At 49.5% G+C, this 57,671-nt stretch carries 49 protein-coding genes, 1 pseudogene and 2 CRISPR repeat arrays (1 of these 52 running past the window's edge); of the genes and pseudogenes, 7 read left to right on the forward strand and 43 right to left on the reverse strand.

Annotated elements, in window-relative coordinates; translation table 11 throughout:
• Positions 1 to 122: 122 nt before the first annotated feature.
• The 4 genes from ACE5KN_RS26460 to ACE5KN_RS26475 all read right to left on the reverse strand — a co-directional run bounded on the left by ACE5KN_RS26460 (position 123) and on the right by ACE5KN_RS26475 (position 3,536).
• Positions 123 to 518 (reverse strand): hypothetical protein, encoded by a 396-nt coding sequence (locus tag ACE5KN_RS26460; RefSeq protein WP_375527601.1) that lies wholly within the window; start codon positions 516 to 518, stop codon positions 123 to 125.
• Between the two features lie 62 nt (positions 519 to 580).
• Positions 581 to 871: a hypothetical protein gene (locus ACE5KN_RS26465; protein WP_375527602.1), complete on the reverse strand. Its 291-nt coding sequence runs from the start codon at positions 869 to 871 to the stop codon at positions 581 to 583.
• Between the two features lies 1 nt (position 872).
• Positions 873 to 2,132 carry a WXG100 family type VII secretion target gene (locus ACE5KN_RS26470; protein WP_375527603.1) on the reverse strand — a complete coding sequence of 420 codons (1,260 nt, stop codon included), beginning with the start codon at positions 2,130 to 2,132 and terminating at the stop codon, positions 873 to 875.
• 219 nt (positions 2,133 to 2,351) lie between these two features.
• A CRISPR array of direct repeats spans positions 2,352 to 2,794; the repeat unit is 33 nt; unit sequence AATTTCAATCCACGCTCCTGTGTAAGGAGCGAC.
• Between the two features lie 211 nt (positions 2,795 to 3,005).
• Positions 3,006 to 3,536 (reverse strand): hypothetical protein, encoded by a 531-nt coding sequence (locus ACE5KN_RS26475; protein WP_375527604.1) that lies wholly within the window; start codon positions 3,534 to 3,536, stop codon positions 3,006 to 3,008.
• Positions 3,537 to 3,672: 136 nt separating this feature from the next.
• On the opposite strand from ACE5KN_RS26475, the gene ACE5KN_RS26480 reads away from it, so the two are divergent.
• Positions 3,673 to 4,023: a helix-turn-helix domain-containing protein gene (locus tag ACE5KN_RS26480; protein WP_375527605.1), complete on the forward strand. Its 351-nt coding sequence runs from the start codon at positions 3,673 to 3,675 to the stop codon at positions 4,021 to 4,023.
• Positions 4,024 to 5,463: 1,440 nt separating this feature from the next.
• Here the strand turns inward: ACE5KN_RS26480 and cas2 are convergent.
• Genes cas2 through cas3 form a run of 7 tightly spaced genes read right to left on the reverse strand, consistent with a single transcriptional unit; the run spans position 5,464 to position 13,414 of the window.
• Positions 5,464 to 5,754 carry a CRISPR-associated endonuclease Cas2 gene (cas2, locus tag ACE5KN_RS26485; RefSeq protein ID WP_375527606.1) on the reverse strand — a complete coding sequence of 97 codons (291 nt, stop codon included), beginning with the start codon at positions 5,752 to 5,754 and terminating at the stop codon, positions 5,464 to 5,466.
• Positions 5,755 to 5,763: 9 nt separating this feature from the next.
• The gene (gene cas1c / locus ACE5KN_RS26490; protein WP_375527607.1) at positions 5,764 to 6,795 is read right to left on the reverse strand and encodes a type I-C CRISPR-associated endonuclease Cas1c; all 1,032 of its coding nucleotides are present in this window, start codon (positions 6,793 to 6,795) and stop codon (positions 5,764 to 5,766) included.
• Positions 6,792 to 7,448: a CRISPR-associated protein Cas4 gene (gene cas4, locus ACE5KN_RS26495; RefSeq protein ID WP_375527608.1), complete on the reverse strand. Its 657-nt coding sequence runs from the start codon at positions 7,446 to 7,448 to the stop codon at positions 6,792 to 6,794. Before cas4 ends, cas1c begins: the two co-directional genes overlap by 4 nt.
• Positions 7,438 to 8,298, reverse strand: coding sequence for a type I-C CRISPR-associated protein Cas7/Csd2 (gene cas7c, locus ACE5KN_RS26500; RefSeq protein ID WP_375527609.1), 861 nt, complete (start codon positions 8,296 to 8,298; stop codon positions 7,438 to 7,440). The genes cas4 and cas7c overlap by 11 nt, the downstream gene beginning before the upstream one ends.
• Positions 8,299 to 8,302: 4 nt before the next feature.
• Positions 8,303 to 10,216, reverse strand: a complete 1,914-nt coding sequence (cas8c, locus tag ACE5KN_RS26505; protein ID WP_375527610.1) for a type I-C CRISPR-associated protein Cas8c/Csd1 — start codon at positions 10,214 to 10,216, stop codon at positions 8,303 to 8,305.
• Positions 10,213 to 10,932, reverse strand: coding sequence for a type I-C CRISPR-associated protein Cas5c (gene cas5c, locus ACE5KN_RS26510; protein WP_375527611.1), 720 nt, complete (start codon positions 10,930 to 10,932; stop codon positions 10,213 to 10,215). The genes cas8c and cas5c overlap by 4 nt, the downstream gene beginning before the upstream one ends.
• Positions 10,933 to 10,969: 37 nt before the next feature.
• Complete coding sequence (gene cas3 / locus ACE5KN_RS26515; protein WP_375527612.1) at positions 10,970 to 13,414, reverse strand: CRISPR-associated helicase Cas3'; 2,445 nt, start codon at positions 13,412 to 13,414, stop codon at positions 10,970 to 10,972.
• 496 nt (positions 13,415 to 13,910) lie between these two features.
• Positions 13,911 to 14,930: direct repeats of the CRISPR family, unit length 32 nt; unit sequence ATTTCAATCCACGCTCCTGCGTAAGGAGCGAC.
• A 477-nt stretch (positions 14,931 to 15,407) separates the two neighbouring features.
• Here cas3 and ACE5KN_RS26520 point away from each other — a divergent pair.
• Positions 15,408 to 15,947 (forward strand): copper amine oxidase N-terminal domain-containing protein, encoded by a 540-nt coding sequence (locus tag ACE5KN_RS26520; RefSeq protein ID WP_375527613.1) that lies wholly within the window; start codon positions 15,408 to 15,410, stop codon positions 15,945 to 15,947.
• Between the two features lie 23 nt (positions 15,948 to 15,970).
• Here ACE5KN_RS26520 and ACE5KN_RS26525 read toward each other — a convergent pair whose 3' ends face one another.
• The 29 genes and pseudogenes from ACE5KN_RS26525 to ACE5KN_RS26665 form a co-directional block, all read right to left on the reverse strand.
• Entirely contained in the window at positions 15,971 to 17,443 is a 1,473-nt protein-coding gene (locus ACE5KN_RS26525; RefSeq protein ID WP_375527614.1) for a hypothetical protein, read from the reverse strand.
• Positions 17,436 to 18,002, reverse strand: a complete 567-nt coding sequence (locus tag ACE5KN_RS26530) for an RNA polymerase sigma factor (protein WP_375527615.1) — start codon at positions 18,000 to 18,002, stop codon at positions 17,436 to 17,438. The genes ACE5KN_RS26525 and ACE5KN_RS26530 overlap by 8 nt, the downstream gene beginning before the upstream one ends.
• Positions 18,003 to 18,217: 215 nt before the next feature.
• Positions 18,218 to 19,537, reverse strand: a complete 1,320-nt coding sequence (locus tag ACE5KN_RS26535; protein WP_375527616.1) for a DUF4179 domain-containing protein — start codon at positions 19,535 to 19,537, stop codon at positions 18,218 to 18,220.
• Positions 19,464 to 20,066: an RNA polymerase sigma factor gene (locus ACE5KN_RS26540; protein ID WP_375527663.1), complete on the reverse strand. Its 603-nt coding sequence runs from the start codon at positions 20,064 to 20,066 to the stop codon at positions 19,464 to 19,466. Before ACE5KN_RS26540 ends, ACE5KN_RS26535 begins: the two co-directional genes overlap by 74 nt.
• A gap of 613 nt (positions 20,067 to 20,679) precedes the next feature.
• Complete coding sequence (locus ACE5KN_RS26545) at positions 20,680 to 21,186, reverse strand: DinB family protein (protein ID WP_375527617.1); 507 nt, start codon at positions 21,184 to 21,186, stop codon at positions 20,680 to 20,682.
• 786 nt (positions 21,187 to 21,972) lie between these two features.
• Positions 21,973 to 23,292, reverse strand: coding sequence for a right-handed parallel beta-helix repeat-containing protein (locus ACE5KN_RS26550; protein ID WP_375527618.1), 1,320 nt, complete (start codon positions 23,290 to 23,292; stop codon positions 21,973 to 21,975).
• A 337-nt stretch (positions 23,293 to 23,629) separates the two neighbouring features.
• Complete coding sequence (locus tag ACE5KN_RS26555) at positions 23,630 to 25,408, reverse strand: DNA/RNA non-specific endonuclease (RefSeq protein WP_375527619.1); 1,779 nt, start codon at positions 25,406 to 25,408, stop codon at positions 23,630 to 23,632.
• A 227-nt stretch (positions 25,409 to 25,635) separates the two neighbouring features.
• Positions 25,636 to 26,613 carry a hypothetical protein gene (locus tag ACE5KN_RS26560; RefSeq protein WP_375527620.1) on the reverse strand — a complete coding sequence of 326 codons (978 nt, stop codon included), beginning with the start codon at positions 26,611 to 26,613 and terminating at the stop codon, positions 25,636 to 25,638.
• A gap of 253 nt (positions 26,614 to 26,866) precedes the next feature.
• Entirely contained in the window at positions 26,867 to 27,133 is a 267-nt protein-coding gene (locus ACE5KN_RS26565) for a hypothetical protein (RefSeq protein ID WP_375533192.1), read from the reverse strand.
• A gap of 199 nt (positions 27,134 to 27,332) precedes the next feature.
• Positions 27,333 to 28,652 carry an MFS transporter gene (locus ACE5KN_RS26570; protein ID WP_375527622.1) on the reverse strand — a complete coding sequence of 440 codons (1,320 nt, stop codon included), beginning with the start codon at positions 28,650 to 28,652 and terminating at the stop codon, positions 27,333 to 27,335.
• Between the two features lie 49 nt (positions 28,653 to 28,701).
• Positions 28,702 to 29,652: a phosphoglycerate dehydrogenase gene (locus tag ACE5KN_RS26575; protein ID WP_375527623.1), complete on the reverse strand. Its 951-nt coding sequence runs from the start codon at positions 29,650 to 29,652 to the stop codon at positions 28,702 to 28,704.
• Between the two features lie 154 nt (positions 29,653 to 29,806).
• Positions 29,807 to 30,805: a 4-hydroxythreonine-4-phosphate dehydrogenase PdxA gene (pdxA, locus tag ACE5KN_RS26580; protein WP_375527624.1), complete on the reverse strand. Its 999-nt coding sequence runs from the start codon at positions 30,803 to 30,805 to the stop codon at positions 29,807 to 29,809.
• Positions 30,802 to 32,085 (reverse strand): four-carbon acid sugar kinase family protein, encoded by a 1,284-nt coding sequence (locus tag ACE5KN_RS26585; protein WP_375527625.1) that lies wholly within the window; start codon positions 32,083 to 32,085, stop codon positions 30,802 to 30,804. The genes pdxA and ACE5KN_RS26585 overlap by 4 nt, the downstream gene beginning before the upstream one ends.
• A gap of 10 nt (positions 32,086 to 32,095) precedes the next feature.
• Entirely contained in the window at positions 32,096 to 33,280 is a 1,185-nt protein-coding gene (locus ACE5KN_RS26590) for an iron-containing alcohol dehydrogenase (RefSeq protein WP_375527626.1), read from the reverse strand.
• 76 nt (positions 33,281 to 33,356) lie between these two features.
• A complete protein-coding gene (dapA, locus tag ACE5KN_RS26595) occupies positions 33,357 to 34,244 on the reverse strand; it encodes a 4-hydroxy-tetrahydrodipicolinate synthase (protein ID WP_375527627.1) in 888 nt (295 codons plus the stop codon).
• Between the two features lie 174 nt (positions 34,245 to 34,418).
• Positions 34,419 to 34,532, reverse strand: coding sequence for a helix-turn-helix domain-containing protein (locus ACE5KN_RS26600; RefSeq protein ID WP_375527628.1), 114 nt, complete (start codon positions 34,530 to 34,532; stop codon positions 34,419 to 34,421).
• A 39-nt stretch (positions 34,533 to 34,571) separates the two neighbouring features.
• Positions 34,572 to 35,321: an SDR family NAD(P)-dependent oxidoreductase gene (locus ACE5KN_RS26605; protein WP_375527629.1), complete on the reverse strand. Its 750-nt coding sequence runs from the start codon at positions 35,319 to 35,321 to the stop codon at positions 34,572 to 34,574.
• A 6-nt stretch (positions 35,322 to 35,327) separates the two neighbouring features.
• Positions 35,328 to 35,822 (reverse strand): NanQ anomerase/TabA/YiaL family protein, encoded by a 495-nt coding sequence (locus ACE5KN_RS26610; RefSeq protein WP_375527630.1) that lies wholly within the window; start codon positions 35,820 to 35,822, stop codon positions 35,328 to 35,330.
• 31 nt (positions 35,823 to 35,853) lie between these two features.
• Positions 35,854 to 37,041 (reverse strand): annotated as a pseudogene (locus tag ACE5KN_RS26615) (sialidase family protein).
• Between the two features lie 19 nt (positions 37,042 to 37,060).
• A complete protein-coding gene (locus tag ACE5KN_RS26620) occupies positions 37,061 to 38,479 on the reverse strand; it encodes a sodium:solute symporter family protein (protein WP_375527631.1) in 1,419 nt (472 codons plus the stop codon).
• A 75-nt stretch (positions 38,480 to 38,554) separates the two neighbouring features.
• Positions 38,555 to 38,740, reverse strand: a complete 186-nt coding sequence (locus tag ACE5KN_RS26625; protein ID WP_375527632.1) for a dihydrodipicolinate synthase family protein — start codon at positions 38,738 to 38,740, stop codon at positions 38,555 to 38,557.
• A 172-nt stretch (positions 38,741 to 38,912) separates the two neighbouring features.
• Positions 38,913 to 40,694 (reverse strand): sigma-54-dependent Fis family transcriptional regulator, encoded by a 1,782-nt coding sequence (locus ACE5KN_RS26630; RefSeq protein WP_375533193.1) that lies wholly within the window; start codon positions 40,692 to 40,694, stop codon positions 38,913 to 38,915.
• A gap of 123 nt (positions 40,695 to 40,817) precedes the next feature.
• On the reverse strand, positions 40,818 to 41,246 hold the full coding sequence (locus ACE5KN_RS26635; RefSeq protein ID WP_375527634.1) for a DUF6157 family protein: 429 nt from the start codon (positions 41,244 to 41,246) through the stop codon (positions 40,818 to 40,820).
• Positions 41,247 to 41,575: 329 nt separating this feature from the next.
• Positions 41,576 to 42,718 carry an oligogalacturonate lyase family protein gene (locus tag ACE5KN_RS26640; protein ID WP_375527635.1) on the reverse strand — a complete coding sequence of 381 codons (1,143 nt, stop codon included), beginning with the start codon at positions 42,716 to 42,718 and terminating at the stop codon, positions 41,576 to 41,578.
• Between the two features lie 200 nt (positions 42,719 to 42,918).
• Positions 42,919 to 44,967: a glycoside hydrolase family 65 gene (locus ACE5KN_RS26645; RefSeq protein ID WP_375527636.1), complete on the reverse strand. Its 2,049-nt coding sequence runs from the start codon at positions 44,965 to 44,967 to the stop codon at positions 42,919 to 42,921.
• 50 nt (positions 44,968 to 45,017) lie between these two features.
• Positions 45,018 to 47,315, reverse strand: coding sequence for a helix-turn-helix domain-containing protein (locus ACE5KN_RS26650; RefSeq protein WP_375527637.1), 2,298 nt, complete (start codon positions 47,313 to 47,315; stop codon positions 45,018 to 45,020).
• A 91-nt stretch (positions 47,316 to 47,406) separates the two neighbouring features.
• The gene (locus ACE5KN_RS26655; protein ID WP_375527664.1) at positions 47,407 to 48,936 is read right to left on the reverse strand and encodes an extracellular solute-binding protein; all 1,530 of its coding nucleotides are present in this window, start codon (positions 48,934 to 48,936) and stop codon (positions 47,407 to 47,409) included.
• Positions 48,937 to 49,007: 71 nt separating this feature from the next.
• Positions 49,008 to 49,877 carry a carbohydrate ABC transporter permease gene (locus tag ACE5KN_RS26660; RefSeq protein ID WP_375527665.1) on the reverse strand — a complete coding sequence of 290 codons (870 nt, stop codon included), beginning with the start codon at positions 49,875 to 49,877 and terminating at the stop codon, positions 49,008 to 49,010.
• Positions 49,877 to 50,839, reverse strand: a complete 963-nt coding sequence (locus ACE5KN_RS26665; RefSeq protein ID WP_375527638.1) for an ABC transporter permease — start codon at positions 50,837 to 50,839, stop codon at positions 49,877 to 49,879. The genes ACE5KN_RS26660 and ACE5KN_RS26665 overlap by 1 nt, the downstream gene beginning before the upstream one ends.
• A gap of 516 nt (positions 50,840 to 51,355) precedes the next feature.
• Between ACE5KN_RS26665 and ACE5KN_RS26670 the strand changes: the two genes are divergently transcribed.
• Together ACE5KN_RS26670 and ACE5KN_RS26675 are read left to right on the forward strand one after the other, a co-directional pair.
• Positions 51,356 to 51,787 carry an Lrp/AsnC family transcriptional regulator gene (locus ACE5KN_RS26670; RefSeq protein WP_375527639.1) on the forward strand — a complete coding sequence of 144 codons (432 nt, stop codon included), beginning with the start codon at positions 51,356 to 51,358 and terminating at the stop codon, positions 51,785 to 51,787.
• A 174-nt stretch (positions 51,788 to 51,961) separates the two neighbouring features.
• Positions 51,962 to 52,561, forward strand: a complete 600-nt coding sequence (locus ACE5KN_RS26675; RefSeq protein WP_375527640.1) for a hypothetical protein — start codon at positions 51,962 to 51,964, stop codon at positions 52,559 to 52,561.
• Positions 52,562 to 52,631: 70 nt separating this feature from the next.
• On the opposite strand, the gene ACE5KN_RS26680 is transcribed toward ACE5KN_RS26675, so the two are convergent.
• Positions 52,632 to 53,384, reverse strand: a complete 753-nt coding sequence (locus ACE5KN_RS26680; protein ID WP_375527641.1) for a YqjF family protein — start codon at positions 53,382 to 53,384, stop codon at positions 52,632 to 52,634.
• Positions 53,385 to 53,616: 232 nt separating this feature from the next.
• Between ACE5KN_RS26680 and ACE5KN_RS26685 the strand changes: the two genes are divergently transcribed.
• A complete protein-coding gene (locus ACE5KN_RS26685) occupies positions 53,617 to 54,399 on the forward strand; it encodes a Cof-type HAD-IIB family hydrolase (RefSeq protein ID WP_375527642.1) in 783 nt (260 codons plus the stop codon).
• Between the two features lie 134 nt (positions 54,400 to 54,533).
• Here the strand turns inward: ACE5KN_RS26685 and ACE5KN_RS26690 are convergent, their stop codons facing one another.
• On the reverse strand, positions 54,534 to 55,127 hold the full coding sequence (locus ACE5KN_RS26690; RefSeq protein WP_375527643.1) for an SbtR family transcriptional regulator: 594 nt from the start codon (positions 55,125 to 55,127) through the stop codon (positions 54,534 to 54,536).
• A gap of 378 nt (positions 55,128 to 55,505) precedes the next feature.
• On the opposite strand from ACE5KN_RS26690, the gene ACE5KN_RS26695 reads away from it, so the two are divergent.
• Positions 55,506 to 56,249, forward strand: coding sequence for an SDR family NAD(P)-dependent oxidoreductase (locus tag ACE5KN_RS26695; protein ID WP_375527644.1), 744 nt, complete (start codon positions 55,506 to 55,508; stop codon positions 56,247 to 56,249).
• A 52-nt stretch (positions 56,250 to 56,301) separates the two neighbouring features.
• The gene (locus ACE5KN_RS31140; protein WP_445993929.1) at positions 56,302 to 56,484 is read left to right on the forward strand and encodes a hypothetical protein; all 183 of its coding nucleotides are present in this window, start codon (positions 56,302 to 56,304) and stop codon (positions 56,482 to 56,484) included.
• 131 nt (positions 56,485 to 56,615) lie between these two features.
• Here the strand turns inward: ACE5KN_RS31140 and ACE5KN_RS26705 are convergent, their stop codons facing one another.
• Positions 56,616 to 57,671 carry the 3' portion of an MATE family efflux transporter gene (locus tag ACE5KN_RS26705; protein WP_375527645.1) on the reverse strand. Its footprint extends 318 nt past the window's final position, so 1,056 of the gene's 1,374 nt are visible here — the last part of the coding sequence; the start codon falls outside the window, past its right edge; the stop codon is at positions 56,616 to 56,618.

Below are 57,671 nucleotides of genomic sequence, written 5' to 3' on the forward strand. Positions count from 1 at the left end.
CTGACGCCGGTAGAGTACCGACGCCAGTTTACCGCCTAGGGTCTTTTTTCAATGTCTACAAAATGGGGTCTTGACCAACTCTTCCTGGGGTTTTTAAAAACACTTGATCAGCAAATTAAAGGTTACATCATTATTAGCTTTGTCTTTCCTTCTAAATTAACGGTTTCCTTTCTCTCCCCATTCTCGTAACGGTAAGCTTGCAGTTTAACACTCACTCCATACTCGCCCGGATTCAATTCGCTATCTTCATAATTACATATATCATATAACATATGGTGGGGTTTTTCAGAAGAGATGGTTATTGTGTCTTTTTCCATTCCCAATCGGGATCTAATATATCCTCCGAAGACATCTTTGCCATCTTGTATAAGCAATATTTCTCTTAAATCAATTTTATCCGCGATTTCAATTTTATCTGTAGATGATAATCTTACCACAATAGGAATAGATTTTACATTCGCACGATATGTGTAACCATCTAACAGAAATACATCGAGCTTCCATTTTTCATTCTCCATTTTTATCCATCCACCGCCCTTACCTATATCCAGCCGTATTTGTTATCTCCTAATGGACAAATTTATACTGGTTCGATTGGAGTGAATTTAGGAACTTTCTTTGTATATTCTTCAACTGCATCAAATGGGATTATGGAAGCTTTTTCAGGTGCTTTTGTCCTTGATAAATGAATACCGTGCAGACAAGCATTACACCAGATATCCAAAAAACCTGTTCTTGACTGTATGTCTCCGACATATTGATAATCCACATCAAATTGGTGACAGTTTGGGCATTCAATATTTGTAGTATCTTGCACATCTGCTATGACAGCAGATAGCTTAATCCAATCCTTAAATTGAGATTCGGACATTTTATTTCTCCTTTCTGTTATAATACTCCCACCACGAATCCTCTGAGCCATAGGCCCCTTTCTCAAACTCAAGTAACATCTCCTGACCTTGGGGCTTACCAAATACTTTTGTTTGGTAAATATGAATTCTCTCGTGACCTAATGTTTTAACTAGATTTTCTTTATCACTAAATGCATCCGGATATAATATAATCTTATTTCCTTTCGGGTCAGCCCAACCGTATAAGCCCTTTCCAACTAATTCAGGGTCTCGAACTATTTCTATTTTTATATCCTTTAACCCTATTTCCGCATCTTTAGCTACATTTTCAACGTGTCTTAGTTGCATCGGCTCAGAGAGGTCCTTGAATGCTCCTGTGTTGGAAGTTCTGCGGTATAAAGCCTGTTCAAAGTCACCATTCCTCTTAGAAACTTTATCCTCCAGTTTATCCCGCCCATTGCTAATGGCATATTTTCCACCGTCCCCTAACTTTCCTTTAATACCTGTTCTTCTACCAAGAAACTGAACAGCCAATGTCGAGGCTGCTGTTCCAGCATAAAAGGCCGCACCCTGCTCCTCAAATTCTTGTTTTTCCGTCTCTACATATTCTTTTACCTGTTCCCTTGCGCCACCTGAGCCCCAAAGATAATTCCACCCGAAGGTTGCCCCACTCACCGCGCCCTCCACCGGTGCAGCAATCGCATCTCGTGCCATTCCACCAAGCGTCCCTACTGGGTCTTCTTCCATTTGTTCGCCAAGTTTAACTATGTCATCGCCCAATGTGCTGAGTGGTTTCCATGCCCCTTCGAAAAAATCACTAACATGGTCGCCGAACCCTTTCTCCGGTTCTTCCCTTGGTGGCCTTTCGGTAGAAGCATATTTATTATCAGGCAGCTCATTCAGTTGGGCAAAACTGGTATGCTCAGGCCCGATAGTTCCAAAGTCCGGTTTGAAAAAATCTCCAGCATAATCATGAATGCTCATCGTCCCAACGAGATCAGGAATTTGGACTATGCCCGAGTCTGCGTCAACAAACTTGTTCACAATGGAAACTAATTCATCTGCTGCTTTTTGGAGATTTACCGGGACCAAGCCAAGTAGCTTCGAATTCTCTTCATGCAGAGAACGGAACCTTCTCGCTGTGTCTCCCTCAAACTCATTCAACAAGGCAGTCGTTCTAGATAAGTTTTGCTCCAGTATGTATTCTAACTGATCTTTCCCAACTCTAAGCCTTCGAGCAACTTCCATCATGAGATCCGCAGGTATCTGTATTTTCGCCATGCCTACACTCCCATTTCCACTTTATAGAATTAAATTCTACTAAAATAGAAATTCAGGGCACAGCGGCATTAGGTCCAACTTTGATATGACCTTCGTGCTATCTTCCACAGACTTTCGCTTCATTTGACAATTCACTTTCACTTTTATGCATTTAAAAATTCAGGCTCCTGTAAATGGAGCGACGAAATAAGTTCTCTGTTGCAAAAGGCGGTGTTTAGTCATTTCAATCCACGCTCCTGTGTAAGGAGCGACTTCGTCTGTCTTACGTGAAAGTATGGGAGGCGGAAATTTCAATCCACGCTCCTGTGTAAGGAGCGACTTTCGATTAATGACAGCAATTCGTTGGCGATGTAATTTCAATCCACGCTCCTGTGTAAGGAGCGACCGACACGGTTTCGGGGGCAGGACTGTTGGGTGAGGTAATTTCAATCCACGCTCCTGTGTAAGGAGCGACACGACACCCATGCTTCCCACACTCCTTTTTGTACAAATTTCAATCCACGCTCCTGTGTAAGGAGCGACGATTAAGATTGATCTGAGGTGATTTAAAATGCGCGGTATTTCAATCCACGCTCCTGTGTAAGGAGCGACGTGGACCATATCAAGCCGGTTGCTGAAGGTGGAGACAATATTTCAATCCACGCTCCTGTGTAAGGAGCGACAGCGGCCAGTTAAGGCCTTATAGAACAAGGGATCGTCTAAGCAAAAGTGCGAACCCTTCATTTCTTTATTATATTCTTGCCATCATTACCCCGTAAATAGCCATAATCCTTATTGCACTAGCAAGTGCGAATCTCCCGGGAAATTCATGTGAGCTTGGGGTTCGCACCAGCAATTCATTAATGTGGTTTTTCTTCTTTTACATGAAGCTTTTTAGAAAATAGATTGATAGCGCTCTGAGGGGTTGTTCATAATTCTTGTTGAAAGTAGATATAGAATCTCATCAGTTCTTTTCAGCAAGCGGGTGACGTTTTTCTTCTTCATTTTAGAGATTTGGTCTCTCTCCAAGTGAGAAGTAAGATACTGAATGGTGCCGATGAAAATGACAACATCCAACGCAGGAGCAGATTCAGTATGCAGCAGGTGCAAAAGTTCTACCATAGAGAAAAATCTCTCCGGAAATGGTTTGTTGTTCTCTTTGATGTATAAAGCTTTGAGCATGGAGGTAATAGCCCAATCGCAAAGGATCAGGCTAGAAAGAGGCTGGTTATGATCACAAAAAATTAAGGATAATTTCATGTGATGGTGTGCAATATTGTGGAAATTAACAGATAGATCATAAAGGTATTGCGTTTTTCTTATTAATTCAAGATTATCTTGTTGTTCCGAAGGTGATATATTCATTCGTTGCAGCTCTTTGTGTCTTAAAGGCGCATACTTTACATAAGAGACATTGCTTTCCATAATCTAATTCCCCCCTAAGAATAAGGATAAGATTATTATACATACAATTGATACATATTAGTATCAATGATTTCAATCGACTAGTGTATGCTCTATAAAAACTTGTCTACACTTTTTAATAGTGAGGTGTAGATACATGAAGGATAAGGAAATATTGAAACTGGTAGGTGCCAGAATTCGTGTTTTGCGTAAAGAAAAAGATTTATCGCAGGAGACTCTTGGGGAAAAAGGAGGGTTTCATTTTTCATACATAGGACAGATCGAACGTGGCGAAAAAAATGTATCTTTGTTGAACTTAGCCAAAATCGCAGCAGCATTGGATGTTAATCTAATTCAGTTATTCACCTACGTAGATGAAGATCCAAAGATAGTCGAGTCTGATGAAGAAATTATAGAAATTGTATCTATCCTCAGAAAATCGAATCCGGAGAAAATACACTTAGCCCGCAATATAATTCGGGAGATTATGGGCACGGAAAAAGACTAAGTGATTCCATATAAAATCTAATAAACCCGCCTGTTCCTCATTATGGATAGGCGGGTTTCCCTATAAATTACCACCTCAAACCTATAACGCGAATGGAGAGAGAATCTCCCCATTCGCGCCCTTCGTTAGGAGTGGCGCAACTATCGGGACACCCCCGGTATCCTCAGGCCATGCTTGTGCCTAAGGAGCGACCTCCTTTGGTTTTGCGGCATAGCGCCATCAATCGACTACTTCAATCCACGCTCCTGCATAAGGAGCGACAGCGATTTAACGATGGAACCGGCCGTCATCTTAACATTTCAATCCACTCTCCTGCGTAAGGAGCGACATCCCACCAGTCCAACCTAATGCCGTAGTCCGCAAGATTTCAATCCACGCACCTGCATAAGGAGCGACTCACAATGGCGTCGATCTTGGCATTCCCGAAGATTTCAATCCACGCTCCTGAATAAGGAGCGACTGTCAAAAAAAAATGGACATCTTAGCAGCAATGCTAGATTTCAATCCACGCTCCTGTGTAAGGAGCGACACGGGGGCCAAGACGGCCAGCAGTGAATTGGATATTTCAATTCACGCTCCTGTGTAAGGAGCGACTAGGCGAGTTACTTCCCTGGAATCTCTCGCTATTCGTATTTCAATCCACGCTCCTGTGTAAGGAGCGACATAGCTGCAGGGTTTACTATCTTCGGTAAGGCAGATATTTCAATCCACGCTCCTGTGTAAGGAGCGACCGCTGTATTCGCAATAGGAGGCGTCATAGTCGCGTGATTTCAATCCACGCTCCTGTGTAAGGAGCGACGCCGGTTGCGGGGTCGATGCCAACATCCAAGATATTTCAATCCACGCTCCAGTGTAAGGAGCGACTTTTCTAATATCTCACAGTCCCGTTCGAAAATAGTAAATTTCAATCCACGCTCCTGTGTAAGGAGCGACTACCATTTCCTGAGCTGTTGCTCCCGTAGCTACTTATTTCAATCCACGCTCCAGTGTAAGGAGCGACTCGTGAAAGGAGGAATCTAAACCATGGGAGCATTTATATTTCAATCCACACTCCAGTGTAAGGAGCGACTGGAACAAGTCCACATCGATGACATGAGGGACAATCGGATTTCAATCCACGCTCCAGTGTAAGGAGCGACACAAATGTGTATTGCAGGGTTCGGAAAAATAAGCGATTTCAATCCACGCTCCAGTGTAAGGAGCGACGAAGCTTTGAATTTATGAGTCCGAAAGAAAGCACATTTCAATCCACGCTCCAGTGTAAGGAGCGACAGCGATTTTTAGCCAACAAAAGGAATTAATACCTCCTGTTGGCTAAAAATCAATCTATATCTTTCAAAATAAAAACAAAGGAACAGTATCCAAACAAATTATATTACAATATCTGTAATAAAACTGGTGCGAATGACCCGGGGTTTTTATGGGAGCTTCATATTCGCACTACAAGATTAATGGGCCTTCTATATCAATCGATTGTTTGATACCCACATGCTCAACCTTGTTCTTGTAATTGTTGCCTAGCTGATAGAATCGCAAACTGTCTTCGGTCGGATCAATGACACTGTTCAGCTTGATTTTCAATTCGGCAAATTGAGCCGCGTCAACGATACACTCAAAAACTGAATTTTGCACCCGCTGTCCATAATTTTGGCATATCTTCGATACTCTTCGCAGCCTGCCCTGCCCCGCACTACTCAATGTACTTACATCGTACGTAATTAATATCAACACTTACTGCACCTACTTCCATAAAAACGGAGGGTATTCATCCAGGTCATTACGCAAATGACGCGCCAATAGCAAAGCCTGCGCGTGTGGAACCAATCCCCAAGAGATTTTTTCACCCAGATATGGGTGGGTTATTTTTTCCTGCTTCTTGGTTTGCCAAGCTACCAAAAACGTTTTCCTGGCTTCAGGAGTCATAATAACAGCGCCATTTTCTTTTTGCAGAAAATCTTCCTTCTTCACGAGTTTCTTGTTGATTAACGATAACACAAACTTATCCGCCAGGACGCCACGAAGTTCTTCCATAAGGTCAAGTGCCAAGGATGCACGACCGGGCCGGTCTCGATGAAGAAAACCCACATAGGCATCCAATCCAACCGCTTCCAGTGCGGATGCGGTATCATGTGCCAGCAAAGTATAAGCCAGAGAGAGCATGGCGTTTACGTTATCCAATGGCGGCCTGCGAGAACGTGAATAAAAATAAAAATCTTCCTTTTGCTGCAATATCATTTCATTAAATAATTTGTTATAACTGACAGCTGCTTGACCTTCAAGCCCCCTTAATCTGTCCAACTGCTCACATTCTCTTATCTCATAAATCAGAGAAGATAACTGCTTGCTGGTTTCTTTGAATTGTGCAACATCGATCCGTAACGGATACTCTCTCGTCATGCGCTCCAGCATCCATTTCTGATTGAAGATTTTGGCCAGAATAAAGTTTCGTGCAATCCTGGCAGATAAGGTCTCATTATCGGACATGATATATTGCTTTTTTCTTAGCACTACATTTCCCTTGCTTTGCCCAATCACTCTGGCCAGAAATCTACCATTCATACTTAGAAACATCATGGAAATATTATTCTCTGCACAATACCCCATCAGGGCAGGGCTGGCTCCCGTATAACCGAAAGCCACAATCGATTCCAGGTTATGCAACGGTAACCTGCCCATTTTCTCCTGCTCCTTTGTGAGCACGATATTATCTCCATCCAGCGATAAATAAACCGATGGCTGTGTGATGTATAACGTATTTAACAGCTTCTTCATTCTTTTATTTTCCCCTCAATATAGCTTTTCACCGATTGCTTGTTCATCAGCTTGGGCAAACAAATATCTTGAAGAGAACAGCTTTTGCAAAATGTTCCGGTTTTCACTTTGGGAGTATGTCTGCGGCGGTAATAATCCTGCATTTCTTTCACAATCAGCTTTACCTTATTCTTAACTTCGGAGGTCAGCTTCACTTCAACTCTGTGTTTGATTTCATCATAGAAAAGATACCCGGTAGATACCTCACAGAGCAGCATTTCCTCCAGGCAGACTGCCTGGGCTGCCAGTTGCAGAACATCGGCATCATTCAGCTTCGGTTTACCTCGTTTGTATTCGACGGGAAAAGCTATATATTTGCCCTCCGCACCGCTGATTTCAACGCCATGTTCATCTTTTACAAATTCAACGACATCACAAATACCTGCAATCCCCAGTTCAGCCGATCTTACAGGCAAAGCACGGACGACAAGCTTGTCGCCCCGCTTTTCTCTTGTAAAAGGTTGATCGGCGTTCCGGTGGATATACTGGCCCTCAATCGTTCTGACATTTTCAGCCCACTGCTGTTCGATGTGGATTAACGCCCATTGCCGTTTGCAAAATTCAAAGTGCTGAATACCAGAGAGCATTAGTTCATCTTCTTCATTAACGGCCATCGATATCCTCAACTTTTAGCCCTTCCAGTTCATTTAAAGCAATATCATAATCCTCTATTCCTTTAGGCTCCTCCACTTTAGAGGTAACTGACAAAGAACGATGCACTTTGGCGGAAGAGTGTTGCCCCAATTTGGAAGCATGCTCCCACCAAAATACTTTATGTACCTCCATGCTACCCTCCGGTCTGGCGGAAGAAGCGTCATTTTCAAACAAGGTAATCAGGCTTTCCTTAATCTTTGCTGCGTCTTCGTTCGTGAACCCTGTTTTCTCTGCCATCTGCGTGTTAATGCTTCCATAGAATACATACACACCAAAATCAACGCGGTGCTTCATCCCCATCGTATCCGAACCTCGGTCTTTCCCAGGCTCTGAATTGACGCTTTTTGTAATCTGCACGCTTGTAATGTCAATCGGATCAACGCTTGTTGCGGTATGGATAGATACGGGACCTCTGACGCCTACCGACACACCGCCTCCTTTATCTCCCTTAAAGGCAAATACCTGTCCAAAGCTGCGCACGTCAAACCAGGTTTCACAGGCAATTTTGGCAAACTCTTCACTTGAGCTGGTCTTACTCTTCAAAATTTTATCCAGTTCAGGATTCGCATCTACTCTCTCTCTTAAACTGCTAAATGCATCCGTTTTCCGGTCATTCGACTGAACCAGAATCGCTTCTCCCATATCTTGCAGACGGTTCCTAATTTTCCGTTTTAAGGCTACATCCGAAATTTCACCGTATCCGTCGTAGTTTTGGCGCGGGCGGTTCCCATTCAAAGGGTCACCATTCGGGTTGGCTTTCCTTACAGATAACACAACGGCAAAATCAATTTTATGATCCAAAGTAGACATATGATTACTCCTCCTCTTGTACTGTTTCTATTTGTAATACGTCGTTGGTTTGGCTCTTGTTGTTATAAAGCTCATGACGCTGGCTGTAAAATCCGAGCAGATATTTGCCGGATAGCGATTTATTGTTAAAGTCTTTTATCGAAAGTTTCGAAGCAACTTCATCGATCAAACGCGAATAATAGGCAGCTTTGGTCCCAAGTCTCGCCTGATGCGGTTGTAATGCCGTCTGAATAGTCTTCCAGGTTCTTTCGGGATATCTGGAAAAAGAATTCATATAACGTATTGCGTTGGTGGCACGCTTCTCGTCTCTCCCTAGCGCGTTTCTTTCCAGGACATCGGCAATCGCCAGCAATCTCCCAAACAAATAATCCCGATCATTGGTTTCCGTATCCAGCGGCATACCTATCCCCTCCTGCTTATTAATCAATGCGCATGTAATACTTAGCGTTTTTTCCCATTCCCATGGCTCCATGGCAACCGGATTCGACGCCCGCTGAATCGCACTGCTTACAATATCCTTTGGAATTTTCTGACCATCCACGATACAGGGAAGCATTCGTTCCATTAATCCTTTGACAACCTTTTCGTTAACCCTCGGCCCGTAAACGGCAAAAGCTATGTCCTTCGTCGCAGGTGCTCCAAAAAATTGCACAGTCTCTCCCTGCTCGTTTTTCCGGTAACGATGAACCCACACACAGGTTGAGTGCCAATCTATGAGCTTTCTCAGATATAACATTTTGTCCATGTCCCGATAATAGAGCACGGCAAGACGGCCCGTCGTCGCGGAGTCAAGAACCAGAATATTCACCTTGGACTTGGAATCAGGGTTTAACTTATTAGTATAACCGCTCAGCGCTTTGGCTACTTCACTTGCAAACTCTTCGTTGGTAAAGCTCTTTTTCACTTTCTCGGCATCCGGCTCTGGGTCGAAAGAATAGAAATCCTCGGCAATATCTGGAATATCAAGCTCATCATTTCCCCATATTAAAAAAACACGCTGATCGATTGTTTTGCCCTGACGATGAATGAGCCATTTTAAGGCATTGTGGGCTTTCTGGGACACTTCATAGCTGATACTTGCCGCATCCTGGCTCTTTGTAAAACGTCCTCTAAATGTAAAACCACTGGTGTCATTCGCGGATATAAGCTTGGCCTTGTCCGCCGCGTTTCTAATTTTGTTGGCGTGCCTGTCCGTGCTCGGCAGCTGCTTCCCCGTCACGTAACAGTAGTCAACTTCCCCTAACTGATGGCTATAGTATTGAATAAATGAATCGTACACTTCAGGGTCTTTCCAGACCTTAGTGAGGATTTTATCCGGCGAGTAGACATTAAAGCGGATGAACGCACTCTCCTGATCACCGGTGACTACGCTGAATATCGATGGTTTCTGACCATACATTTTCTCAAATTTGCTGTCCCATTTATCTATAAGCTTGTTGTACCCATCCAGATATAGAATTTTCCACTCTACCAGATCCTTGATCAGCTGCCGCTTGCTTAAATAGGCATAAATGCTTTTCACCTTGGCACAAGCGTAAGGTGAATTTGCCCATTCCTCCAATTGCTTGATATAAGCTGCAAAGGGCTCTTCATTTTTGATCTTGCCTCCATAAGCAACGAAATCCCCGGCTACGTAACTCAATTTATCGTGCAACGGATAAGGCGCAACCTTGGAACCGGCACGGCTGGCTGATTCTTCCGTACAAGGGATGAACGTGCTCCGGTCCTCCTTGTTGGTGATAACTTCTGCAGAATGGAATTCACCTTGCTCGGTAATTTCAACAACGATATGCGCATTTTGTGTTGTATGAGCGACAGGCAGCAATGTGTATTCCCTGTTGTTAGATGTTTTTTCTATTTCTCCGACGCGGTCCAGGTTAGATTCGTAGGTTTCAAACAAATTCAATAACCAGCTCATGGCCTCTCCCCCGCTCCCAGTTCGGCTAACAGATCGTCTGCCAGCTGGAGATTTTGATCGCCAAATAACTTAGGCTTCATATCCGAGATTTTCCGAACCCGGGTACATTCTTCCGGCCTTATGAATTTAATGATTCCCTGTTGCATCACCGGGCTCCAAAGCCTGACTTCCATCTCGTTTCTGCCAGTTTCATCCGGATAATTGATGCCATGCACCATGTTTCCTAAAGGAATTTCAGGATACGAATCATAGAAGCCTTCTTCTTTGCCGAACTCGCAAGGCTCGACGTAAGCCTGACATTCTCTGGCCCCTAAAAAAATATCCCGTCTGCCCCCAGCTTGCAGGCTGCGTTTCAAAATGCTGTAATGCTTGCCTTCGTTGCGGTCATGCGCAAGCTCCGGCCGATGCATGTTAAATTCAAAATGAGCGCGCACTTCATAACAGACATCCTTCAAATATGTATAGTTGGCAAGAGTATTGCCACCTCCATAATCAATCGGGCGAATGCCTTTAGATTCCATGCGTATAGGTTTCATTACTTTAAGCTCATCTACAACCATGATTAAGGTGGGTTTCCAGTAAATGGACTCCACTATTCCTTTTAAAGCCTGATAGGTAGGGACGCTATAGGTTAATTTCTCCCCGCCCAGCTTGGTTAAAGGATCTGTAAAGAGAGCATACTTCCCGTAAACTCTAAACTCTATCCCCTTGCTCATATACAGCCTCCTCTCATTTAATGAAATCATAAAAAGATTAGAGCATGTATAAATCCATCGGACTATCATTTTCAAGGTTTAGCCCATATTCTTCGTGATAGGCTCCCTCTTTCAATGCCAGGATTTTTCCATCCAAATAGGCAACCAATCCGTCATTTTGACTCAAATTATCTTTTTCATATGGGTATATATTAATCGTGAATCTCTGTGCTTTACGCAATAACAGTGTAAGGTCTTCAATACTTTGCTGCCCGTTTAAGGCCGTAATAATTTCTTTGCCTTCTCCATAAGGAACGATGACAGAGGTCGTATGATCTTCTATGACTCGAAAATACTCAGCTGCGGTCCTATAACTATTAGCCAAGAACAGAGGCGGACGTGACCCGTGCTCTCTGCAATAAGCCTGATAATACGAATTTTCTTTCTTATTAGCTGATAACAGCTCAGTCATTTCTTTGTTCAGTTTAGGTATAAAATAACTCAATCTGTCTTTAAAATCCGTATAAAACTCCCTGAAATATCTTGTCATGGCTTGTGCAGAAAGGATGCTTCCTCCATGAGTGCTTTGATCCCGCCGCAAGTCTAACAGTATTTTGTTTGCAATCTCTTTCCCTCTTGCGATTTCTTTCAGATATTTCAAGTTTTCTTCCTCATGATCGATGACATATACCTGCTGCACACCATATTCGCCATGACGATTGCATCTGCCAGCCGCTTGTGCGATCGAATCCAACCCGGCCAAGGAACGAATTACACATTTAAAGCTTACGTCAACACCTGCTTCAATCAACTGGGTGCTGATACATATGACAGGTTCTCTGTTTTCAAGATGTTTTTTTACATTTTCCAATATATGATATCTGTGAGTCGCGCACATCGAAGTACTAAGATGATATACAGGGGTGGTCATGGCTTGCTCTTGTAGATAAGTGTATAAATTTCTTACAACCGATTTTGTATTAAGGACGATCAGAACGCTCTGAACCTCTTGGACTTTTTCCATAACAAAGTCAGCCAATGAGACGTTATCATACTTCTCTTTTGTTGCCCGGTCGACTATGTCCACCCTTTTAAATGCAATTGCCACCTGTTCCAGGTTATGAATCATTTCAGCTTCAGGCTCAATGTTCAATTTATCCCGAACAAAGTCCAATGCAGGTTGAGTCGCGGTACAAAGAACAATGCTGGAATTTGCGGAAGAGCTTAAAAAATTGACGGCTTGATTAAACAAAGAAATACATGAAACGGGCACCTTCTGCACTTCGTCAAAAATAATAACCGATTTACTTAAATTATGAAGACGTCGGATATTTCTGCTCCCATCTGCATAAAACACATTCAAAAACTGGACCATGGTCGTGAAAATGATTGGAGCATCCCAGTTGTCTTTGGCCAGCTTTAATCTTTGCCTCACATTCATTAAGCCATCCTCATGCTCATCATCTTCGCTATCCTCCTCAATCACATTGGAGTGATGTTCAAGAATACGAGCCTCATCCGCCAGGATTTTGCGCACTTCATCAGAATTTTGTTCAATTATGGTTGTGAATGGAATAACATAGATAATACGTTGTTTGTCGAATAGCTGAGCATGCTTTAATGCATATCTTAAGCTTGCCAGCGTCTTCCCGCCGCCTGTTGGGATCGATAGAGTGTAGATTCCTGACGACTTTTCCGCAAACTGCGCACATTGATCCGACATTTCTCTTCTTAACAAATTGATCGGGGATTGTGCGTCCTCCCGCCCGGCAAACGAATTAATCTTCTCCATCAATCTATCGTAATAGGTATGGAATAAGTCTGCGGCATTTATAGATTCATATGTTGTATTCTCTTCAAAACAACGGGTATTGGTCCGATCCGCATCCACCAGAGCGCTAAATATAAATTTAGTCAGCATCATCAGCGCATGCTCTTGATTTACGGAGCGATTACTTTCAAGATAAGCTCTCAATTCGGCGACCGCCTGATCGATATATGCATCAAATGCTTCTCTGTCCATGACGGATTCATGAAAGCGAGTCTTGGTGTCTTCAAACTCCCTCAAATCCTTATCACTTACGCGCCGCAAATATGGCGATTCAAGGTCCGGACCAATGTAGTCCTGAAGGTAGGAATGATGGGATATGATCGCATTCCCTGCTACCTCCGCTAAAATAACCCGATAAAGGATTTCTTCTTTGCTTGAACTATTTTTTTCGGAATTATGAAGTAAATAAAACAGATATTTCCCCCCAGCGGTAGAGTGGTCCACGCTGCCCTTTTTCGGAGGCTGGTCAGGGTGATTAACAGCCATTAGTATGTAATTCTTAAATTCTTCCGTATACTTCCCCATATCATGCAGCATCCCGGCGAGTCCGGCAATATGGGAAACCCCTAATTTACCGCCAAATGATTCTGCAAGAGCTTGTACGCCTAATAAATGCTCTGCAACGCTCTGTACCTGCTTATCAGACTCACGAATATGCGCAATGTATTCCAAATACGCTCTCCTTTCAATTCATAGGATTATACCTACCTTCTAAAATTAACTAAAACGACCAGTTGCAAAAAAGTATAGCTTACTCAAAAGTTTGAATAAGTTCTAGGCATTTAAACATGTGACTTAATACTTAGAAGGTTAAAAAATATGACTTAAGAATCAGATTTATAGCCCATTATACTATCAAATTCCACTTTTTTCATTCAATTCAAACAAAAAATTTGGAAATAAAGCAAAAAGATTATTGGCATCTAAGGCACAGCAAGCGCAAAAGGCTTCTGAAAGAGAGAACAAGTTCAATCCAGGCTCCTGCGTAAGGAGCGACTGCAGACATCCTTCAGACCGCCGTTGACCTGCTCCTCATTTCAATCCACGCTCATGGATAAGGAGTGACGCTTACAGACAAGATCATGGCAAGCAGCTATAAGATTTCAATCCACGCTCCTGCGGTAAGGAGCGACGTAACATCTTCGACTACTCCAGCGAGCACCGGCATATTTCAATCCACACTCCTGCGTAAGGAGCGACACGCGGCCGAACAATGGCCTCCTCTGGCGTGATCTCATTTCAATCCACGCTCCTGTGTAAGGAGCGACCCCTCAAAATACAAGACGGTACAATTTATTTAGGATTTCAATCCACGCCCCTGCGTAAGGAGCGACGACGGAATCAGCGGCGTACAGGCTGGTCTGGGTATTTCAATCCACGCTCCTGCGTAAGGAGCGACGGAATGTAAGGGAGGGGAATATATATGTCAACTATTTCAATCTATGCTCCTGCGTAAGGAGCGACAGCTGGTCGGTCCTCATCGGTGACCCATAATGCATTTCAATCCACGCTCCTACGTAAGGAGCGACGGAATGTAAGGGAGGGGAATATATATGTCAACTATTTCAATCCATGCTCCTGCGTAAGGAGCGACAGCTGGTCGGTCCTCATCGGTGACCCATAATGCATTTCAATCCACGCTCCTGCGTAAGGAGCGACGGACTTATTAAACGTTCTTGAAGCGGCGTACTTATTTCAATCCACGCTCCTGCGTAAGGAGCGACTGGAATTGACCTCAATACCCAAGGCTCCATTGCTAAATTTCAATCCACGCTCCTGCGTAAGGAGCGACCAATCAAGGCCCGGGTGCATCTGCTCGGGATGATATTTCAATCCACGCTCCTGCGTAAGGAGCGACCCGTGCCGCTGTTAGCTGTCAGCTTGACGCGCTCATATTTCAATCCACGCTCCTGCGTAAGGAGCGACATGCTTCGATGGCTCCCGGCATCATCTTGTTGATATTTCAATCCACGCTCCTGCGTAAGGAGCGACGTCCTAAACAAGGCATGGCACCGTCCGCGCAAAGATTTCAATCCACGCTCCTGCGTAAGGAGCGACACCAGATACACCATTAAAGCCGGGAGACCGAGTATTTCAATCCACGCTCCTGCGTAAGGAGCGACTTGTTTTCCGATCTTTCGAGGATATTCAGACCAATTTCAATCCACGCTCCTGCGTAAGGAGCGACAGCGGTCAATTAAGGCCTTGTAGGATAAGGGATTATCCTTGCAAAAGTGCGAACCTTTCATTTCTTTATTATATTCTTGTAATTATCTCTCGGTAAATAGCTAAAAACCTTTGCCACATCAGCAAGTGCGAATCTCCCAGGAAATTCATGTGAGCTTGGGGTTCGCACCGGAGTCTGAGTATCGTTAGAATACTAGTTAATGACCGATCGGATAATCTAAACTCAGAGACATTCTTATTCAAGAGATAATATAAATCGAAATGGAAGCATATCTGTGTTCATTTCTTCCATAATTCTTGCCATACCATATAAGCGATCATCACCTTGAGCTATAAAAATGGGTATGGTACATTAACAATAGGGCTGAAGAAGTGACCTCACAGGTGCCGACCTATGAGTGGGTCACTTCTTCTTTTTATCCTCTTAATCTTTCTGTTGATCGCTCTCGAAACTAATGAATTGCGGAGGTTCATAACCATGGAACAATCTTTTAAAATTCCAATGCTCTTCATCACCAGCAGCTGCTTATTGTGGTTATCCGCCTCTACCGCTCCCACCGCTTATGCCGGAGAGGCTTCACTAGTGACTGAATTTCCAATATCCGAGAATACCGGTAGTGTCGTCACCGGAACTACCAAAGACATCAAGGGCCAAACAGACTTCAGCGTTAGAATCGTTAAAAATGGAAATGAAAAGGAGAACGAACCCGCTTACTTGGTTACCGGACATGGCTATCGGTTGCTGCCGCTTAGAGCTGTCGCTGAAAGTGTCGGCTTTACCGTGATTTGGAATCAAGGAACCCATTCAGCAAAGGTCAGAAAAGGCGCATCCTGGACAACGGTGCAAAAAGATACAGACTACTACCAGTACAATGATATGGAACCGATCTCGCTTGGCATTGCTCCAGTTATAATTGACGGCTCGCTTTACGTGCTGGAGGACTTTTTTAGCGATGTTCTGAAGCTTTCCGTTGAGTTCGAGCCAGAGGCCGATGCCTTGATCATCAGCCAGAAATAAGTAAAGAGATTAACAGCAATCCGTCATTTTAAATCAATGTCCATCTCTTTGTTCAGCGGAACAGCTCTCCGCTCGCTCACCATCTCGATATCATAGTCATCCTGTTTTGGCGCCATAATGGATATCTCATATTCCTCCTGCCCATCCTTCACTCGAAGCTTTCCTTTCCGGTAGCCTTCCTGTTCCACGTACAGCTTTTGGTACAGCTCATGGTTACGCAATACCTTAGCCTCGTAGGATGGAATGCTGAAGCTTACGCCTTGGCGGTTGTCGGGACTTTGTTTGATTTTTAAATTTAACATGCCGTCCTTGTAATCAGCATCGGTAATGGTCATTTCCTTGCCCTTGAATGAAATGGTTTTGGGCAGTGCTTCGTTCATCGATAAGCTAAAGGAGCCAATCTCCGACACTTCCAGCTCATCGATATGGAGGGTCAGTTTTTTGAGCGCATCATTAAAGTATGGAGAAGAACTAAAGACCAGCCTGATTTTACCGGACTCATATCGTCCCTCCTCTTCATCCAGCGGCAGATAGGTATCCAGCGGATATCTGTTTCCTTGATCGTCAGTGAGATTGATGGTTGGCTCTGCCAGCTGTGTTTCCAGGAGAAACTTATCCATGTTATTCAACTGCAGATCAACGAAGGTATTGATCGGTGTGACTTTGACCTGATCAACGGTGAGCGTCTGAATCTCGGGCACGCCTTCCACGTCAAGGCTCTGATGAACCACAAATGTCCGGTCTTCTTTCCACTGGGACTTATCGAATTTCACGCTGATTTCATGCTTGTCCGGCGAGTCTGTCCCGTTCTGTTCATAAAGGGCGAATTTCAATTCCGACGGGTTCTTCCTCAGAAATGCATCCACCTCCTGCGGTGTGACTGCGATCTCCGAGGTGTCCACCAGAATCGGCTCCTTTGTGTCTTCGTCGAAAATCACGTCCTGTGCCCCTCCCCCTTTCCCCGGAAAATCGAGGCTTACCGCATGGAAGCTCGCCCACGGATCGACATAGCTCCCGTCAGAATCGGTAATCAGATGATTTTTAATTTTATCCGAGCGGACAAAAGTCTTATAAATCAGTTTGTCGCTTGTCAGATACACATCCCCTATGCTCACCGTTGCGTCTCCAATTTGGTACACTTCGGGCTCAGAAGGTTGATAGTTATGCAGCTGCGCATTCTGCACGCCGTCGCTGTCGCGCTTGGAGCTGAGCCACTCGGAAGCGGCAGCAAATCCGGGAATATTGTTCATCACGCTCGCAAAAGCCGGGGACACCTGGGCGGTAAGCAGACTGATTGCAACGGCGGCAGTACAGCCGGCTGCAAGACCTGTATAAAGCATGCTTCTCCGCGGACGTCTTCTTTTTATCGATGTGCCCGCTGCATGCACAGTAATGTTTTGGGCAAAAGTATGGAGCGATTGCGGCGCCTCGAATTGATTCAAAGTATGCTGAAGCTCTTCCATAGGGGCATTCTCTTCAGTGGTATGTTTACACATTAAAGCTCACCTGCTTTGGGTCTAATTTTTGATTCAGTTTGAGCAGCTTTGTTCTGGCGGTGTGAAGTCTTGATTTTACCGTGCCCGCCTTGACACCAAGCACTTCAGAAATTTCCTCAATGGACATTTCCTGATAATAATAAAGCACAATAACCGTACGGTGGCGGATGTCCAGCGACATCACCTGGCTCAGCAGCCGGGTGTTTTCTTCTTTTCGCAGCAGGGATTCCATCGGCAGTTCCTGTCCATCCGCAGGCTCCGCCCCCTCCAGATCGCCCGTCCGTTGTACCTGCTTGGCGCGAGCCCGGGCCAGATCCATTGCCCGCATTGCAACCAGCTGTCGAAACCAGCTGCCGAAGCTGCGAATCTCTTTCCCGTTCATAATGGCCTGATAGGCTTCAATCATGCCATTTTGCACGGCATCCTCCGCCAAGTGGGTTGAATACAGAATAGCGACCGAAGTGCTGTATACCCGATTAAGATGGGGTTTTACGAGCTCATAAAAAGCATTCCTGTCCCCGTTCAGGCACTGCTGCATCCAATGCTGTTCGTCATGCATCTGTGATCACTTCCTAAGTTTTGGTCTATATAAAAGGCGAAATGGAAGCTGATTCGGTTCATTTTTTGCAAAAATAGAAAAAGGACGGTCCGCCAACCGTCCCAGCACAACTGCCTGGAAGGGTTTACTCCTCCAAGCAAATTTATCGTGGTACAAGAAAACTTCCCACTCAAGGTGTCTTGAAAATACTCAGCGATTGCAACAAACCTATGATTTTATTTTTTCTCGCCTACAGGAATAGATACTACCTTGTCATAGGTTTTAATGTAATGGAATCCGTCCAGCAGCAGGTATTCCGGCTTCTCCTTTGTGTTAAAAGAATACGTATTCTCCCACAGAATGTTGCCGTTCTTCAGATCCCACGGACGTGATGCAGAAATGGATGATACAGGGACAACGCTATCGCCCGCTTGAACAGATAAATTTTCCGTGTCCAGGATAGTAAATTGTTTTCTGGCGATCACGATATCATAGCCTGTGTCGGTTTTGGTGACGCTTCGGATCCATAGCTTTTCATTGCCGATTTTAATGGATTGATCTGATGGTGCGGCCAAGGAGATAGCTTTGTCTACTTTCTGATATCCAGGGAAATCTTGGAGTACAAGTTCAACGGTTTCCACCTTGTCTGTCGGAAGCACATCAAAATCAAGCTCAAATCCCGGGATGCTTTCTTCCGTGAAACGATCCCCCCGCATTCCCCATGATTTTACCTCTGTTCCATTCACATAAAGCTTTGTTGTGCCTGAAAATCTTGGGTATCCCTCGTAATCCATTTCATAATGTCCCTTCACGATGGTTGAGGTTGGTGAAGCCGTAATGGAGTCATAATAGACGGTTCCTTGATCGACAGAAACGGATTTCGAAATGTCCTCTTTAAGCAGACTCTTCATCGCTCTATTCGCTTCAAAATTGAAGGAGATGGGATATAATGCCCGTTCCCCATTATCCAGCCACTCGCTGAATGTAACGGTTAATGTTCTGGAGAATGGACTAACCGGGTCGAATTTATATACTCCCTCAAAATGGGTCTCATCTTTGCTATGATTGCCGCTGCCTTCTTTCGGGGATGAGTCCGTCAAAAAACCTTGTATTTTATTTACGCCATAACGGAATGAACCATTGTTATCAAAGATGGAACCTGCCGGTCGGTCAATCGTGTAATACATGAGCAATCCGTTATCGTCTGCAATGACACCGTTAATGGTAATGACCGTGCCGTCATCAAGCGTTTTGCTTTGGTTGACGATTTGCCCGTATCCTTGCTCTGCCAGTTCGGCAAAGTTTAGAGAGCTCAGCTCAGCCGTATTAAATAACTTACCTCCATAATAAGCAAATGCAGGATATTGATAAGTTCCGACGATCAGCAGGAGTGCTGCGGCTGACGATGCAATCCAGGTCACTGCTCTATTTTGGTTTCTTCGCTTAACAGGAACATTTTCAAGCGCATTTCGAAGTCTGCCCTCAAGATCTGACGGTGCCTTTACGGTACGCATCATCTGTTTGTGCTCCTGTAATTTCTCCTCGATCGTTTTCATAACGATCACCTCCGATCATGGCTTTCAGTTTTTGTATGCCTTTTGAGATTCTTGATTTGATGGTGCCAACTGGTGCACCGGTCATGTCCGCAATCGTCTGATACGCCAGATCATGTACGAAGCGAAGTTCGATGGCTTCCCGCTGCGGATCATTCAGATGGGAGAGCAGCACCTGCATATCCATCTCGGATTCCGTATGGAGATATGGATTATCGTCTGTCAGTGCAGCAAGTGCTGGTTCCCGGTCATGTTCCAGCAGAAGTAATTGTTCCTTTTTGCGGAGCATGGTTTTGCAACGATTGACGAGAATGGTTTTGCTCCAGCTGTAAAAGGCTTCGCCTTTTCGCAATTGATCCAGCTTTTCATAAACCGTAACAATCATGTCCTCCATGGCATCCATGGCGTCATGTTCATTTTTCATGTAGCTGTAGGCAAGACGATAATAAGCGTCCTTATCAGCTAGAATTAGTTGTAATAAAGCATCCTTGTTGCCTTTTTGGGCTTGTTTAACAAGACGGCTTACATTCAAGCTCCCACCCCTTTTCATAGATAAGAGATCGCAGAGGTTATTAAAGTTCATTATGTACACAAAAATTTCCGCAACCAAGTCAAAATAGAAATTATCCATCACTTGTGGATTGCGGAGATCTCCTGTTTACAAGCTCAATAAAACGTCATGGTCTTGAGGTATAGAAACTGTTATGGTATTCTAAAAATAGAAATAAGGACCGATGGCCGTCGGTCCCCAGCACAACAGCTTTGAGTGGGTTAGCCCTCCAGGATTTAGAAGTACGTCTGAAAAGTGACCCTCACAGGTGCCAACCTTAGAGTGGGGTCACTTTCGTTTATCGATGTAAGTGAGTAACGCTAGCAGGAATATCCCGAAGGTTAAAACTTCACCAAACGAAATGTTCATTCGCACCACCTCCTTTCGGAGGATGCGCCCACTCAAGGTGTGTTGTACATCTATCATTATAGCATTTAGGATCGTAAAAACGTCATAATTTTTCTGATTTTAACAACGTAAAAACTGCAAACACGACAGCTCGCACCAAGACTAGAGCACTGTTAGAATACTATTCTTACAAAAAAAAGCCTGCCGCTTCACTAGGAGCGACAGACTTTTTTCATTTCTATCAGCACTACGAGTTGGCTTGCGCCGCCCTCATGGCAGCTGTCTCTTCCTCGTTAGGCCCGTATACGCCCGGTGCCGCCAATCCCGCCTGACGCATCAGAATAGTGAGTTGACCGCGATGGTGAATCTGATGACGAACGAGCTGATTCAAGACATCAGCGACAGTCATATCATATACCCCGAACACCTTGATCATCTCAGGTAATTTTTCGTCTTTATCCGCCCAATTTGCACTCAATTCTGCAACTGCGGCCTCGCAGACGCGGCGGTACGCTTGTGCGATCGCTGATGCGGAGCCTTGCTCAGGGGTTGGAATCTCCTGCTGAAGCCCGATCTGAACCAGAAAAAAGGGCACGCTCTGCACAATGTGCCACGCAATCTCACCAATCGTACGCGGCTGCGCGTCCGACACCGCCTGGTTCAGTGAAGCGTCCGTCAGCTTGTCCAGCACTTGCAGTGTTAGCTCGGCTTCCTGCTTCCAATCGTTCAGAAATCCGTTGATGGTCGTATACATTCTTCATACTCTCCTCTAATTGTGAGATATTCAATACACTTAACTTCCCTATTCCATATAACCTTTAGATAGGCTTGCCTTTTTATTATAACGGGATCAGAAAGATGTTTTCAAAAAGCCGTTTCATCCTGTTTGATGAATTAATTTATAAGGACGGTCCGCCAACCGCCCCCAGTACAACAACTTGAGTGGGTTCACCCCTCCAAGCAAGATTTTATCGTGGAAGAAGTGACCTCACAGGCGGAAACCTATTATATAAAAAAACAAAAAAACTGCACAAACAAATAATTAGCAAGGACCTTTCTAATCGGTAAAGGTCCTTTTTTTTCGTAACTATATCATTCTGTTCTTTTCTAACAAAACAAATATTGCCCACAGTTCTGCAAAAGAGGTTTTTGACAAACTTTGCCGAAATCCTAACTCCCGTTAATATTGCTGATAGTGCCGTGACTAACGATTCCACCAGCAATAGTTCAGAGACTTGGGTAGCCATTATTGGTATTCTATGCTGGATTTCAATAAGCCTATCATTACCAGTAAGCATCCTGGTCGGGTTTATCGGCAGAAATGAAATAATAAACGGCTGCATGAACTGCGGCTTCAAGTGGGCCCCTGCCAAGAAAAAATAAAAACCTAAGGGACCTTCCCTGCAGTGAAGGTCCTTTTTCAGCATAGCCAAATATTCAATTCACCCATACAGAATAGAACCTCTCCATACCTTTTTTTATTTTTTACCGCCGCAATCCCTGCTTGTCCCAGACTAAGCTTATCGTTCTGCTTATCGCGTTACCGTGCTCCAATATTCGTACCTGCGGGAGTCCCCGCGCCGATCAGGTCGCTGCCTGAAGCCAGCTTCAGGAAATTGCCGAGACTAAATGAGCCATTGCTGTTGCGTGTGATTTGCTGCGGGTCCATGCTTACAAAATCGGCGGCGCTGGCGGTCAGTCCCTTGGCGTTTGTGCTTTTTTTGTTTTTCCACCACACATTGGAGCCGTCCGTATCCGTTCCGCTGGTCTTGTCGCTGGCTCCGCCATCGAATGACAGATTGTTGGTGAAGATATGGGTGCCCTTATCGAAGGCAAAGTTGCTTTCCCCGTTGTCCCAGGAGGTGTTGTTCGTCATGGTGATGCTGCCCGGATTGCTGTTATAAGTAAAACCATGCTTCTTGTTCTGGAAAGCGATGCTGTTCTTCACGATGTGGTTGACTGCGATCTTGTCCCCGCCCAGCTTGAAGCCATTGCCGTCACTATCCGTGGTGGAAGTACCGTCCGAGGTTTGTCCATTATGATGGGCTACACTGTTCAGGATGGTGACTTGTCCGATGGCTCCGGTCTCTGATTTGGTATACAAATCCCAGCCATCGTCCACATTGTACGCAGCTACACAGCCGTTGAACACATTGCCAGGACCTACGGTCAGCTTCGCTGCGAATCCGTCCGCGTCTTCACCGTTATCCGGATCATAGTTATCATGGGAATAGGAGTTAATAATCTCGTTGTACTTCGGCCATTCATCAAAACCCGCCGTGGATGCATAACGTCCAAGCTGCAGACCGGTATCACGGTTGTGATGGGTTTCCACGTTCTCAATCCGGTTGTAGTTACCCGCGATATAGATGCCATTGTCCCCAGCGTTTTTCACTTCAATACCATTTACATACCAGTAGCTACCAAATAACTGCAACCCTCTGTTAGCTGAATTAAATTCTTGAGCGGAGAAATCAAAGACCGGCTTCTCACCGTTGTAGGCCACGAGGTTTTTACGTGAGCTGCTCGTTCCACTGTTATCCCGTCCAATTGTCACAGTAGATGAATAAGCATAATTTCCCCCTCGAAGATAAATCGTGTTTCCGGGCTGGACAAGTGTGAGCGCGTTTTCCAGGGTAGTAGGGCTGGCAAGTGTGCCGGGATTGGATGCTTTTCCATTAGGCGCGACATATAGATCACCTGCTGCCAGCGTTCCGGCTAAGACTTCCTGGTAGGTATCATTTGCCACGGAAGCTTCTTCGGCAGTAGAGACAGGTGCCAGGAGATAAGCGGATAAACCCAAAGACAGAACAGCCACAAACGCAGACTTGCCAAAGCCAAACGTCTTTACATTACTCATTCGCTATTCCTCCTACTAATTTAGATGATTGATAAAACAAGCAAAAAAAGATGGTTTCTAAAAAAACTGCCCCTAGTGCCTCCTCTCCCATAAATTTTTAAATACCGTAGGCTTTTACCAGGATGTAACATCATTCTAACCAATGTTAACGTTTTCATCAAGGGTTTTTTCCAGATTTTAATCATTTTTATGATCAAAATTACATATCTAACCTCCGCTTTACATTTCCTCTATGAATAAATCTACCTTCTAAGCAGATATAAAGATTCAGAGATTCAATTAACAGCACCTGAAAAAAAGAGACCTGCTTCTCCAGAGAAGCGGCCTCCACATCCTTTTACAGCACAATATCTCCCGGCCCGTTAATCACCCGCTGCACCGCGGCCTCCTGCCCATGCAGAGGATCTTGCTGCTTCAGCTCCCCGAAGCCCAGTCCGGTCAACTCTTCGATCTGCTGGATCGGGACTTGATACGTTTTGTATTCGCCGAAGGCAAACTCCAGATCGTCGATGAAGCTTTTTTGGCTGAGCAGATAGGCGGTGGCGGACAGCTTGCCGTCCGTCTTCACCATCACGGCCACTTTCCAGAATTCCGCGGGAATCCGTACTCCACGGTACTCAATGTCATCCTCCCGGAACACCGGTCCGGTAAATACACTCACCTTGAGATTATGCTCGTCTGTATTCCGCAGGATGTAATCCTCCAGACCAAGCCAGATCTGCTGGTTCAGCTTCTTATGCTGCGGGGCGGCATTGGTAAAATGGAAGGTATCCTCATTCGCCTCGGCAGCACGTTCACCCCAGACCGGATCACGTCTGCGCACCAGATGTCCGCGGTCAATGTCCGGATGCTCGTATACGGGAGGCCCGCACTGATATTTCCGGTCCATTCGGGGATCGAACAGCCAGCGGTCGCTGCGGCCGATGTCCCTCAGCTGGCTGCCATCGATATTAACAGCTGTATAAAACGCAAGCTGCCGCGATTTGTTCATTACGACCGAAAAATGGGTATAGTTCAGAATATGCCCACCGTTTATCAGTGGAGCGATGTCCTCCTCAAGATCGCTGCGCAGGGCTGGATGCGGCACCTTGTAATTCGAACCCAGAAACTCGGGATCATAACCTGTGGAATGCTCATACCATTCTAGTCCTAGCTCTTCAACCGTCTCGGCAGCCTGCCCGGATATGTCCAAATGGTGTATGACCTGATCCACAAGCCGCCGCTGCTCCGCATTTAACTCCGCTCTCTTTTGCCCAATCCTCTGCAAAATGCTGCTAATGCGCACACCTTCATTCGCAATGAACACGGAGCTGTCATTCGGATCTGGCACACCCGCATGGTGCAGGGCGGCCACTATCCATTGGTCATTAAAAACAGGCGATCCGGACGATCCGGCCTGCGTATCCGTGGAGTAATGGATAAAATGCTCCAGCATGTCGGTCACGCGGTTTTCACGGATAGCTACCATTTTCGGCGCCCCCTGCGGATGCTGGATGATGGATACATATTCGCCCTCCAGGATTTTACCGGGCTCACTGTACAGCTTTAAATAACCGAAACCGTTTAGCGGCGTTCCGTCTGACGCTTCCTCATCCACTGCAACCAAGGTGAAATCCAGCTCCGGATCGGTCAGAAACAGCCGCTTAGGGGCAAAATTGAAGCTTTTCATCTGCCGCTGCTTGAAATGCAAATCCAGCTCATAGTTGAACTGTGCCACACTGTACAGCGCATCATCCTCATGGGACAGTACGTGGTTATTGGTAAGCAGCAGCGATGGAGACACCAGGAAGCCTGTGCCGTAACCTGCCACTCTGCCGATATGATCCCTGACCTCAATCCTGCAAACGGATTTGGCCGCCTGCAGGCCTGCCTCAAGGTAAGACACGGGGAACAGGTCGTCATTTCCGATGACCCGCTCCAGCCCTAGTCCGTCCCGCGGATCAATGGTGGCCTCCCGGACAGCGATCCTGTCCGGTGAGGCAGCCTCCACGGGGTTGCCCGCCTGCATACGCATGGCGGCCTTCTTCCGCTCTCCGCTTCTGGCCTCGTACCTATCGAAGGCGGCCTGCTGCTGCTGCTCATATGTACTTTCCTGAAGCAGCCATGGTTTCGGCATACTCGCTCCTCCTATCTTTTTATGTGTAAAAAATGCCACCCTGTTAATGATATGTATGAAAATTCGTTTTATAATCCGGGCACCTGAACATGAGGGTGGCAAAAAAGGCATGTGTATTTGATTTACACATACCTTTTTTCAATAAAATTGAAACAACTTTGCTGTTTTTTGCTATCTTCCCATCCGCGCCGGGGTCCTGAAGAGTTTTATGCTGATCGTTCTGATATTTACTCACTTCTAATCCATCTGTCGACCTGCTCTGCCACCTTGGGATGGTTCAGGTAGCCGAAAAAGTTATGCGCGTTGAATTTTCCGCATTGATCCTTCCAAAACGTATAGATCGGAGGTAAATCGTCAATGGCGCCCACCAGCTTTTCATGAAGCATCTTACGGAAATCATCCCGCACCGTTTGATCGTGGGATATATAATCATCTACGGCACTGATGTTAATCCAATGCTCAATATTTTTCGGATATCGGCCGTCATCAGGCTCGTCCGAATCATAAAGTCCCTCTTTAACGGCAGGTTCACCCAGCGGATTTCCCAGAGTGAGCCAAACCTTTATCTTTTTGTTCCATAGCTCCTTGTATTCACTCATACGTGAGAACTTCCATAAGACATCATAAGACACCATGCAGCCCATGCTGTGAGAGAGCAGCATAACATCTTCATCGCATCTTAGAGCTTTGGCGAGAGGACACTGCAGACGTTCACGGATTTCCGAACCCACTACCCTGCTGTCTAAGTAGGAACCGAGATCAGGCAAAAAACGTTTGATGGCTCTATTGCTCATTCCGAATATTGATAAAACAGGACTGAACATGCTTGCCGCGTTATCCTTCAGACGCTCACCCATCTGATCGGCGACCAGTTTGTCGTAATCTTCACTCGTATGCTCCGCAGTAGGCCTTTGTATCAGCGTTTCGAGATCTTTATCGTAATAACCGCGCCTTACATACCACTGTCCGTTTTCTTCTTCCATGATATACTTGAGCCTGCAATGACGCTGAACCAGCAGCCTGTTGTTGATATCCCCATAGTAGACAAATGAAAGTTTTATACTGTTATTTCTGATCTTGTCCGCCGATTCCTCATTCACCCTTTGAAGTCCAGCTATCAGCGCCTTCTCCACCAGAGCTTTCATTTCCTCACAGCGGGGCTTCTTATCTCTTCCGTGAATGATGACCAGGTGCTTGCAAGCCATACTCAAACTCCTTCTTTCTGTCAGTTGGTTCATGGTTACACTACGAATTAAAGTTTGTTCTCAATTTACGAAATTATTCCAACTGAACTGACCTGCAACAAGGCAAGACGGTGAAGCGATACAGCTGACCCGGACTGTCCCCCATGTAATATTTGAAAAAAAAGAGCGAAGATGCCTGGACATCCCCGCTCCTGAAAGCAGCCGCTTATCAGCACTGCTTGAAAGATTGCTTCATTATTGCTCTGCTATTTATTCACCGTTTGGCACGGCGTTTTTCCTTGGTTTCCCGCGAAGTGTACCTCTTCATGTCCACATACCTTGGCAAGAGATCCCTCAGCCCGGTCTCCAGTTCCCTTTCCTCCTGGAAAAATGCCCGGACACGCCCTTCGCCGGTTCCCTCGCGTTCCGCTTCCCCAGTCTCCAGATGGCTGTCCGTCATGACGTCACTTTCCCGGTCATCTCCGGGCTCTCCCACCTTCCAATGCTGTCCTGGTGCCATACCGGTCCGGTCCTTTTCCATAGACACGCATCCTTTCCCTGTGGTTTAGGTCCCGTTTCCGCCACTTACATTGCTGGAAATAAACGGTTTAGCTTATTATAGTACGATGGACAGCAGGAAGCCAGAGCCAGTCTTCTATTTTGTATAGAAAAAACAGTAGAACAAGAAAAGCGCAGCGGGCTGCCCCGTCTGCGCTTCAAGCTTGGATCGGTATTCCAAATTAAGCGTTGTTCACTTGAATCGGCTCTACCTTTTTCAGCAGGAACAGGTAGTTCAGGATCGCAATGACGATCAATGCTGCGGAGAAGAGCAGTGCCGGTACAAAGGAGCCCGTGCTGGCTACGATGAAACCGGTAATGATCGGACCAACGACACCGCCCATGTTGGAGACGGAGTTTTGCATCCCCGCTACAACAGAGGTCATGTTCTTCGGAGCCACATCGCCCGGAAGCGCCCATACCTGGGACGCAGCCACCGTCGTACCGGACTTGGCGATACACAGCAGCACTACGGCGAGAACAGCAGACTCGGCAAATGCGGCAAACCCGATGCAGGCGGCCATCAGGAGGCCAATGACCAGAAAGAGCTTACGTGTTGCGGTCAGTGACAGCTTGCCGCTGGAATAAATACGGTCGGATAACCAGCCGGCGGCCACCTCGACCACCATCGCACACAACAGCGGCAGTGAAGCCATAATTCCCATTTCGATCAGGTTCATGCCCCGTTCCTTAACCAGATACGTAGGAAGCCATGTGATGAAGAAATAAGAGTTATAGTTGATCATGAAGAACCCGATACACATTGCCCAAATATTTCTGTGCTTCAGCAATTGATACCATCTCATTGGCTGCTTGCTGTCAGTGCCTTCTTTCTTGGTCTGGCCCTCACGGATGTGCAGCAGCTCCGCTTCATTGACTCCCTTGTGCTGCTCCGGAGTTTCCTTGAAATAGAGCAGCCAGATGATGCCCCAGATCACACCGAGCACACCGATAATGACAAAAGTCATTTTCCAGCCGTACATGGCGATCAGCCAGACGATCAGCGGCATGGCAATGGCCCCGCCAAACTTGGAACCGCTGTCAAAAATACCGGATACGGTCGCTCTTTCCTTATCCGGGAACCATTTGGACGCTATTCCCGCATTGCTCGGATAAGCCGCCGCTTCCCCGACGCCCAGGGCGACCCGGAAGCCGAGCAGTGACTTGAAGCCTGTTGCAAGTCCGGTTACCGCCGTAGCCAGCGACCACCAGATGACGGCGAAGCCGAGGGTTTTCTTCTGGCCGAAACGGTCGGCAAACCAGCCGGCCGGAATCTGCAGCAGCGCATAAGACCAAAAGAAGCCGGACAGGATAATGCCCATTTGCGCTTCGCTTAACGAGAATTCATCCGTCAAAAACGGAGCGGCAGCCGAAAGCACCGTGCGGTCAATATAGTTAATCGCGATAGCCGCCCACATCAGAAAGGCAATTACCCAGCGGACTTTTGACTTTTTGCGGACAGGTTTGGACTCTGTGGCGGTTGTCAGTTCATTAGCTTGCATGTTGTCTAACCTCCCTGTTCCCAAGTCGGGATACAATGTTGAAATATAATTACAACCCGTTTACCACATACTGTGGTGCCTTCTCATGGACGACTACGTCCACAATATTGCGGACACAGGTCATACCGAGCATGTTCACCGCACCATCCGTATACCCTGCGATATGCGGGGCAGCGATAAAGTTCGGCAGCTCAAACAGCGTATGCTCGGTCAGCGGCTCCTGCTCGAATACGTCCAGTGCGGCACCTGCGATTTTTTTCTCTTTCAACGCCTGATGAAGCGCCTCCTCATTGACGATACCGCCTCTGGATGCGTTCACCAGAAAGGCGCTTTCTTTCATCAGAGAGAATTGGTCCGCTCCAATTAAATTCCGTGTCTGCTCGATCAGCGGCATATGCAGTGTAATGAAGTCGCTTTCACGAAGCAGTTCTTCCAGCCCCACCAGACGGACATTCCACTGTTCGGCAAACTTGTGGTCAGGATACGGATCGTACGCAAGCAGGCTCATATCAAATCCGCTGGCTCTGCGCGCCACCTCTTTCCCGATGCTGCCCAGTCCGATGACGCCAAGCGTCTTGCCATAAACGTCCGTACCGAAAATTTTCGGCCACTCGCCCGCCTTGGTGCCCTTATCAGCAGCCGGAATCTGCCTTGCAAGCGCCAGCATCAGCCCGAAAGCAAAATCTGCAACTGCATGTTTATTCGCGTTCGGAACGTTGGTCACCCAAACCCTGCGCTCCTTGGCCGCTTCCAGCTCAATGTTGTCGACACCTACGCCATGCTTGCATACAATTTTCAGGCTCGGAATCCGGTCAAGCACATTCCCGTTAATGGTATTAAAAGCTACGATGGCCGCGGCTGCTCCCTGAGCCTCCCTGATAAAATCCTCTTCCCCGATATCAGCAGGCAGATGAACCAGTTCAAGGCCATGCTGCTCCAGATATCGGAACGGTTCATCCGAATATTTGCCGAACGACGGTGATGTGGAAACTACTTTCATGCCTGACTTACCTCCTTCTTATGACGGGCCATGAGATCCGTAAAAACCCATAGCCCGCACCAGCAACACTGTGTTTCATCCTATAAGCTCTTGTGCGCAATGTATCCCTGTGTCAGCTTATAGTCTCTAACGGCCATATAACTTTTCTCTCGGCCTATACACTCTTTGGCGCCAGCTCCGCAGCGGAACGTATGGCGGCCAGCAGACTCGCTTCATCCGCCTTGTTCTGTCCGGCAATATCGAACGCTGTTCCATGGTCTACCGAGGTGCGGATTACGCCGCTTTTCAGGCCGACCGTAATGTTCACGCCTTCCTCCAGGCCCAGCACCTTGATCGGAATATGTCCCTGGTCATGGTAACAGGCCACCACAATATCGAAATCGCCGCGTACGGCCCGGAAAAACACCGTATCTCCCGGCAGCGGACCTTCCACATTAATACCTTCCGCCCGCGCTTTTTCGATACCCGGTACAAGCTGCTTTTCCTCTTCGCCGTTGCCGAACAGCCCCTTCTCGCCCGCATGAGGGTTAATGCCGCAGACAGCGATGCGCGGGTTCTCGTATCCGGCACGCTTGAGCGTTTCGTGAGCCAGCGTAATTACCTTATAAGTCCGTTCAGGCGTGATGGACTGAATGGCTTCAATCAATCCCTGATGCGTCGTCAGATGAATGACCTTCAGCTTGGGCGAAGACAGCATCATGGAATAGTCCTCTGTTCCGGTCAAATCCGCCAAAATCTCCGTATGCCCGGGATAACGGTGGCCGCCCATATGCAGGGCCTCTTTGTTCAGCGGAGCTGTACAGATCGCCTGAATTTCCCCGTCCTTGGCCAGCTCGACCGACCGCTTCAGAAACTGGAACGCTGCATCTCCAGCAGCCGCCGAAAGCTGGCCGAAGGGCAGATCCTCCGGCAGCAGGTTCAGATCCAGACAATCCATCGTTCCGGGTTCGAACCGGCTCTCCTGGATGGAATGCACGGGGTTCAGCACCAGATCAGAGCCTGTCACACTCAGGGCCCTTTTCATGATTTTGGCGTCCCCGAACACAACCGGCCGACATTGCTCATACACTTCCCGATGTCCTAACGCCTTTACGATAATCTCCGGTCCGACGCCCGCCGCGTCGCCCATCGTAATCCCGATAATTGGTTTCATAATGACCCTCCTTGCAGTTTCAGCACCGCTTTCTCCATTACAGCTTCCGAGCCGAAGTTGCCCGCCTTGGTCACTGCGAAAATATCTTGTTCTCCGGAAAGCTTGCCGAGCGGTATGCCGTTCTCCACCTCCGACAGCAGCCGGAATTCATGCAGGTTCAGCCTTTGGAACACCTGATGCGCCGTGTCGCCTCCAGTCAGGAACAGATGCTGCAAGCTGTGCCTGCGCACTAGCTCTGCGGCACATTTCCCCAGCGCCTTCGATATCCGGTTGCTGATCTCCACTGCGTTGTAGCCGAACCTCTGCCCGGCTTTTCTCGTTTCCTCCACTTTATCCGATGAAAATAACACCACATGCCTATTCTGGCTCAAGGCGTCATCCGCCAGCCGCCGCAGCCTCTCCATTTCGGTCTCCATGGCTGCTTCGCCGCTAATCACCTGTACTGCGTCCATTTCGATGCCCGTCACCCCGGTCACCTGCAGTACCCGCTCCAGCTGCCTGCGGCCGGCCGGGCTTACGCTTCCGACCACCAGCAGAACAGGCTTTTCCGTTCTTGGCAGAGCCTCTTCGGTGTGCACGCGAGACAAGCCGTAGGCCTGGGGCAGATGCCGGATCAACCCGGATGAGCCAGCCCAAATCACCGAATAAGGCAGCGGCGCGATAAGCTTCACGATCGCCTCCATATGGTCTTCCGTTTCGGAATCTGCAACGATATAGGCAATCTGCTGTTCCTTGAACGCCGCCATGCGGGCCGCGATATGCTCCGCTCCCTGCTCCAGATCGGCCCTGGACAGATGCCCGACCTTCCGCTGTGCCTGATCGCCGATCAGCTTGACCAGCCGCGATTCCTTCACCGGCGTCTTGGGATCATGAGCAGCTTCCGTCTCATGCAGTTTGATGCCGTTCACATAATGAATCCCGTCGATCACCTGCCGCCCGTTCTCTATATAAGCCGGAGCAATGATGACAAAATCCGGCGCAAACATGTCATACACCGCGTTGATCTCCTGCCCGACGTTGCCGCGCATGGTGGAATCCATCTTATTGTACAGCACGTCAAAGGGCTCATTGCGGATTTGCCGGCATGCTTCCTGAACCGTCCGGTAGGCTTCTTCCCCGGACAGGGACCTGCTGTCCGTATTCAGGATCACCGCTTCGTTCGGAAGCGGGTGCGGCTCCCGCCGTCCCAGGACGACCGACACCTGCAGGCCGTAATGGACGAGCTGTCCCCCGCAATCGCTGGCGCCTGTCAGATCGTCGGCAATGACTGCTATTCTCATGCCTTCACCTTCAGGAGCTTTGCGGGAGCAGCTTGCGGTAGAGCACTTTCATGTCTTCCACGCTGACCGGCTTCGGATTATTGTTCAGCAGCCGGGTAACCTTCGCGGCGGAGAGGGACAGCTCCTCGACATCTTCCTCGGATACGCCGTACTGCTGCAGATTTTGCGGGATGTTCAGCTCCTGTGTCCACTCGGCAATACGCCGGATGACAGCCTCCGCGGCTTTCTGCTCGGACAGCCCTTTCACATCCAGGCCCATCGCTGCGCCAGCAAGCTTCAGACGGGGAGCAGCCGCGTCCATATTGAATTCCATCACATGCGGCAGCAGCATGGAATTCGCCACCCCGTGCGCAATTTTGAATTTGCCGCCAAGCGGATAGGCCAGGGCATGCACCGCAGCCGTTCCGGCACTGGTCAGCGCCATGCCGCCGTACATCGAGCCAAGCAGCATGTTCTCTCTTGCTTCGACGGATGAGCCGTTATGATACGCTTCAAGAATGCTGGAGGATATCAGGCGGATCGATTCAAGCGCAAACATGTCGCTGATCGGATTCGCCTTGTTCGAAATAAAGGATTCAAGCGAATGTGTAAAAGCATCCATACCCGTGGCGGCGGTTACCGCCTGCGGCAGACCGAGCGTCACCATCGGATCAAGGATGACAAGCTGCGGCAGCAGATGAGGGCTGACCACTCCGATCTTCAGCTCTTCTTCCGGAATCGTAACAATCGCATTTGGTGTCACCTCGGCCCCGGTTCCCGATGTCGTAGGGATAAGCACCGTTGGAATGCCCGCTTGCTTGATCAGGTTTGTGCCCAGGAAGCTGCGAATGAAGCCTCCGTTCGAGCCCAGCACGGACAGTATTTTGGCCGCGTCCAGCACGCTGCCGCCGCCGATGCCGATAATGACATCCACGCTTGCGTCCGCTGCACCCAATGTTTTTCGATATACCTCTTCAATGTTTTCCAGCGTCGGCTCAGGTAAGATATCCAGCGTTACCTGCGCCTGAATTCCCTTCTCCGCGAGCTGTTTCAGTAAGCCGTCCAGGATGCCGGATCTTTGGGTAAACGGCTGCGCCACAACCAGGGCGCTGCGGATTCCGGCAGCCACCGTGTCCAAATGCTCGCCTAAAGTGTGAAGGCTGTCTCTGCCGGCAATGATTTTGCCCGCGGTCTGAAACTGATACAATGCCTGCATCGTTAACTCTCCTTCCCGTATCTCATCTATCTCTAAGGTCTATCTCTAATATTTGTCTTAGTTACCGTTGCCGGCTTTACTTCCCGGTCAGCTTGTAGCTGTTCACCATCTCCTGCACAATCGTCAGAGCCTCTCCGGACAGCTCGCTGACCGGCAGCTTCGGCGGGCCGACAGGAATGCCGGACAATTCCACCGCTTTTTTCAATACGGACGGCAGAGTGCCGTGCTTGAACGTATCGCGCAGCGGATTCAGCAGGTCCTGCGCCTTCTGCGCTGCTTCAAGGTCGCCCTTGAGCCAGTTTTGGTAAATGGACACGACGACCTCTGGCAACATGTTGGCCGTAGCCGCTACCGCCCCGCTTCCTCCAGCATTCAACGTCTGCAGGATCAGGGAATCGGTGCCTGCCAGCACGGAGAAATCTTCGTCCTTCGTTGCCTGAATATACTGCTGGATATTTTCAAACTTGCCGCTGCTGTCTTTAATGGCGACAATGTTGGGGATTTGGGCCAGCCGTGCCACCGTATCCGCTTCCAAATGAACACCCGTGCGTGAAGGAATGTTATACAGAAGCACCGGCAGCGAAGTGGATTCGGCAATTTTGGCAAAATGAACGTATAATTCCTCCTGTGAAGGAGCGATAAAAAACGGTGTAATGACGGACAAGGCATCTGCGCCAAGCTCCTCCATTTTCTTCGAAAGACCGATGACGTCCGCAGTTGCGTTTCCTCCGCTGCCCATGATGACAGGAACTGCGCCGTTCGTCTCGTCCACGACAATTTGAGCCAGCTTCAGCTTCTCCTTCTCATCCAGCAAATGAAACTCCCCGTTCGTTCCGAGGGCAAACACACCGTTAACACCCGCATCGATCATCCGTCGTGTGAGCTGGCGGGTTACCTGCTCATTCACTTGCTGCTCTTTCGTCAAAGGGGTCAGCATCGCGGGAATAATGCCTTTGAATTTCATGGTTAAGCCTCCTATATTCAAATGGACCTGTTTCAGAATTGAACTGTTTTTATTTACAAGCGCTTTCAAATGTGATTATAGTCCTATCTGTTCAATTTAACAACATATTTTGATAAATTGTTCAAATTAAAAACAACATGTTTCATTATGAAACATGTTGTCTTGATTAGCTAGTTACTTTATTTTCCTCCACAGCGTGGTGCGGCTGATGCCCAGCCGTTCGGCGGTATTCACCTCGTTCATGCCTTCCTCCAGCCTGCTGTATAATCCGCTGCTCTCTCGCCTCATCTCTAAGCCCTGCGTCCCGTTTCCGCCTCTTACATCACTTCAATTCATATAGGTACCTCCATTAATATTAATAGATTCACCTGTAATAAAATCAGACATTGAAGAAGACAGGAACAAGACGGCATCAGCCACATTTTGCGGCGTTCCCAATTTCCCAAGCGGTATTCGGTTGATGACACTCTCCCTATAATCAGCTGTCCACTGCTGACTCATATCGGTATCGATTGGCCCTGGGCAAACAGCGTTTACATAAATGTTGTGCTTCGCCATCTCCAAGGCCAAATGCTGAGTCAAATAGTTCACACCCGCCTTGGAGGCCCCGTAAGAGGGAGCCGCATTCCTATGTGGAGTTTTAGCCGTCGTAGAGGTTACATTTACGATTTTCCCGTACTTGTTGTCAATCATATAAGGCAGAGACGCCCTGCACATATAAAGCGTGCCGTTCAAATTAATGTCCAGTACCCGCTGCCAATCCTCCACAGGGTCCATATCCAACGTTGAGGCGCGCCTGTTGATTCCCGCATTATTGACAAGAATGTCGATCCGGCCAAATTGACCCACAGCGGCACGCACTAACTCCCCAGCTGTCTGTTGATCCGACACATCTCCGGCACATACAGCACAAGACCGTCCCAGAGACTTCACTTCCCCTGCAAGCTCAGTCAGCAAGTCTTCACGCGTTCCGTTCAGCACTAGTGTAGCGCCATGAGTCGCCAGTGTTAGCGCGATCGCTCTGCCTATGCCTCTGCTCGCTCCTGTAACGATCGCTACCTTCCCTTCCAAGAGCATGATGCTTCACTCCCCATTTTTCGTCTGATGTGCGCATTGGGCAGATGCCTTTACTTTAATTACAATTTTCTTCACAACCTCGGAAGTGCCCGAACAAATGCACGCCTGATGACCGTCTTCTGGAAAGAAGATCGTGAACTGACCCGCTCTCACCTGCAGAGAGCTGTAAGGTGACAAAGCGGAGCGGTAGCTGATCTTATCTGTGGCAGTTACATAATCGGACTGGTCGATAAGCCGGTCCAACGGTGCACTGTTCATCTGCTCCTGCCCTAATACTAAATATTGAATATCAATGTACTCACGATGACTTTCCCAGTCACACTCGCTCTCAGGCTTTGTAACATATTCTTGCACCATTGCAAATACCCGATCACCATCTATTTCATATTTGCCTGGGACAAGATCCCTTGTAGAGCTTTGCTGCATAAAAGCAAAGGCCTCGTCAAACCCAGGATGTAGATGGCGGAACAACTCAGCTTGATCTAATGCAGCCAAGATCAATGGTCACACCTCCTTAGGATGTGCAGATGCATCAATCCTGCTCCACAAACGGTTCGCTAATAACCACATATTTAATCGCCTGCCGGAAGTACGTAAAGGCAATGTGGATTTTACCGTCTGCTGACTGCTTAATGGAAGGATAAGAATATTCGCGGTTCAGCTTATCTTTCGAATTATTCGTCATCGCATATCCATCCCCGATTTCAATATTACGAGTAGCGGACCAGGTAGCACCATTATCCTTGGAGATGGCGATGGTCATGGGCGCCCGCGGCGCTCCCCAAAAGGCTTGCCGTTCATCATTTGACGACACGGCTTCTGCATTACCGCTCAATTCTTCTTCTTCATCTTCTATTTCATCTTATAACGAGGCACGCCGTTCCATGGACTCCGTAGCACTGATATTATTGAACACGAGCGCCAGATGACCATTCGACAGCTTCGTAAATTGAATGGATGAATTATTATTGGGCAGCGAAGTCGGGCGCGGACTGCTCCAGGTTCGGCCATTGTCGCTGGACTCACTTTGATAGATATGATCAGCCCAGCGGCTCCGGAATAAAGCAATGAGTCTTCCGTCATCCAATTTCTCAATATTCATGTGAACACAGCCCAGGCTATCCGGCACAGAGACCTCTGTCCAGGTTCGGCCTTGATCCGAGGAAATTTTCACGGCGCTTACATCCTTGTTTCCTGTCCATTTCTCACCTGGATTCGTGTAACAGTACCAGATGGGCAGCAGCCAGTCTCCATTATCGAGGACCGTGATTGGCTGGCGAATGAAGATTCCCGGCGTATCGAACAACGTATCGATTTCACCCCACGTGTACCCCTGATCCTCAGAAACCCTATAACGAATCACAGCCGTATCCTGATTGCCGGACTTTTGGGCTGTATACAGCAGCCACAGCTTGCCATCCGGCGCGGAGAACAGTACCGGATTTTGCTCCGAACGCGTCGGATCATCCGATAGTTTTACAGGCTTCGTCCACTTGTTGGTGCCTTTATTCAATCGTGACAGGTAGATCGAAATATCAGGGATGCCCTCCTGGGTACCGGCGAACCATACACATAACAAGTCACCATTGTCGAGTACATGCAGATTGGCTGCATGATTCTGTACAGCATCCGAAGGAATAAAGGCATCCTCACGGTATTTCTCCCCGGCTGTCTGTGTAACTTCATAATGAAAATGTACAGTTTCCTGTGGATTGCTCATGTTGAAATTCCTCCCGATTTCATATTTTTACACGGATATCTGTCTGTTGAGAGCTGGATTTCTGCTGCGGCTTGCCGATGAACCGATCAATAAACATGACAATCATCGGTGTAACCACGGCAATATACATGTTGTCAATGCCATAGGGGTCACCAAGCAAGTACCATACGGTTGTCGCTATTGCTGATAGGGAGAGGCCAATCGTTGCTCCGCGGTTCGAGCTGTACAGCGGCAAGAAGAAGCCCATCCCTGCAACCACTGCGATCGCTGCGCGAAGTGCACGGGTGAAGAAGGAAAGAGAAAGCAGTTCAGGAGCAAATGCCACACCGATTAGCGGAATAATGCCTACGATCACCGCGATGATTCGCGTCATCTTCATCCGCTTTTCCGGCGTCACTTCCTGCATTTTCGGCAAAATAAAGTCATCCATCAGCAGCGTTGTCGTAGACAGCGCCACCGTGGAAACGCCTACAAAAATGGAAGCAACCAATGAAGTGGCAACAATCGCGCTCAGAATCGGATTCATATGCTGCATAAATACAGGGAATGCATAGATCGGATCAATATCTGGATACAGATAACGAGCACAGACACCGATAATCGCTACAGCCAATCCAAGAGGGAGGAACAACAACCCCGCATAGATTGTAGCCCGCTTGGCCGCTTTGGCATCCTTGGTAGACGTAATCGCTTGAATAATAAACTGTGTGGAGAAAATCGCACCCATCGTGCCGATAATCCATGCAATGATTTTGCTCGTACCAATTGTACCGTCCCAAGTAAAGTAATGTTCTGGAAGCGCCATCTGCATTGGCTTCAAGCCACCTGTCAGGTATAGTGCTATGAATGCCGTAAGCAGAATTCCCGCGTATTTGAAGGCCGAGTGAAGCAATGTAATCCACGCCACACCCTTCATCCCGCCGAAGGTAAAATAAATGGTACTGATAATCATCGTAATAATGGCACAGGTCATAATCGGAATACCCAAAATAGATGAAATCGCGGCTGCCCCGCTCAAATAATTGCCCAGATTCACGACCAATAGGGATACGATCATGATTATAGAAACGACCACTTTTGTGGAGGTGCCGAATTTTTCGCGCACAATACCGGAAATCGTATAATGGCCGGTGTTGTAGAACCTGCTGACCAGAAAGAACGCAAACATGAAAAAGCCGATAGAGCCTGCCAATAACGACCACGAAGAGGCGATACCATGTGTAAATGCCGACTCTGCTGTACCTATGGTCGACTTCGTGCCAATGAACTCAGACATCATTAATACCCCAACCACGATAGCTGGTAATGATTTGGCTGCATTATTAAATTCAGAGCTGGATTTACTACGCATTTTAAAAGTCAGTAAAGTTGTAATTACAATATAGACAGCAATTACAGACAATATGAAAAGTATTGTTCCTGCGCTTAAATTTTCCATATGACAGCTCCCTTCATGCTCCAAAAAGGTTATACAAACGCTTACATTTCTCGGGAAGAGCCGGCAACGGCCGGATCATTCATTATTCAGCTTCTCCTTCTCCTCCAGTAAATGAAACTTCCCGTTCGTTCCGAGGGCAAACACACCGTTAACACCCGCATCGATCATCCGCCGTGTAAGCTGACGGGTTACCTGCTCATTCACATGCTGCTCTTCCGTCAAAGGGGGCAGCATCGCGGGAATAATGCCTTTGAATCTCATGGTTAAGCCTCCTAATTCAAGTGGACTTGTTTCATAATTGAACTATTTCCATTACAAGCGCTTTCAAAAGAGATTATAGTCTTGCATGTTCAATTTAACAACACGTTTTGGTAAATTGTTCAAATTAAAAACAACATGCTTCATTATGAAACATGTTGTAGTGTTTAGCTAGTTACTTTATCTTCCGCCACAGCGTAGTACGGCTGATGCCCAGCCGTTCGGCGGTTTTCACCTGATTCATGCCTTCCTCCAGCAACACCTGGTGTATAATCCGCTGCTCAATTTCCTCCAGCGTTCCGCTGAGATCAAAGTCCGGTTTCCCGTACTCGGGCCGCATTTGTCTGGTGGACAACACCCCGCTGATTTCCCCCTGCTCAATGTACAATCCTTTGGCAATCAGCACGGCTTCCTCCATCACTTGCCGCAGCTGGTGAATATTGCCGCGCCATTCAAACCGTTCGAGCTGCTCTCTCGCCTCATCTCTGAGCCCGACCACCTGCTTGCCGTATTTGGCGTTATATTCGTTGATATACAGCAGGGACAAGCCTTCAATATCCTCTTTGCGTTCCCTGAGCGAGGGCAGGGGCAGCGTGACTTCCGCCAGCCTGTAATACAGCTCCGCGCTGAAACCGCCATTCTCGATCCGCTCCAGAATATCCTCCCTGGAGGACGCAATCCACTGAAAAGCAGGCGCATGCTTGTCCAGATAGTCGGCCAATCTCTTCTGCTCACCTTCGCCAAGGGCGTCAATGTCGCGCAAAAATACAGTGCCCTGCGCAAGACTGCCGAACAGCTCCTCATTCCGCTCCTCACTCAGCAGCGTGTCCCACAGCTCCTGTGAAGCCAGTCCACATTCGATCTTCAGAAACGGCCGCAGTCCTCTTTCGCCGCCAAAATGAATAAACTGTGCCAGCAGCTCCTTGCCCGTCCCCTTTTCCCCGGAAATCCAGACGGAAAGCTCCTGATCACGATAGCTCCGCGCCTTGTCCAGCGCATGCCTCATCCTGCTGTTATGGCTGACGATGTTGCCGGCCACCTGCGCCGCGCGCAAGCCGGCTTCTGCAGGTACAAGGGAAGCCCCCCTCAGCCTGATTTCATCCCGGCTTTTTCCGCCCGTAATCCGCAATACGGCCAAAGGCCCGCCCGGACCCTGCAGCGGGTAACCGCTGACCCGCCAGATTTGCTCCTTCTGCTCCAGCATTGTATGGAACGGACCATTCATCAGGATTTGATGGACGACACTGCCTATTTTGTCTGAATCCAAAAAAGGGGCGACCTGCCGACTAAAATACGGATTGCCGAACACCTGCCGCTGCTCGCGGTCATAAACGGCCACCCCCGCCTGCTCTGCCTGGAGCACCTGGTAAGCCATGCCATAGTCCCGTTTGAACGCTTCGAACAGCGCATGCCACTTCCGCGCCTGCTGGAATGAACGCAGCACGCTCTCTTTACCCGAGGTCAGCAAAAAACCGATCAACCCCAGCTTTTCCGCTTCCTTGACGGTAATGACGTCCCCGACGATAATCTGATAGCCCTGCTCCCGCAGCTCCTGCAGTACCTGGCCTACCCCCGATTCATCCTGGACCGTATACGAGGAAATCTTCATATCCAGCACTTCGCACACCGCCGCCGCACCGGCGACCACCTGGGCGAAGCCGACAATGGCCACCTTTCCGGGATATCCTTTGGCTAACGTCAATACCCTGAGCATATCGTAGCCGGACACTTCAATCTCAATGACAGGGATGGCGACTCTGGACTGGATCAGCTTGGCCGTGCCGCCGCGGCTGATTATGATATCCGTCCCTTTACGTGCCGCTTCCTCGGCGTATTTTAACCCCTGCTGCAAATCCCCTGTTTCCACCCTCAACTCCATGTCCTGGCCTTCTGCCAGGCTGAGAATCATCTCTTTCAAACCTTCATACGGCGCAATGGCCAGTACCTTCACGTGCATCATCCTCTGTTTCAAAATTAAACATTTCTTAGTTACACTATAACCAAGGTGAACGTACTGTTTCAATATCCTACAGCCAAAAAAAGATAGCGGTTACATAGTTGCCAAAGTATTTCCTGGGGATTATTTGGGCCGTGCATTCCTCATTGCCGGGATGACTTTTACTTCTTTATGCTCCCCTGCCGTATAACTCCGGTACTGCTCCGACTCCATTGGCACCAGGGCCAGCTTTCCTTCGGCATTAAAATGAATGCCCCAGCCGAACTTCTTCGGCAGCATGCTCGCTCTGAGACAGGCCTGTGATCTGCCGAAAAAAGCACTGCGAATCTCCGCACCGCGCTGCTCCAGCTCTTCTTCCGGAATCTCCTTGTGCCGGATGTATACCTGATACAGAAGCTCCTCCTGTGTATAGAAATAAGGCTGCCCAGCTGCCAGCTCGTACTCAATGCCTGCCTTTGTCGGCTTGCCCGCTCTTTCCTGCGGAATTGTGCCATCCATAACAGGACAATCCGGGGAAACAGCGATAAACGTGTTGTAGTAGTTCAAGTTCATGCTAGCGGCCTCCTTTTTAGCTGAGTCACTTCATCCCTCTTTCTTGTTTCTATTATAGACACATATAGCCGAAAATTCGCCCTATTTGAATGGAAAAAGCGGCTTTCTCCGTGAAGGAAAAAACCGCTTTTTTATATGACCGCCTCCGCAACGAACCGGACTCAGGAGACTTTATTGCTCTTGAATCCGTTCTTTTTCGCTATCTTGCAGACCGAGGGGGCTCTATTGATGTGAAAATGCATGATTTCGGCGAACTTTTCGGCGAATTTTTTCTCCCTATTTCGCATATTTTTGTCTTTGAATTATCTACGAAGCGATTCTTCACGGATTTATTCGCCCTGCAAGGGCAGCACATCAATCTCCTCCGGGAGCTCAATCAAATACACATTGGCATATCCCGTCCGGTCGCTGGTGAACAGAATCCGGTCTCCTTGCGGACTGAAGCGGGGATGGGCATGCACCTTCTGCGAATGAAAGCTGCACCGCAGCTCGCACAACACTCGCGGCCCGTCATAGGTACAATCCGCCTTTTTCCGCCACAGGCTCAGCGTTTTTACAGGGCCCTTGCCGTCCACTACTGCCTGCGATCCGCCGTCCTGATGGGCATGCCATGTATCGAAGGGGAAATCCGTCTCTTCCATGCCGGTGTTGTCATAACGAATGCTGCCGAAGAAGTTGGTGCCGTTCAGCCGAAACCCGTGATAGCCAATCCGCTGGCCATCCGGGAAAAAGAACTCATGCCCCACCTTTTCACCCGGCTCCAGCCGCTCCCGAATTTTCCAGGCACGGCCTGTGCGCAGATCCAGGCCCCAGACCCGGTGATCCACCAGATGCCACGGCCCTTCATGGCAAAAAGTCAGCAGCCAGGGCTCTGTCGGTGATGCGTTGATATGGGTAATGAAGCAGCGGTCCTCATACACCGTGCGGGCGTTACCTGAGTCAGCAGGAATCTCGATGATCCGGCTGACCGGTGCCGCCTCCATCAGCTCGCGATGCCCTACGTAGCCGTTGCCAAGGTCCAAGTCGAGTCTGTGCGACAGATCCTCCTGAATGCAGGTAATTACGGATCTGCCGTCTGCCGTACAGCTTATATTCCCGATCTGAAATCCGGACGGACACTCATATAGCGTCCGCTCCTCTAGAGTAACCAGATCCAGCCGCACCACCGTACCCCTCACTCTGACAAACGCCAGGCTGTCGTCCGGGGAGAGACAGGCGTCCAGCTGATCGTTATCCGCATAGTCCGTCAATTGTGTGATCAGCCCGCTGTCCAGATGGATGGAGAACAGGTTGGTTGTGTTATCGCGGTCCGACACGAACAGCACACGCTTCCCGCCGTCATACCAGCCGTTTTCCGTAAAATACAAATGATGGCTGTGCGCCTTGTAATCCGTAAGCTGCCGGACAGGAAGTCCGGTGACACGGTCCTTGTACAGCTTCCATTCCGCGGGCGATACTGTTCCTTTTCCCATCGCTTATCCCCTCTCGAAGTCAGTATAGAGAAATGCCAACCGACATATTGCCTGAGACTATCCATATCGCCTGAGACAGATCACTTAGCCTTAAACAGATCACCTAACCTAAGACAGACCGTGCTTAACTTAAGTCTTTCTGCTGAGCGTAAGCCAGGTGCGTGCTTTCGGTAAATTACAAGCACACCCATCAGGCATGGTCATAGCCAGGGCTGCAGCCCTTCCCACTGCACTGACCAGCCGTCTGTCGGAAAACCCGGACAATCCCGCTCTTCACCGGACGCCCAGCCTGCCGCCATCATGGCTACCGCTGTCAGCAGACCGCCGTTGCCCGGCAGATACGCCCATAGCCCCGGCCGCTGATAGTTGTGCCCATTGGGCAAATACGTATTTTTCACTGCATCCATCAGCAGAAAATCCACGGCAAGCTCCCGCTCGCCCAGCCGGGCCGCCGTCATCGCGCACATCGGAAAATCCCAGCCCCAGGCCGAGTCCCAATCCCAGCACTCCTTGACCTTAAACAGCGTATTTCTCATTATGTCCCGGTCGATGAGCGTACCCGGCAGCAGTCCGAGGGCGCCGACCATGGACGGATGGTCATGGTTCTTAGCTGTAAACGTGTCCAGGCAATGCTCGTGCGCCAGATATACACCTTCCTCCTGCCTCGGCTTCGCCATACTGTCCGCCACTCGAACCCATGCTGGGTTGGCGGGAACGTCCAGCCGCTCCGCCCATTTCACGGCGATTTCCAGCCCGAACCGCCAATATTCAAGCTCATAAGGCGGGTTCATGCTCAGCTCCATGGCGTGATTCTCCTGGGCGGGGATGAGCGGCGGCCCCAGCACATAGGCCTGCCGCACTTCATCCCAGTGGGCGTAGGACACCATGAAATCGGCAGCTTCAAAGACGATGGCCTGATACCGTTCCAGCAGATCACGCACGGGCTCGGCCAGATAACACAACTCCGCCAGCACCATCGGGTGCGGCTGCTGCCAGATTAGGGCAGGCGCTACGGGCGAAGGCGTCTGCCTGCCGTCAGGGCCGACCATCTTCGGCCAACGCGCGCCTTCATAGCCCTGCGAACGCGCCAGCTCGCGGGCGCGGGGCAATATGGACAGATACCAGTCCATGCTCTTGCGCAGCAGCTCCGCCCGCCCCCACAGCGGGAAATGAGCTGCATGCCACCAGTGCATCTCCAGGTGCAGCTTGCCAAACCAGCTGTTGTACATCAGGCCGGTCTCCTGCGGCGGCAGCGAGCCTGCACTGTGCAGCGCGCACAGGAACTGGGACAGTACGACCCGCCGTTCCAGCTCAGCGGCCCGCGGGTCTGCGCTGCCCTCGAAGCTGACAGCGGCCCCGCTGTGCCAGAACGCTTCCCAATGGGCGGCGCTGGCGGCCAAAATCTGCTCCACCGGCTCCGTGTGCGGCTCTTCAAGTCCAAAAGCCGCCGCAAATTCAAACACAGTCCCGCCCGAGTCAGGACGTAGTGTAAATTCATGCGCACCGGTCTGCTCAAGCTGTCCCGCCGACCATTGCCACTGCACGCTGTAGCCGTCCTCGTCCATCGCGCGTTTCAGCCGGACCGAATTGGCAGAGCTCCCCGCCAGACGCGTACTGTGCCTGCTGTCATTCCCCCAGTCGGGAAACACCGACTTGGACCAGCTGCGGTGTGTCATATCCGGTGCCGGGAAGCGCACGAATACGTGCAGCTGCCCTTCCCGCAGCAGCTCTGACTCCACACGTATCCCCAGACAATCCTGCTGCGGATGGCAGGCCGTCGTCACGTGCACCTCCGTCCCCCCGGCCGAAAAGCTGCTGTGCAGCGTTCCTGTCCACAAATTCAGCTCCTGCCTGACCGGAACCACTTCCAAAGCCTCCATCTGCCGACCGTCAGGATGCAGCAGACGGAAGGAGATACGGCCCAGTTGAAGCCGATGCGGATTTTGACGCAGCCAGTGATAGGCATCCTCCCTGTCCCCGGGCTTCATTGGATACCCTACCTTGCGGCCGTACGTTTCATATTGCTGGTACTCCACATCCTGCCCGCCATACACATGATGCCCTCCGCTGTAATGCCAGCTCCAGTTCGACTGTGTCCCAAGCGGCACCTCGTACAGCTCCGGGAACGTCTGCAGTCCCGTAAAATCGGCGCTGAACGCAAACTCTCCATTGCCGACGGATAACGGCGACAGGGGTTCAAGCCGCGTCAGCACCGGATGGTGCCGCTCAACAATCCGCTTTCTGTCCACTACACATACAGCCTCCTTTTCAGGATGCAGCAACCGCAAGAGCGTGCCGTTCAATCCGGCAGTGCTTCCTTGCGGCCGCGCATCATTTCCCTGTATTTGCCCGGCGTAATATCCTTATATTTGCGGTACACCCGGATAAAACTGTTCTCATGCTGATAACCGACCATCATCGCAATTTCCGATATTTTGTAATCTGTTCGGATCAGCAGCTCGCACGCACGCTCCATCCGCAGTCTCGTAAAGTAGCCATGTATCGTCTCGTTCATTTCCTGCTTGAACAGCTGGCTGGCCAGGCTGACGCTGATGCCCGTATGATCCGCAATCTCCTGCACACCTACCGGATCGTTCAGATGCTGATTCATATAATCGATCATCTGCCGGCAGAGGATAAAATCCTTGCTTTCCTGCACCCTGCCGTAGGAGGCGGCGAGCTCCTCTGTCTGTCTCCGCAAATATCCAGCGGCGTCCTCCAGCTGCATTGTACAGAAAAAAGGCGCTTCGCATTCACCGTCTCTTTCGGCTTCCCTTCCCTGCTGCAGCCGCTTCAGCCCCACATACAGTGATTCCAGATAATGCGCCGCCACCGCCGGCTGCCATTCGTCCTCACGGATCTGGCTGACCAGCTTATCCAGCACTGCCAAAGCCCGCTCTCCGCTGCCCGCCTCGACGGCCTCCGCCAGCCTGGCCTGCAGCTCGGCTTCAGGCGGCCGCTTCGCCTTAAGACAATCCCTCGGCACCTCGCGGAAATGGATCACCTGCCCGTAGCCCTTGTACAGCCGATAGCCCAGGGCTGTTTCCGCGTCATACATTGCCTGCCGCAGACATCCGGGCCCGCCGCTGCAAATGCTGATGCCTGCCGACACCTGAAACTTCAGCAAGCGGAAAATCTCCTCCGAGGCCATGGCAAGCACTGCCTGCGCATGATCGGGCTCCCCGGTGCCTACCGGCTGCAGCAGTACCGCCATCCGGTCTCTACCCAGATCGGAGGCCAGAACGAGCCAGCTCTGCGCGAACAGCTCCGTAATAATATTGGTCATGGCAAATTTCAGCAGCGAATGGTCTGACTGGGCAAACCGTCTGCTCCAGGCCGCGTAATCGTCAATGGACACCATGACCACGAGCAGCGGCGCACCGGTCCAGTCCTTAAAATAACGGCTCCACTTCCCGCTGATATCCCTTTGCCCAGTGATATTGCCAGCATAAATGTCTGCGAGCAGCTTGGAAGCTGCCTCCGGCATCGTCTGCCGCAGGCGGACCGATAGCTGGGCATGGTCTGTCAGCAGCTCTCCAGTCACCCGCTCCAGATCCCTTAGATCCGTACTGACCCGACGGGAGTCGTAATTACTGAACAGCTCTCTCATACGGCGGACCGGCCTGAAGGCTGCGGCATTGTAGTAGGCGATAGCCACCGCGCCCGTCAGCAGTGCCGCAATCGATACCGCAATGACCGCATCGCGGATTTTGCGGGTATTGGACAGCAGGCTGTTCTGCGATACGACGGACAGGTAGCGCCAGCCTGTGACCGGCGATTCGATCTGGGTGGCGAGCAGTCTCCTTCCCCCGTGATCGAAGTCACCGAGCCGCGCTCCGTTCAATTGCTTCACGGCGGCCTGCGCCGCTCCCTGTCCAAAGTCGAAGGTTCCCAGCTCATACAGCGTCCTGCCTGACGAATCCAGTACGAAGCGGCGGCTGTCCAAATGGGATACGGAGGGCAAAAGCATATGCGAGAACAGCTGCTCAGGCTTGAAATTGACCGCAATGATGCCCCTCATCTCGCCCTGAATCATAATTTTGCGGAACAGCGTAATTTCTGATCCGGCTGCCGCCGCCCCCGACGGCACACTTCTTTTCTTGACCAGCATCATCCGGTCCCCGAATTCATCCGCGATGCCATCCGTCCATTCGGAATCGGCGAAATTGGCCTTGCTGGAGCTGAAGCCCTGCGGAAATGCCACCATGCTCTCCCGCTTCACATCATAAATGTAAGCGCTTTTAATATAGACTGTGCTGTTGACCATCGTATTCAGAAACTGCACCAATTCCGTAATATTTCTGTACGAAGCCTGATTCGCGCCGGTCAAAAACTGGTACACCTCATTGTTTAATGCTATTTTGACCGCGAGCTGGTCGCCCTCCCGGATGTACTCATCGATGGAATTCATGCCGATGCGCAAAAGCTGGTGCTGAGGCTCACTCAGTTCCTCCTGCAGCACGGCCTTGGACGTATAATACGCCGCCACCCCCACTGCTGTAATGATGAGGAACACCGCCGCCGTAAGCACCAGCAGCAGCCGGGTCTGAGTGTTGGCAAGACTGCCTTTCAACCATTGGACAAAGGACCGGGCCATAGCTGTCTCCCACCTTATTTATGCAGTATAACGCTATTATACTGCTCGCCTTCCTTCGTTACGACCCGGTAAATCCGACTTCTTTCCTTACTTATTTTTTCACCTTGTCGTACCAGGCCTGCACACGCTCCGTCACCTGATCTCCGCCCGACGCCTTCCATTTCGCCACATATTCATCAAATGCCTCAATCGGCAGCTCGCCAATCACGATTTTCGTCAAATATTCCTGGAACAGCTTATGGGATTGAATATCCGGGAATCCGTCATAAACGGCAGCCGGGAGGCCGTCCCCCGCAATCCGGCGTGCATCGGCGGTGCTGACGATGAACATATCCTTCACCATTTGCCGCTGCTCCTTCGGATAGGTTTCATCAATGCGCTTATCCATGTCCTCGGCAGTGGTGAAATTCTTCATCCCCAGCGCGAGCGGCCTGTCGTCGGCCGGAGGCAGAATAACTTTCTCGCCGTCCTTCACCACATAATGCTGCCCTTCAATCCCATAGCGGACAAACTCCTCATTGGCCGGATCATAGAAGAAATCGAGCAGCTTCAGGGCATTAGGCGCATTTTGCTCCGCAACCGCCGGAATCATCCATTCAGGCTCGCCCATGCTTTTCTGGGTGACAAAACCGTCAAAACCCTCCGCCTTCGGAATCGGCATCACCTCAATATAAGCATCCGGCGCCTGGGTCAGGATCGCATTATAGCGGTCGCGGACGTTAGCGGGCAGGTGGTACCAGCTTCCCACCAGATTGTTGTTGATTTTGGCCTGCCATACTTCACCCTTGTTCAGGAAGGTTTCGTTGTCCAGCAGCTTTTCCTTATATAACATCTGTATGAATTTAATCGCTTCTCTCATATTTTCGGTAACACCGGCGTACTGGATTTTGCCGTCATAGATGTCCCATTCGGGATACCCTTCCCACATAGCCACCCCGTAAATGGCGAATAAATGGTCCATCCAGCGCCCGAACTCCCGCCCGCTCGTCGGCAGCTCATCCTGCTTGCCGTTGCCGTTCGGGTCCTTGTCGCGGAATGCCTTCAGCAGCTCCACGTAGTCCTCCACCGTCTCCGGCATCTTCATGCCGACCTTGTCGATCCAATCCTTGCGGATGAGCGGCGCCCGCTCGGGCACAAGGAACACCTTGGGCACATAATAGATTTTCCCGTCCTCCGAGGCCGAACGCACAATATTCCATGCCTCCTCGGGGATGCTGTTCCAGACGTGCGGCGCATATTTCGGCAGCAGATCGTCCAGCGGCAGCGCACCGCCCTGCTGAATGAGCGTCTGCTCCACTCCGCCGATAGGGCGCAGAATGTCCGGCAGCTCGCCTGAAGCGATCATCACGTTCAGGTACTCCGCCGGCTCAGAGCCGGGAGGTGTCGTCATCAGCTCGTATTCCACGCCGGTTTTCTCAGCAACGTACTTTACGTGAGCGTCGCCAGGGCCAGGAATCGTTCCTAGGCCCATATGGCTCTTGAACACTTTGACCTTCACTGCGCCGGGATTTTCGGCACTTGTCTGCGGTTCACCGCTTCCGTTCCCGTCGGCTCCGCCGCCGCATCCGCCAAGCACGGCCATGGACAGCAGCAGCACACCCCATTTTCTCCACGTTGTCATCCGTAGCTTCCTTTTCATTTGAATCCCCCTTATGATGTTGATCCATGATCAATCCTGGCCCTGACTATCGCTTATTCCTTCAAGGAGCCGAGCAGTGCACCTTTCACAAAATACTTCTGCAAATAAGGGTACACCAGAATGATGGGAACGCTTGCAAAAATAATGGTAGCCGCCTTGAGCGTTGTCGTATTGTAGTCGTAATCCCCCAGAAGGAGATTGACCTGCGCCAGCTCCTCCGGGCTCGTCAGGTAAGCCCTCAGCTTCATCTGCAGGGGCCACAGCCCCGGATCGCGGAGGAACAGCACCGCGCGCTGGAACGTATTCCAGTAACCGACGGCGTAGAACAGGCTAACTGTTGCCAGTACAGGCTTCGAGAGCGGCAGATAAATCTGGAACAAAATGCGGAAATCATTGCAGCCGTCGATGCGCGCCGAGTCATCAAGCTCCTTGGGCAGCCCCATGAAAAAGGTACGCAAAATAATCATGTTGAAGGTGCCGATCACCCCCGGAAGAATGAGCGACCATAAGGAATTCATCATGCCAAGCTCCCGTACGGTCAGGAAAAAAGGGATCATCGGCGCATTGAAGATCATCGTAATGACGATAGCCAGCATGACAGGCCTGCGCAGCAGGAACTCCTTACGGGACAGAGGAAACGCCGTCAGCACCGAAAACAGCATGCTGAGCGCCGTGCCTGCGACAGCGATAAAAACTGTAATTCCGAATGAACGCCACAGCCCGCCATCCTGCAAAATATGCTCCCACGAAGCGGTCGTAAATTCGACCGGCAGCAGGAAGACAGCCTTGGAATCGGCGGCAATCGGAGAGCTGAGCGAGACAGCCAGCAGGTGCAGCAGCGGAATGATCATCGTTAGTGCTGCGGCGGCAAGAATCACATAGTTGACAATTTGAAAGCCTTTTTCTCCGGCGGTCCGTTTCATCACCACAGCCCCTCTCCCGATTTTTTCGCCAGCCGATTAAAGATCCAGAGCAAAATGAAGCCGATGACCGACTGAAATACCCCAATGGCTGTTGTCACACTGTATTGTCCCTGCAGCACCCCTGAGCGGTACACATAGGTCTCGATAATATCCCCGACGGAGTAGGTCATCGGTGTCAGCAGATTATAGATTTGGTCAAAGCCCAGCTCCAGGAAGTTGCCGATGTTCAACAGGAACAGAATGAGCGCCGTAGGGAACAGGGCAGGCAGTGTAATGTACAAAGTCTGCTTCCAGCGGTTCGCTCCGTCAACGACAGCCGCTTCATATTGGGTGGGATCAATACCGCTGAGCGCGGCCAGATATATAATCGTTCCCCAGCCGACCTCCTTCCAGATCGAGGATATTACGACAATCGAGCGGAAATACCGCTCTTGCTGCATATACAGGACCGGCTCGAACCCGAACCAGCCGCGGACAGTGTTTACGATTCCGCCGGTAGCCAGCACCTCGAACACAATACCGCCAACGACGACCCATGACAGAAAATGCGGAAGATAGAAAAGGCTCTGCAGGACACGTTTTGCAAGCATCAGCCTCACTTCATTAAATAGCAGCGCCAGCAGAATCGGCGCCGGAAACCCGATGACCAGCTGATAAAGCGCTATCAAAGCGGTGTTGCGCAAAACCTGGTAAAAGTCCTGATACGTGAAAATGAATTTGAAGTTGTCGAGCCCAACCCAGGGACTGTTCAGAATCCCCTTGAATATTTGATAATCCTGAAAAGCGATGACGCTTCCCGCGAGCGGGACGTACTTGAATACGATATAAAACAGGATTCCGGGCATGATCATGACATACAGCATCCAATGCTTGCGGATATTTTGCGCGTAACGGTTTCTGATTTTGACGGACGAGCCCGCGTACGCCTGCTCCAGTTCGGCTTGCTCCGACAGTTCAGCCATCTGTTCCTGCCCCCTTTCGTGAATGCTCCTGCGGTTGATGGCTCACCCTGATGGTAAGAAAAACGTCCATAAAAAGTACCTCCAAAGAAGACAGACCACATTTTGTGGAAGTTTTTCTTGTAGCGGAAGTTTTTCTTGCGATATCAGGAAGCATGAGCTTCGAAGTTAATACTTGCTGATATCTTAAGAAACCCTGCTACAACGGGCAATCGTGCAATCTGCCACGGGATGAGCTATTCGTTGATGCGCATGGGTTTTGCAGGATCGGTTAGGTAGCTGGCGGATCGGTTAGGCGGGACACAGAACAACAGAACAGTTGGGCAGACGCAGGCTTCTTTTTGGCGTTAAAATGAATACGCTTAAAAATCTTAAGTTGGAGTACCATTTGCACGGACTGAACTAAAAAATTTAACTCAACCTTACTTTTTATGTTAACATTTAAGACAATTGTGTAATTCGTTGAATCATGTTAACAAGCAGATATAATGAACTTAAAAAACGGGGGTGCATCAACCTATGGATGCTACTGATCAACGCATTCTCGAAATGCTTCAGCAAAACAGCCGCATGACCAGCTCGGAAATCAGCAAGACGATACACCTGTCCGTTCCTGCTGTGGCTGAACGTATCCGCAAGCTGGAAAGCAGCGGTGTTATCGACCGTTTCACTGTCAAGCTGAACCGCCATACACTGGGACAGCATTGTCTGGCATACATATTCGTAGTTATTCAGGGAAACGAAGAAACTCATCAATTCAGAACGAAAATTATTGAGTCGGAGTATGTGCTGGAATGCCATCACACGGCAGGCGAATACGACTATCTGCTGAAGGTATCCCTGCCGGATATCCAGTCGCTTGAACAGTTTATTACGGAGACCCTCAAAAACAAGCACTCAGTCACCCGTACGAACACCGTATTTATCCTCTCCACCTTAAAAGACGAATAAAATGCATGGATCCGTACTGACCTTCACAGTCCAATCATTTTTTTCAACTGTGATCTGTGCCAGGACACATGGATTTGCTTTAACTTCCTCATGCAGGTTAAGTTTAAGATATTAGGAAGCATATACTACCTGGAATAAGCTTCCTAATATCAGAAGAAAGACAAGGAGGAAGAAATGAACAAACGGATATTTTCCCTGTTTACCGTCGTCGTCCTTGCCTTCATGGCTGCCTGCTCCAGCAATACGGAGAATACTGCGGATCCTGTTCCACCGGCTGGGCAAGAAACGCCAAGCACCGAGGAGCCCTCTTCGCCTGCAGGTGAGAAACCTGCCCAAGACAACGGTAAGGAGCCTGCCCAAGATTCTAATTCTGGCAAGGATCCTGCTGAAAATACTGACGGCACCAATCCCGATCTGTTTAAAAGCGGGGTATTCATTGACTGGAACGGCGTGGATGATCCTCTGATCGATGACAGACTCAAAGCCGCACTGCAAGCCTTCCTCACCGCTGTCATCAAGCCGGATGAAGCAAGCTATGAAAAAATATTTCCGAATCATGCCACAGAGGATCGCGCGGATTTCAAAAATGTGCTGAAGGAACCGATGAACTATCGGTTTGATAAGGTTGGCAAAGCCATTGAGGAAGACGGCAGAATTCTTGTTCCGGTGTCCGGCACCTCCAGGGATGATGTATTCGGAATCAGGGATTTCAGCAACAACCTTTATTTTAAGCAAAACGCTCAGAATGAGTGGCAAGTTATACTGATCGATTAACATCGCAGGCCCCCTCTGCTTTAAGCGGAAGGGGCCTGCTTTTTACTTCGGGACTTTGCAAAATCCTCACTTAAATGCGTCGGATGGGCCAAAAGAGGGTCTCCTGCTGTTCTGCAAATGAAATCAGCGCAGGCTGCTGGCTGGGCGTATGAATGCCATGCGCCTCTGTCATCGTATTCCGGCTGATCCTCAGCTCCGCCTCCTGCAGCTCCCACGGCAGATGGTGAATGTCTCCGGCATACAACCTTCCTGCGCCGTCGGCGGCATAGAGGCGGTAACGTTCGGTCAGCCAGTGCAGCAGCGTGCCCGGCAGCGCATTGAATTTTCGCTCGGCCGCAGGGCGGTACAACGCTTCAAAGACAGCCGGACGCCCCCTCTTGTCCCTGCGCTCGCTTCGATATGTAATCCAATCATTTTTCCTGCCAACAGACATGCGGGCATACATATAAGGAAGATGCAGCAGCCGTGCCGCTTCCACTGCAAGCCGCCGTTCGGCGTCCAGGCTGAAGAAGAAAATTCCGGGCTTGCCTCCACGTGTTACATAAGTCCGTACATTCAGCTCCGCAAACCTGCTGAGCCAGGGTAATGGAGGGGTCCCGCGCACTCTTAGCCCGGTAATATAAAAAGGAATCAGACTCAGCCACGCCTTCCCTTCCCATAAATCCAGCTCCAGCCCATCCGGAATACAGGGCAGCAGCTCCTCCTGCCTGACCGGCCAATGCGCCAGCAGCAGCTTATTCCACACCTGCTTCATGACCCAGGGGCCTTCCGGCAGTTCGAAAGGGCGATGATCACGGCAGCGAATAATCTCCTGATTGTTCATGAATGCATGACCTCCTCTTCCTAGACTGGCCCCCGCTCGTACCCATCATACCCGCGCTCCTTATATGGAAGATCATCTCGCGGATCGGCGGTGTCCTGTCTACCATTACCCCGAAAACTGCACGGATAGCGGCGCCCCACCTTAATGGCTTTTATGGAACATATCTTTGCTATAATAGAGCAAGCAAGCTAATTTCAAAGACATTACAATCGGAAAGTCAGGTGCTCTGAACATGCCGGAAAAAAGCATTATTTTCTTTGATATCGACGGTACTTTACTGGATCATAACAAGGAGCTGCCCGCCAGTGCCGAGCAGGCCGTAAGAGATCTGAAGGAGCTGGGCCATGAGGTCGCCATTGCAACAGGACGGGCGCCCTTCATGAGCAAGGATATTCGTGACAGGCTCGGGATTGATACATACGTCTGTTACAACGGTTCGTATGTTGTGCTGAAAGGCGAATTGATTTATTCACACCCGCTGGACAAGGAAGCTCTTCACAACATGACAGAGCTTGCCCTGCAGCATGACCATGCCGTGGTTTATATGGGCAACGAAGCGATGAGAGCCAGCGTGCCCAATGATGAGTTTGTGGCCAAAAGCATGAACACCTTTAAGCTGAAGTATGTGCCCGAGCATGACCCGCTCTACTATCACGGACGGGAAATTTACCAGTCGCTGCTCATGTGCCAGGCCGCGGAGGAAGAGTTTTATGAGGAGGTCTTCACAGCCTTTGATTTTGTGCGCTGGCATCCCTATTCCGTGGACGTTGTGCCCTCCGGAGGCTCCAAGGCCATCGGCATCCGCAAAATTACAGAAAAGCTGGGGATCGCGCCTGAGCATCAATACTGCTTCGGGGATGCCCTGAACGATGTGCAGATGCTGACGATGATCACCAACAGTGTCGCTATGGGCAACGGCGTGCCCGAAGCCAAGGCTGCGGCCAAATATGTAACACGCCCCGTGGACGAGGATGGAATACTGTACGGCTTGAAAATGGTCGGACTGCTCGTGTGATAGTTGGGGTATAAAATCAGGGAGGCCTATGCGCGCACGCATAGGCCTCCCTCATTCATTCCATTTTAAATTTAGACGATTCCCGTCTTGCGCTCATCAGGCTGACCTTGCCCATACCCACATCGCCAAGCATCTCATTCACTATTCATTGTATCCATTGAGTTTCTGGAACCGTTCTGCACGCTGATGCCGTTAAGGAACAAGTCGATCCAATGAGCAATGCGAGATTTCGGCGAGTCATCTCGTTCAACAGCAAGGCATGTCGCGGTTGCGACGTACACCAGATCATCGAAGGTGATATCAGAACGAATAACCCCGGCCTTCTGCGCCTGGTCCAGCAAGCGCACCCCTTCCGCGCTTGTCGCATGGCAACCCGGCGTACCAACTTCAAGAACAGTTCCCAGTGAGACAGCAAGCCCACGATAAACGATCGTGTTCAGGACGAGTTCTTCAAGATAGGAACGTACCGCACTTGCTGGATCAAGCCCGGCAGATCTTTCCCGACTGGCTTGTGCGAAGGACAAGAAGCGGTCGCTGTAGGCTGCAGCCAAGAGCTCTTCGCGCGTAGGAAAGCGCCGGTAGAGCGTTCCGATTCCAACACCCGCCCGCTTAGCAACGTCTTCCAGCGAAGCACCGGCACCTCGCTCCAGGAAGACCTCTTCAGCTGCAGCAAGGATACGTTCACGGTTTCGTTGGGCGTCTGCCCGCAGTGGATTTACGTCAGTCAATGCGTTTCCCTCCTTACCCTGGACAGTTAAGTCTGCCCTGGATTTCTCTTACTAAAAAGCGATATTTTTTTCGGTTTATTGGCACCGTTTAGAATGGAGATTTCAAGTTCCAAAGTTCCTTCTCGATGAGCATCTTCATGGCTTGTTCAAATTCTTTTGTGACGTAAAAACGTATTCCCACCAATCATGCACACCCCGCATCGGCCTGATGAAAACCTCCGCTCTCTCTAGTGTAATGGGAGTCGGAGAACGTGTCAAAAGAGATTAGGGGCTAAAAGAAATGATGTTTTTTCTCGCTGCCACTTGAAAAGCGGAGGATACCTCCGTATAATAAGTGGAGTAATCCTCCATTTTAAACGAAAGAGAGTTGATGAAATAATGAAACGATTTGAGAACAAGGTCGTGGTAATTACAGGCGGTAGTGATGGCATTGGCTTGACGACGGCACAACACTTCGCGACAGAAGGCGCGCATGTATACATTACAGGGCGTCGGCAAGAACGATTGGACGAGGCCACTAAGGAGATCGGCAACGGTGCCGTCGGCGTCCAGGGAGACGCCAGCAACCTCGCCGATCTCGATCGACTCTACGAGCTCATCCAGCGTGACCATGGCAAGATTGACGTCGTGTTTGCTAACGCAGGAATTTCCGAGTCCGCACCACTCGGCGGCATCGAGGAAGAGCACTTCGATCGTGTTTTCACTACGAACGTGAAGGGCATGGTCTTCACCGTACAGAAAGCGTTGCCACTAATGAAGGCTGGAGGCACGGTGATCCTTACCGGATCGGGGGCGGGCAGCAAAGGGCTTCCCAATTTGTCGATCTATAGTGCCACTAAGGCTGCGGTCCGCTCGTTCGCACGTACGTGGACGACCGACCTTACAAGCCAGGGCATTCGCGTGAATGTGGTTTCCCCTGGAATGATCCTCACGCCGGCAATGGAGAAGTATTTTCGAGACAACAACGAGGTGACCGAGGATGCTGTGAAGCAGATGATACCATTTGGGAGACTCGGCCAGACAGATGAGATCGCCAAAGTGGTGTTATTCCTGGCATCGAACGAGAGCAGTTACATCGCTGGCGAAGAACTGTTTGTGGATGGCGGTTACAAGGCGGTCTGATGGCCCCACAGCAGTATCGAATGTGACACACGAAACAAGTCGGTCATAACAAATGGAGCTTCGTCACCTTCGTTATTGCTTGGCTGCTGCCAAAGAACTGCACTTCGCCCGTGTAACGGAGAAGCTGCATATTGAGCAATCGCCCCTGTCTTCGCAAGAAATCCTGTCCTTCTTTGTCAACACGCCGCAGCGCGTTCATGCCTGCGGCGTGTTGATTTGCTTATTCGCAGCCTGAAAAGTGTGGCACATTAAAAAAAGCGAATCTGGCAATTTTGCATGCCAGTTCGCTGTGATTTTTACTATGTTCAAGTTGTTCTTGGCGGTCAGGCCGCCCAATACATATCATCCAATGGCTGCGGACAGCCTTCACATCGACTCCTGAACCCTGTCCTGGGGAGGAAGCAGCGTTTTGCCCTGCCACTTGCGTCCCGTCCAGCGGAAATAATGAAACACGCCCCGCACCCACTCGTCCGCTGCATGGGCGATCCATACCCCGATCAAGCCCATATTAAAGTAGATGCCCAGCAGATAGGCGAGCGGAACCTTGATGCCCCACATGGAAATGCCGGCCATCATGAGCGGGAAGCGCACATCCCCGGCCGCACGCAGCGAGTTGATAACCACATGGTTAAACACCCTTCCCGGCTCCAGGAGGATACAAAACAGCAGCACACTGGCCCCTGTCGCAATAATGACCGGATTATCCGTGAAGACCGACATGACATGATCGCCAAAGTAAGACACCGGTACAATAACGCCAATAGTAATGATGAACGCCCATTTTAAGCTGCGCAGCAGCTGGTGATACGCCTTTTCCTGTTCCCGCGCCCCGATCATGCGGGCAACGACGATCTCCGTCCCGTCTCCGATTGCCATGCCGAAAATCATGAAATAATAAACAATCGAATTCACATAAATATGGGTCGCCAGCGGAATATCCCCCATGGAGGTTACAATTCGGGTTACCATCATCTGGCTGAGATGATAAGACATCCATTCCAGTCCGGCAGGCACACCGATGGTCAGCATGGCGCGAAGCTCAAGCCAACGCATTTGAACATAATATTTCAGCTTGATGGGCACGCCGATCCTTTTATACAGCAATGCAAAAATCCAGACACACGCGATCAGGCGGCTAACCAGCGTGGAAATGCCCGCCCCCAGCACACCCAGCGCAGGGAGCCCAAAGAAGCCGTAAATGAGCAGAGCGTTGCCCACGATGTGGATGATATTCATACCGATGCCCACAATCATCGTATCCCGTGTGTAACCATGGGCGCGGACAACAGGGCCGATTGTCAGAATGACGGCCTCCAGGAACAGCGATCCGCCTGCCAGCTGCATATAAATTTCCGCATGTCTGCTGACTTCGGGTGTCGGGTGATAAAAGGACAGCAGCACATTATGAAATACGATAAAAAG

Source organism: Paenibacillus terreus, assembly GCF_042138595.1.
GTDB classification, from domain to species: Bacteria; Bacillota; Bacilli; order Paenibacillales; family Paenibacillaceae; genus Paenibacillus; species Paenibacillus terreus.

Excerpts from the sequence above, each read along its gene's own strand:
- ACE5KN_RS26640 (WP_375527635.1), bottom strand. The coding sequence starts at position 42,718 with ATGGGAAAAGGAACAGTATCGCCCGCGGAATGGAAGCTGTACAAGGAC.
- ACE5KN_RS26575 (WP_375527623.1), bottom strand. The coding sequence starts at position 29,652 with ATGAAAGTAGTTTCCACATCACCGTCGTTCGGCAAATATTCGGATGAA.
- ACE5KN_RS26530 (WP_375527615.1), bottom strand. The coding sequence starts at position 18,002 with ATGCATGACGAACAGCATTGGATGCAGCAGTGCCTGAACGGGGACAGG.
- ACE5KN_RS26550 (WP_375527618.1), bottom strand. The coding sequence starts at position 23,292 with ATGAGTAATGTAAAGACGTTTGGCTTTGGCAAGTCTGCGTTTGTGGCT.
- ACE5KN_RS26665 (WP_375527638.1), bottom strand. The coding sequence starts at position 50,839 with ATGGCTGAACTGTCGGAGCAAGCCGAACTGGAGCAGGCGTACGCGGGC.
- ACE5KN_RS26535 (WP_375527616.1), bottom strand. The coding sequence starts at position 19,537 with ATGAAAACGATCGAGGAGAAATTACAGGAGCACAAACAGATGATGCGT.
- dapA (WP_375527627.1), bottom strand. The coding sequence starts at position 34,244 with ATGAAATTCAAAGGCATTATTCCCGCGATGCTGACCCCTTTGACGAAA.
- ACE5KN_RS26590 (WP_375527626.1), bottom strand. The coding sequence starts at position 33,280 with ATGCAGGCATTGTATCAGTTTCAGACCGCGGGCAAAATCATTGCCGGC.
- ACE5KN_RS26600 (WP_375527628.1), bottom strand. The coding sequence starts at position 34,532 with ATGAGGCGAGAGAGCAGCGGATTATACAGCAGGCTGGAGGAAGGCATG.
- ACE5KN_RS26620 (WP_375527631.1), bottom strand. The coding sequence starts at position 38,479 with ATGGAAAATTTAAGCGCAGGAACAATACTTTTCATATTGTCTGTAATT.
- ACE5KN_RS26570 (WP_375527622.1), bottom strand. The coding sequence starts at position 28,652 with ATGCAAGCTAATGAACTGACAACCGCCACAGAGTCCAAACCTGTCCGC.
- ACE5KN_RS26480 (WP_375527605.1), top strand. The coding sequence starts at position 3,673 with ATGAAGGATAAGGAAATATTGAAACTGGTAGGTGCCAGAATTCGTGTT.
- ACE5KN_RS26650 (WP_375527637.1), bottom strand. The coding sequence starts at position 47,315 with ATGGCCCGGTCCTTTGTCCAATGGTTGAAAGGCAGTCTTGCCAACACT.
- ACE5KN_RS31140 (WP_445993929.1), top strand. The coding sequence starts at position 56,302 with ATGGAGCTTCGTCACCTTCGTTATTGCTTGGCTGCTGCCAAAGAACTG.
- ACE5KN_RS26675 (WP_375527640.1), top strand. The coding sequence starts at position 51,962 with ATGAACAAACGGATATTTTCCCTGTTTACCGTCGTCGTCCTTGCCTTC.
- ACE5KN_RS26655 (WP_375527664.1), bottom strand. The coding sequence starts at position 48,936 with ATGACAACGTGGAGAAAATGGGGTGTGCTGCTGCTGTCCATGGCCGTG.
- cas7c (WP_375527609.1), bottom strand. The coding sequence starts at position 8,298 with ATGTCTACTTTGGATCATAAAATTGATTTTGCCGTTGTGTTATCTGTA.
- ACE5KN_RS26680 (WP_375527641.1), bottom strand. The coding sequence starts at position 53,384 with ATGAACAATCAGGAGATTATTCGCTGCCGTGATCATCGCCCTTTCGAA.
- ACE5KN_RS26585 (WP_375527625.1), bottom strand. The coding sequence starts at position 32,085 with ATGAGAATAGCAGTCATTGCCGACGATCTGACAGGCGCCAGCGATTGC.
- cas4 (WP_375527608.1), bottom strand. The coding sequence starts at position 7,448 with ATGGCCGTTAATGAAGAAGATGAACTAATGCTCTCTGGTATTCAGCAC.
- cas5c (WP_375527611.1), bottom strand. The coding sequence starts at position 10,932 with ATGAGCAAGGGGATAGAGTTTAGAGTTTACGGGAAGTATGCTCTCTTT.
- pdxA (WP_375527624.1), bottom strand. The coding sequence starts at position 30,805 with ATGAAACCAATTATCGGGATTACGATGGGCGACGCGGCGGGCGTCGGA.
- ACE5KN_RS26520 (WP_375527613.1), top strand. The coding sequence starts at position 15,408 with ATGGAACAATCTTTTAAAATTCCAATGCTCTTCATCACCAGCAGCTGC.
- ACE5KN_RS26470 (WP_375527603.1), bottom strand. The coding sequence starts at position 2,132 with ATGGCGAAAATACAGATACCTGCGGATCTCATGATGGAAGTTGCTCGA.
- ACE5KN_RS26630 (WP_375533193.1), bottom strand. The coding sequence starts at position 40,694 with ATGCACGTGAAGGTACTGGCCATTGCGCCGTATGAAGGTTTGAAAGAG.
- ACE5KN_RS26525 (WP_375527614.1), bottom strand. The coding sequence starts at position 17,443 with ATGTGTAAACATACCACTGAAGAGAATGCCCCTATGGAAGAGCTTCAG.
- ACE5KN_RS26565 (WP_375533192.1), bottom strand. The coding sequence starts at position 27,133 with ATGGAAAAGGACCGGACCGGTATGGCACCAGGACAGCATTGGAAGGTG.
- ACE5KN_RS26475 (WP_375527604.1), bottom strand. The coding sequence starts at position 3,536 with ATGGAAAGCAATGTCTCTTATGTAAAGTATGCGCCTTTAAGACACAAA.
- ACE5KN_RS26670 (WP_375527639.1), top strand. The coding sequence starts at position 51,356 with ATGGATGCTACTGATCAACGCATTCTCGAAATGCTTCAGCAAAACAGC.
- ACE5KN_RS26660 (WP_375527665.1), bottom strand. The coding sequence starts at position 49,877 with ATGAAACGGACCGCCGGAGAAAAAGGCTTTCAAATTGTCAACTATGTG.
- ACE5KN_RS26695 (WP_375527644.1), top strand. The coding sequence starts at position 55,506 with ATGAAACGATTTGAGAACAAGGTCGTGGTAATTACAGGCGGTAGTGAT.
- ACE5KN_RS26685 (WP_375527642.1), top strand. The coding sequence starts at position 53,617 with ATGCCGGAAAAAAGCATTATTTTCTTTGATATCGACGGTACTTTACTG.
- ACE5KN_RS26460 (WP_375527601.1), bottom strand. The coding sequence starts at position 518 with ATGGAGAATGAAAAATGGAAGCTCGATGTATTTCTGTTAGATGGTTAC.
- ACE5KN_RS26625 (WP_375527632.1), bottom strand. The coding sequence starts at position 38,740 with ATGAGATTCAAAGGCATTATTCCCGCGATGCTGCCCCCTTTGACGGAA.
- ACE5KN_RS26560 (WP_375527620.1), bottom strand. The coding sequence starts at position 26,613 with ATGGCTTGCAAGCACCTGGTCATCATTCACGGAAGAGATAAGAAGCCC.
- ACE5KN_RS26555 (WP_375527619.1), bottom strand. The coding sequence starts at position 25,408 with ATGCCGAAACCATGGCTGCTTCAGGAAAGTACATATGAGCAGCAGCAG.
- ACE5KN_RS26545 (WP_375527617.1), bottom strand. The coding sequence starts at position 21,186 with ATGTATACGACCATCAACGGATTTCTGAACGATTGGAAGCAGGAAGCC.
- ACE5KN_RS26605 (WP_375527629.1), bottom strand. The coding sequence starts at position 35,321 with ATGCTCTTGGAAGGGAAGGTAGCGATCGTTACAGGAGCGAGCAGAGGC.
- ACE5KN_RS26465 (WP_375527602.1), bottom strand. The coding sequence starts at position 871 with ATGTCCGAATCTCAATTTAAGGATTGGATTAAGCTATCTGCTGTCATA.
- ACE5KN_RS26635 (WP_375527634.1), bottom strand. The coding sequence starts at position 41,246 with ATGAACTTGAACTACTACAACACGTTTATCGCTGTTTCCCCGGATTGT.
- cas8c (WP_375527610.1), bottom strand. The coding sequence starts at position 10,216 with ATGAGCTGGTTATTGAATTTGTTTGAAACCTACGAATCTAACCTGGAC.
- cas1c (WP_375527607.1), bottom strand. The coding sequence starts at position 6,795 with ATGAAGAAGCTGTTAAATACGTTATACATCACACAGCCATCGGTTTAT.